Raw genomic sequence first — 56281 nt, forward strand, 5'->3', positions numbered from 1 at the left:
TCGGTCTCCGGCTTCATCGGTGCCTTGGCCGCCATGCTTATGGTGGGCTGGCGCTTCCCGCCCGAGCTGGCATTCCTCGCCAATCCCTTCGTGGCTGGCGCCATCTGCATCGTGGTGGGCGCAGCCATCGGCGCGGCGCAGGGTTATCTGATCGCCTACTACCAGATCCCTGCCTTCATCGTGACTCTGGCTGGCATGCTGATCTTCAAGGGCCTGTCGCTGGCCATCCTGGCCGGCAAGTCGGTGGGCCCGTTCCCCGCCGAATTCCAGCTGCTGTCGGCCGGCTTCATCCCCGACCTGATCGGACCCACCACGCTGGTCGCGGCCAGCGAAGGAGTGCAGCCGCTGGTGCTGCACACCACCACCATGGTGCTGGCCATTGTCGGCATCGTGGTGATGACGATCATGGCCATTGCCGGCCGCAAGCGGCGCCAGGCCCGCGGCTATGAGAGCGAGCCGTTTGCGCTGTTCATCGCCAAGAACGTGGTGATTGCCGCGCTGGTGCTGTTCTTCTGCACCATGCTGGCCTCCTATCGCGGCCTGCCCAATGTGCTGGTGGTGATGGCCGTGCTGATCGCGGTCTTCGTCTTCGTCACCAAGCGGATGACCTTTGGCCGCCGGATCTATGCGCTCGGCGGCAATCTCAAGGCAGCCTCGTTGTCGGGCATCAAGACCGAGCGGATGACGTTCTATGTGTTCGCCATCATGGGCGCGCTGGCGGCTCTCGCCGGCATGATCTATGCCGCACGGCTGAATTCGGCCACGCCAAAGGCCGGTCAGGGCCTCGAGCTCGACGTGATCGCGGCCGTGTTCATCGGCGGTGCCTCTGCACTGGGCGGCGTGGGTGCCGTGGCCGGCGCGGTGATCGGCGCCTTCATCATGGGCGTGATGAACAACGGCATGTCGATCATGGGCGTCAATATCGACTGGCAGCAGATGATCAAGGGCGTGGTGCTGCTGGCTGCCGTGTTCTTCGATCTCTACAACAAGAAGCGCGCCGGCTAATCAGAAGCCTGCCTATACCAGACATGAAGAGGCCGCCGGGATGATCCGGCGGCCTTTGTGGTTTTGGACGGTGCGACCCGGTTCACCCGGGGGATGGGTGGGCCATCACACCGGGCAAGAGTGGCGGGTGAGCGGTCAGGCCGCGGTGGGGTAGTCCGTATAGCCCTCGGCGCCGCCGCCATAGATCGTGGCCGGGTTCATCTCGGCCAGGGGGGCGCCGGTCTGCAGGCGCGCCACCAGATCGGGATTGGCGATGAAGGGGCGGCCGAAGGCGAAGAGGTCGGCCTTGCCCGCTGCCAGACGCTCATTGGCCAAAGCCAGATCATAGTTGTTATTGGCGATATAGGTGTGGCTGAAGGCCTGGCGCAGCGCGTCGAAATCGAAGGGGGCCACATCGCGCGGACCGCCGGTGGCGCCCTCGATAACGTGGATATAGGCCAGGCCCAGCTTTTCGAGTTCAGCCACGATATAGTTGAACTGGGTCTGCGGATCGCTGCAGCTGATGCCATTGGCCGGCGTGGTCGGTGACAGGCGGATGCCGGTGCGGCCGGCGCCAACCTCGGCGATGACGGCGGCGGTGACTTCGAGCATCAAGCGGGCGCGGTTCTCGACCGAGCCACCATAGGCGTCGGTTCGGACATTGGCGCCGTCCTTGGCGAACTGGTCGAGCAGGTAGCCGTTGGCGCCGTGCACTTCGACGCCATCGAAACCAGCCGCGATGGCATTGGCTGCGGCCGTGCGGAAATCGGCCACAATGCCGGGCAGCTCATCGAGCGCTAGGGCGCGAGGCGTGGAGGTATCAACGAAGCCATTGTGGACGAAGGTCTTGGCTTCGGCGCGTATGGCCGATGGCGCTACGGGAGCGCCGCCGCCGGGCTGTAGATCCACATGGGAGATGCGACCCACATGCCAGAGCTGGAGCACGATCTTGCCGCCCGCCTGATGCACCGCATCGGTCACTGTGCGCCAGCCGGCGATCTGCTCGGCGGTATAGATGCCGGGCGTATCCTGATAGCCCTGGCCCTGTTGGGAAATCTGGGTTGCCTCGGCGATCAGGAGACCGGCTGAGGCGCGCTGCGCGTAATATTGGGCGGCGAAGGGGCCTGGAACAAAACCGGCAGCGGCGCGATTGCGGGTCAGCGGCGCCATGACGATGCGGTTGGCCAGGCTGATGTCACCGACGGTATAGGGCGTAAACAGGGTGGGGTTGGACATGGTGGTCTTTCAAAAGGGGCAGTATCGGGCGCGGGACCGGCGAACAGGCGCGCGGAAATAGGGATGCCGGAGCTTGCGCCGTCGACAGGAGGGGTGGGCCAATGATGGAAGGGATGACGGGGGGCGCCGCAGGCGCGCGCCGGATCGGCCAAGCCATATATGATGGCGGCCGGCAGAACATCAAGGGCAGGGCCGGCGGGCCCTGCCGGCAAACAGCAAGGCCGCCGGGACGAGCCGGCGGCCTTTTGGTGCGGCGCCTGTGCTGGCGCGGCCGGCTAGTTGCCGGGATAGGCAGGGAACATTGCAGCCAGGTTGAGGATGGCGATCAGGCGGTCCTCGTTCTTGAACATGCCACTGACCATGGCATTGGCGCGGTCCCCGCCCGAGAGCGGCACGGGCCGGAGATCTTCGGGCTGGGCGAAGATGATGTCGGAGACGGTGTCGACCAGCAGGCCGACGTCCTGGCTCTTCAGCGACACCACCAGCACGACCTGGCCGGTATTGACCTCGCTGCCATAGCCGCCCAGCATGACGGCCAGATCATAGACCTGGACGACCGAGCCGCGGATATCGAGCACGCCCTTGGCGCCATGCGGCTGGTCCGGCAGTTCGGTTGTCGGCGACCAGGAGCGAATCTCGCGCACCGACATGATGTCGATGCCGAAAGCGCGGCCGCTGCAGGTGAAGGTGACGAACTGGTCGAGCGTGCGGACCTCGACGGGGGTCGCTGCCGTCATGCGGTCGTCGTGGAGGGAAAGCGAGGCCATCAGAACTCGCTCCATTCCTGCTTGACCGCGGCATTGCCATTGCTGAGATAGGATTTTGCGGCACTGGTGACCCGGGCCTGCAGGGCCCTTACGCCGCCCTGCCGTTCCGGCGCACGGGCCGGTTCGCGGCGCGCCGGTGTACGGGACGTGGCATCGAGCACGAAGACCTCGACAATGCGGTCAAGCTCATTGGCCTGGCCCTCGGTCTGCTCGATGGCGGCGTTGGTCTGTTCCACCAAGGCGGCATTGTGCTGGGTCATTTCGTCCATCTGGCGGATGGCGGTGGTGACTTCGGCAATGGAGCTGGACTGTTCCTGGCTGGCAGAGGAGATAGCCTCGATCAGGGTGGCGCTTTCACGGACACCGTCCAGCATGGAGGTGAGCTTGGCCGTTGCCTCGGCCACCAGCTTGGAGCCGCCTGTGACTTCGCTGGCCGACTGCTCGATCAGCACCTTCACCTCGGCCGAGGCTGACGCTGCCGACTGGGCGAGGCGCCGCACTTCGACGGCCACCACGGCAAAGCCCTTGCCGGCATCGCCGGCGCGAGCGGCTTCGACCGACGCGTTCAGCGCCAGAAGATTGGTCTGGAAGGCGATGTCGTCGATCAGGCCGATAATGTTGGAAATCTTGGAGGAGGAGGAGGAAATGCGTTCCATGGCCTGGTTGGACTGGCGCATGACCTCGCCGGTTTCGGCCGCGGTATGGGACACGGCCTGAGCCTTGGAACTGGCGGAGCCGGCGCGCTTGGCATTTTCCACCACGGTGGTGGCCAGCTGCTCCATGGCGGCCGATGTCTCCTCGATGGCGGCCGCCTGCTTGGTGGTGCGTTCGGCCAGATCATTGGTGCCGGCAAGGATTTCGCCGGTGGCCGATTTGAGGGCGCCCGAGGTGCCGCGCAGCTGGCCGACAATGTCGGTCAGCTTGTCGCCCACGGCGTTCATGTCGTCGCGCAGCTCGGCAAAGGCGCCCTGATAGGTGCCTTCCATGCGCCTGGTGAGATCGGCCTGAGCCAGAGCGGCAAGTACCTTGCCTGCCTCGGCCAGGCCGGTATTGACGGTCTGGACCATGCCATTGAAGTTGGCCGAGATGCGATCGATGTCCTTGTCATCGAAATGGGCGTCGATGCGCTTGGAGAAATCGCCCTGGGCCGTCGCGGCGATGACCGCATCAAAGGCGGTCTGAAAGTTACCCATCATCTGGGCGCGGTCGGCACTGATCCTGGCGCGGGCGGCGTCTTCAAGGCTCATCTCGGCGACCTTGATGCCGTTCTCGCGGAACACCTGGACGGCAGCGGCCATGTCGCCGAGTTCGTCACGGCGGCTCATATAGGGAATGTCGGACTGCAGATCGCCGGTGGCCAGGGTCGACATGCGGTCGGTGATCACGCGGATGGGCTTGGCGATTGCCTTGCTGCCGAAAACGGCCGACCCGATCAGCGTGGCAATGACGAGGGCACCCATGATCAGACCGATCAACTGGCCCTGAGCCATCTGCGCGTCGGCGGCGACACCGTCGGCAATTTCCCGCTCATCAGTTGATGCGATGAGTTCGGCGATGGCATCGCTGACGCCCAGGGTATTGGGTTTCTGTTCTTCGAGAAGCTTGGCCAACTGAGCAGCCAAGACGCCGCCATCAGCGCCGGGCTGAACGGCGAGGGCATGCTGCTTCTTGATCACCAGGGCTACCTGTCCAACCAAATCGACGTAATTCTGCGCAAATTTCTCGGCCGCGGCGACCCGATCCAGATTTGCCTGAACCACCATATTGGCAGCAGAGTCGGTGAACGCGGCTTGCATGGCTTCATGCTTGGCCTGCAGATCCTGGACGGCCACGTCAACCGCCTCGTCGGTCGTGGCCAGGCGCACATCACGGGAAGCAATGCGCATGCCGGCATAGGCGACAGTGGCGTGATCAAGGTCCTTGCCCACCGCAATCTGCCGGGATTCCTTGTCGGCATATGAAAGGGTGGCGGCGTTGCTGTAGAGCGTCACGCCCAGCATGATGGCCACCAAGGCGATGCCTAGGCTGGCGACGAGGGTCAGCTTGAGGCCGATGGTCAGTTTGGACTTTGCGGGGTTGGACACGATGGGGCCATTTTCTATGGGTTGGACGCGGGCCCATGACAGCAGGATTGCCATGAAGGGAGGCGCAGGCGCAGGTCAGCAGCGACAAGCCAAAGCCGTCGCCCGCTGAATCTTCAGGTCGTTTTCGGTGGAGGTGGTGCTGCAAGGAATACTGCCCTGGGGGAGCAGTCTGGTGCGGGCCCCCGATTACTTCTGGGGGCATATTTAAGACCGCTGCGGGTCCTTTGCAGCCTCAGCCTTGCCAGCAAGACGCTAACAACATCGTAATTAATCGATGCAAAGCGCCTGATATGGCCTTAAACTGCAAAAATCAGACATAGCGGTACGTTAGCGTACATTTTCTGGGCGGCGGAGCCACGCTCTTGAGTCGTAATCCGCGCCATGCGTGTACGTGCAGCGTGAGGGGCAGGCCGCTCAGTTGTTGGCGACGAGCTGGGGCCGCATGGGAGTGGGCAGCGACTGGTCGGCGAGGAACTGCGCAAAGCGGGTGATGTCGAGGGGGCGCGAGATCAGGTAGCCCTGGATGAAATCGACCTGCCCGGTGGTCCGCAGCAGGAGCAGGCGTTCAGGGGTTTCGACGCCTTCGACGGTGATGCGGTGGCCGGCGGCGTGGATCATGTCGATGGCGTTGAGCATCACGCGCGCCATCAGGCTGCCATCGGCCGACATGGCAAAGGAGCGGTCGAGCTTGACGCCGTCGACTGGCAGGCGCGCCAGGTTCTCGATGTTGGAATAGCCGGTGCCGAAGTCGTCGAGGTGGGTTCTGATGCCGAAACGGCGCAGAGCGTCGATCTCGCGCTGCGCGTGCTCGGTCTGCAGCAGGTCGGTCTCGATGAGCTCGATCACCGCATCAAAGCGCTGGTTGAGCGCCTCGAAATCCAGCAGCGTGGCGCGCAGCCAGACGGCATCGAGGTCGCGCGGGAAGATGTTGAAATTGACCTGCAGGCGGTGCTGAAAGGGGATCTGGGTAGACAGCTCCTGAAAGGCGCGGGCTACGACATATTCGGTCAGTTCCCGGCCGAGGCCGAGCTTTTCCACCACGGGCAGAAACTGGTCTGGATAGATGGTGGCGCCATCGACATCACGCCAGCGCACGAGGACTTCGCAGCCGCTGATCCTGCCGGTCGCCAGCGAGAGGATCGGCTGGTAGGTGCACAGGATATTCTGCGGCGTGAAGTGGCGATGAAAGCGCGCCTCAAAGCTCCAGAAGTGGCGCAGCAAAGCGTGGATCTGGCCGCTGATGCCCAGGGCGAGAAAGGCAGCGAGCAGGATAGCCGTCACCAGGACGGGCATGAAGGCCGTGACCAGCCCGGCCAGCGCAACCCTGGTGGCAATGCAGGTCCGGCCTCCGGGTACGCAGCTCATTGCAGTATAAGCGCCGTTGTGCAGGGGCAGGATGCCAGCCCAGGAATGCGCCGCGCTGACCGCGGCAAAAATGCCGGTCTCGCCGGCGCGGTGCCAGAATCCGCCGCCAGGCGCCACATTCACCAGCTCAAAGTCGAGCAGGTTGGTGCCCGCTGCTGGCTCGGGTAGAGGGGGCACAACAATGCCGAAACCACTGACTTCCACGATGGTGCCGACAAGGCCGGGGCGTCCGAGAAAGTCGAGCGGCTCGTCGAACCAGATCGAGGCGCCGCTGGGATCGGCAACATCAGGTTTGCCGAGATCATAGGGTGCGAAGTCTGCGTTGACGGAGCAACTGACGACCCCGCCCGGGGCGGAGAGGAATTCGTTGAGGCCATCCGGCAGATAGGCGATTTCCTGCAGCTGCTGATGAAAGGCCGGCGAACAGGGTTCAGCGGTGACGGACTGTCGCATCGCACCCAATGTCGAGGAAACGTTCTGCTGCAGTCGCACCTGCGGTTCGAGCATTTGGCTGGCTTCTGTGAGCATCCGCTGGTTGACCAGCTGGCCAAACAGGGTCGTGCTCGCCAGCAGGACGATGGCAAAAGTGACGAGCCAGAGGCCCAGGCCGAGATAGCGTTGATGTGCGCGGTCAATAAACAGCGAAACGAACTTGTGCATCTAAGTTCTCGGCATGCGCAATAGCTCTCATGCGCATTTGTGCCGCTTAAATTCTAAAGGAAGATTTAAATAGCTTGGTCGAATACTTGAACGTGCGGGGTGACGGCGGCGATTGATCGTTGTCGGATGGTCGGCAATGACTCAGGTCTCGATCTCGGCGTCGGTGCGGCTGCCCCATTCGGTCCAGGACCCGTCATAGACGGCGACGGCCTGGCCGCCGGCCAGTTCGGCCGCCAGGGCCAGTGTGGCCGCGGTAATGCCCGAGCCGCAGGTGGTGATCAGCGGTTTTGCCAGATCGATGCCGCGTTCGGCAAACAGGGTGGCTAGTTGCGCGGGTGATTTCATCTGGCCGGTTTCGGTGAGCATGCTCACAGGCAGATTGGTGGAGCCGGGTATATGGCCGGCGCGCAAGCCCTTGCGCGGCTCGGGCACTTCGGCGTGAAAGCGCTGGGCCGGGCGCGCATCGGCGATCTGGACCGCGCCATCCTGGCTGCGGGCGCGCACCGTGTCGAAATCGACGACGCGGGCGGGGTCAAAGCGGGCGTGGAAGGTCTGGCGCGGGCGGGCGACCAAGCCCACTTCGGTGGGGCGACGCTCGGCGCGCCATTTGGGACCGCCACCGGCGAGAATGCGCACATCGCGGGCCCCCATGGCCAGAAAGGTCCACCAGACGCGGGGGGCCGAAAACAGGCCGATTTCATCATAGATGACAATAGTCATAGTATCGGCAATGCCCAGGGCGCCCACCATATGGGCGAAGGCCGCTGGGGCGGGCAGCATGTGGGGCAGGGGGCTGTCGGTATCGGCGACGCCATCTATATCGAAGAAGACCGCACCCGGAATGTGGCCGGCCAGGTAGTCGGCCGGGGCGTTCCGCGGGGCATTGGGCATGTGCCAGCTGCCGTCCAGCACCACGAGATCGGGGTCGCTCAAATGGGCAGCCAGCCAGTCGGTGCTTACGAACGGGTCATTCACGGCAGATACCTCGGATTGCCACAGGAGGATGGCCCTGTGGCGTGTAGAGGTCAAATGCCTAGTTGGCGAGAACCAAAAGGTCCTTGCTGGCCAGGCTGATGGTAATGGGCTCGCCGCGCTGGGGCGGGCTGGAACGCTGATCGTTGAAGGTATCGAGGCTGAGCGTGTTGCCCCCCAGCCGCACGCGGAGGCGGATCACCGAGCCGAGGAAGGTGACGTCGGCTATGGTGCCGTTCAACGTGATGTCATTGCCCTGGCGCGGGCCGACGCAGACGACTTCGGGGCGCAGCGTCAATGTGGTGGCGGCATTGGCGGTGGCGCTGGCCGGAAGATGAGGGACCGTTATGGTCTGGCCATCGATCGAGACGGTATGGGCCGCGGGATCGACAACGGTGGCCTCAATGTTGTTGAGCTGGCCGACAAAGGTAGCGACGAAACGGGTGGCGGGCTGGTTGTAGATTTCGTGGGGAGCACCGAGCTGCTCGATATTGCCCGCATGCATGACCACAATGCGATCGGAAATCGACAGCGCCTCTTCCTGATCGTGGGTGACAAACACCGTGGTGATGCCGAGTTCGAGCTGGATGGCGCGGATTTCCTCGCGCAGCGAGACGCGGATCTTGGCATCGAGCGCCGACAGCGGCTCATCGAGCAGCAACATACGCGGGCGCGGGGCAATGGCGCGGGCGAGGGCGACGCGCTGCTGCTGGCCGCCACTCATCTCATAGGGATAGCGCTTCTCGTAGCCGGGCAGGCCGATGAGCTTGAGCATTTCCTCGACGCGAGCGCGCCGCTCCTCGGCCGGCATGCCGGCGATCTTGAGGCCGAAGCCGATATTGTCGCCGACATTGAGATTGGGGAAAAGGGCATAGGCCTGGAAGACCATGCCGAGCTGGCGCTGGTTGGGCTTGAGCGTGGTGATGTCGTGGCCATCGACGCGGATGGACCCGGCCGTTGGCGACTCGAAGCCGGCGATCATGCGCAGGATGGTGGTCTTGCCGCAGCCGGAGGGACCGAGCAGGGAGATGAACTCGCCCTTGTCGAAGGCAAAGCTGACGTCCTTGACCACCGTGGTCGTGCCGAAAGTCTTGGTAAGGTTCTGGACTTCGAGGAAGGCGGCCATGGTCAGTCGGTCCTGGCGGAAGTGCGGGGAGCGAAACGGCCGAGCACATTGATCATGCCCATGGCGCCCCAGGTGATGATGAAGGAGATGACGGCCAGAGCCGCCGGCTCATAGGCGCGGTTGGCGCCGATATTCTGCAGATAGGGTCCGAAGGCGGGGCGGTTGAGCAGGCTGGCAATGGTGAACTCGCCGATGACGATGGCGAAGGTCAGGAAGGCGCCGGACAGTACCGCCACCAGGATATTGGGCAGGATGATGCGGGAGATGATCTGGAAGGTGTTGGCACCGGCGATCTGGGCCGCCTCGGTCAGCGTCTGCACGTCGATGGTGCGCATGCCGGTATCGACCGCGCGATAGGTATAGGGCATGGCCAGGGTGACATAGCCGCAGATCAGCAGGATATCGGTGCCCAGGGCGCTGCCGGTGAAGGGAATGAGCGAGCTCGAATTGTAGAGCCTTATATAGCCATAGACCAGCACGATGGCCGGGATGATCAGCGGCAGCAGCGTCACGAATTCCATGAAGGGGCGCAACCAGGGGAGGCGCAGGCGCACGAAATAGACGGCCGGCACGATGACCACGATGCCCACGACGATGGCAAAGATGCCGATGACGAGCGAATAGCCGAAGGTGGCCTGAAAGCGCGGGTCGGAGAAGACCGACAGATAGGAGTCGAAGCTGTAATAGCCGCGCCGCATCTTGAGCGAGAACTCGACGGTGGCGATCAGCGGGATGATGAAATAGGCGGCGCCGGTCAGGAAGACGACCCAGGGCCAGAAGCGGGACTGTTTCATTTCATCCACCTTTCGGCCCGGGCGGCAATGAACAGGTAGATGATATTGGCCGTGGCGGTGATGACGATCATGCCCAATGCCAGGGCAGCGCCGAGGCCGGGATTCTGCAGCGCGTCGCCGCGGATCTGGGCGTAAAGCAGCACGGGCACGATGTTGAGCGAGGAGCCGGTCAGGGCATAGGCGGTGGCAATGGCGCCAAAGGCATTGGCGAACAGCAGGGACAGGGTGCCCAGAAAGCTGGGCCAGAGAATGGGCAGGCCGACATAGCGCCAGAACTGCCAGGGCGCGGCGCCCAGGATAGCGGCAGCCTCGCTCCACTCCTTCTTGAGGCCATCAATGGCCGGCGCGATGATCAGGATCATCAGCGGGATCTGGAAATAGAGATAGGTGATGGTCAGGCCCCAGAAGCTCAGCAGGTTGAAGCCGGAGCGGTAGAGGTCGACGCCGACGAGCTTGAGGATGATGGTGACCAGGCCCAGCCGACCCAGGGTGGAGATGAAGGCAAAGGCCAGCGGCACGCCGGCAAAGTTGGAGGCGACGCCGGAAAAGGTCATCACCGCCGAGCGAAGGCCTTCGGGCAGCTTGCCGCGAATGATGGCCAGGGTCATGGCCAGGCCGATCAGCGCCCCTAGAATGGCCGATGCCGCCGAGATGCGGATCGAGATGGAGTAGGCGGCCATGATCTGCGGTGTGAAGAGGGCGTAGATATTGTCGAGGGTGAACTGTCCCTGCGGGCTGATGAAGGCGGCGCCCAGCAGGTAGACGGTGGGCAGGACGAGGAACATCACCGCGAAGATGACGAAGGGCGCGACGCCCAGCCATTCAAAGGACAGGCGGCGGCGGGGTTTCGGTACCGGTGCCGGTGCGGGAAAGTCGGTCATCAAGCTGCCCCAGTAGACCTCATGGTGCGCCCGTGGAGCCACGCGAAGATGGCACGGCGGGCTTTGATCCGGCCACAACCGGATGGTCGTGGCCGGCGTCGTCACGGAACAGGCTTACTCGGCGACGTTGGCGCCGACGACGGCATCCCACTGGCCGGTGATCAGTGCCTTGGCAGCGTTCTGCTGCTCGATGCTGGGGAAGATCGCCTTGGCATAGGCTTCGGCGGGTGGCAGGGCGTCGAGCAAATCCTGCGGGATCAGGCCAGCCTCGGACATGGCGTTGAAGCGGATCGGGTGGCAATAGCCCTTGAGCCAGCCGAGCTGACCTTCGTCCGAATAGAGGTATTCCATCCAGAGCTTGGCAGCATTGGGGTGCGGCGCATGGGCGGAAATGGCCTGCACATAGACGCCGGCGACAACGCCGGTGGCCGGTACGACGATCTCGGCCTGCGGATTGCCTTCAAAGCTGTCGCGGAAGGCGAGCAGGTTGTAGTCCCACGCGATCAGCACGGGCGTGGTGCCCTGGGCGACCGAGGCGGCCTTGCCGATGACGGGGACAAAATTCCCGGCGGCATTGAGTTCGGCGAAGAAGTCGAGACCTGCCTGGGCGGCACCCTCGTCGCTGCCGGTCTTGCCAACGCCAGCAGCGTAGACGCCCTGGATGGCCTGATTGGAGGCGCGCGGATCACCGGCCAGGGCGACGGCATTGGCATATTCCGGCTTGGTCAGATCGGCCCAGTCGGTCGGGACGGCCGAGACCAGATCGGTGTTCACGAGCATGCCCATGACGCCGTAATAGTCGCCATACCAGAAGCCTTCTTCATCCTTGGCATCGTCAGGGATTTCATCCCAGGTGGAGACCTTATAGGCCTGGATCAGGCCCTCTTCCTTGGCCTGGGGGCCAAAAGACAGACCGACGTCGATCACGTCGGGGGCCTGCGGGCCGGTATTGCCGATATTGGCGCGGATGGCCTCCAGCTCGTCGGCCGAGCCAGCGTCAGGGTTCAGTTCGTTGACGGTGATGTCGGGGTACTTGGCCTTGAAGCCGGCGATCACGTCGCCATAGCCGCACCAGCTGTGCGGCAGGGCGATGGTGGTGAGCTGACCTTCAGCCTTGGCCGCGGCATAGAGCGCGTCAAGGTCGGCCTGGGCGAAGGCGGGTGCAGAAACGGCGAGCACGGCAAGCATCGAAACGGATGCGCCGAGGGACGTCTTGATGGACATGTTCAGTCTCCCTGAAAGTCGTTCGTCAACGCCCGTTGGCGAGCGTCGCGGCGAACTGCGGAGGGAGTAGAGAGCGGGTGTGACAGTGCGATGACGGAAGGCGCGGTGGCGACCGTAGACTGTTGGGCGGGCTCGCCTGAGCGCAATTCAGCCTTTGATGTCTGCCCCCTGCTCGCGCCCCCGTCCCGTCAGTTGCAATTGTGACAGTGGCCTATTGTGACAGTTTCGTCCAGATGGTCAAAATTCAGCAGGGGCGGGTGCGGCCGGACCGGTTCGGAGGCAAGTGGCGGGCCCGGTTGAAGAATTTTGCCGCGTGCCAAATTGGCAAGGCTTCTTTTAGTTTAGAATTCTTCCAAGTTATTGAAGTATCAATTGATTTTCCAAGGTGACATTGATAGTCCGGTTTTCAGCCCGTTCCTTGGAGGATCAGTGATGATCTCGCTTTGCACCCGCAACCTGCGCCGTCTTGCCCTCGCCCTGACCCTGTCGGTGATGCCCGTTGCCGCCTTTGCTGCGGCGCCGGCAGAAGCTGATGTGCTCAGCCATTACGCCGACATTGCACTGGCCAGCTATGAAGATGCGCTGAGCACGGCCAAGGCGCTCGATGTGGCCATCGATGGCCTGATCGCGGCGCCGAGCGAAGCTAGCCTGGAGGCAGCCCGGGCGGCCTAGAAGGCGGCGCGCGTGCCTTACCAGCAGAGCGAGGCGTTCCGCTTCGGCAATCCGATCGTCGACGAATGGGAAGGACGGGTAAATGCCTGGCCGCTCGACGAGGGACTGATCGACTATGTTGATGCCAGCTATGGCAGCGAGAGCGACAGCAATGCGCTCTATGTCGCCAATGTCATCGCCAATCCCAAGCTGGCCATTGATGGCGTCGAACTGGACGCGACCGAGATCACGCCAGCACTGCTGCAGACGCAGCTGCAGGAGGCGGCGGGCGTCGAGTCCAATGTGGCGACCGGCTACCACGCCATCGAGTTCCTGCTGTGGGGCCAGGACCTGAACGGCACCGGCCCGGGCGCGGGCGCACGCCCCTTTACGGATTATTCGACGGCGGAGCATGCCGACCGTCGTGCGGCCTATCTCAAGGCTGCGTCGAGCCTGCTGGTGGCCGATCTTGAGGAGATGGTGGGCAACTGGACGGCGGACGGCGCGGCCCGGGCGGCCCTGCCCGGGCAGGGCATTTCGACGATCCTGACCGGCATGGGCTCGCTGAGCTTTGGCGAGGTGGCCGGCGAGCGCATGAAGCTGGGCCTGCTGCTGCACGATCCCGAGGAAGAGCATGACTGCTTTTCGGACAATACCCATGCGTCCCATCTCAATGACGCGGTGGGCATCCAGAACGTCTATCTGGGGCAATATACCCGCGTGGACGGCACGGTGATCGAGGGGCCGTCACTGGCCCAGGTCGTCGCCGACAGGGATGCGGCGCTGGACGGAGAAATCCAGGCGCTACTGTCCGACACCATCGCCAAGATGCAGGTCATGGCCGACCGCGCCGAGGCCGGCGAGGCCTATGACCAGCAGATCGGCGAAGGCAATGAGGAGGGCAATGCGGTGGTGCAGGCGGCGATCGACGGGCTGATCGCCCAGACCCGCGGCATCGAGCGCGCCGTGGCGCTGCTCGAACTGGGCGATGCCGTGACGATCGAGGACAGCGACAGTCTGAGCAATCCGGATGCGGTGTTCGAATAGAAAGGGTACCTCCAAGGAGGCTGCCCCCTCCGACCGCCCCTGCAGAGGAGCTGATGCTCCAATCGGGGCATATGGTCGGCAGACGCTGCTGCCGGGTTCACCCGGCAGAATCCTCCCCCTATCCCGGGGGAGGGCCGGAGAGGGTAACCTCTCCATAACTGGACAGACGCCATGAAAACCCGCCTCACCCTTGCCCTTGTTGCGCTGCTGGCCGGCGGCATGGTCTTTGCACAGGACGGGGCGGTGCGCAGCGATCTGAAGCCGGAGGATCTGGCGCGGGTGCAGCGCGTGACGGCGCCGACAACGGACTTCAGCAAGGCGGAGAATTTCGAGGGCAAGCCGGCGGGCAAGGGCACGACCAATTTCGCGCCCAATGCCGACTCCTTCAGTCATTTTCTCGACAACCTCAGCTTTGAGCAGGAAGAACAGTTCAAGCTGGGCAATGCGCTGTTCCGCAAGATCTGGGTGAGCTCGCCGAGCTCCACCCAGGCCTCGGATGGGCTGGGGCCGCTGTTCAATGCGCGCGGCTGCCAGAGCTGCCATATCAAGGACGGGCGCGGGCATCCGCCCTTTGAGGGGCAGGCCGAGAATGTCTCGATGTTCCTGCGCCTGTCGGTGCCGCCGGGGGCGGACGATCCGCGGCCGCGCATTGACGGGGTGACTGACGAAGAGGTGGGCGATCCCATCTATGGCGGCCAGCTGCAGGACTTTGCCGTGCCCGGCCTTGCAGCCGAAGGACGAATGGTGATCGACTATAGCGACCTGCCGGTAACGCTGGACGACGGCACGGTGGTGACGCTGCGGGCGCCGGCCTATTCGGTGGCCGATCTCAATTACGGGCCGATGGCGGATGATGTCATGCTGTCGCCGAGGCTTGCCAATCCGATGAGCGGGCTGGGGCTGGTCGAGGCCATTCCGGCCGAAGACATCCTGGCGCATGCCGATCCTGAGGACGGCAATGGCGACGGCATTTCCGGCCGGGCCAACTGGACAATCGAGCCGGTCAGCCAGTCGGTGATGCTGGGGCGCTTCGGCTGGAAGGCGGGCAAGGCCAGTGTGCGCAGCCAGTCGGCATCGGCCTTTGCAGGCGATATCGGCATTGCCACGCCGCTGGTGGATGCGCCGCATGGCGACTGCACGGTCAAGCAACCAGAATGCCTCGCCATGCCGACCGGGGTGCAGGCGCGGCTGGGGCCGTCGGAAGCGCCTGACCCGGTGCTGGATCTGGTAACCTTCTATGCGCAGACGCTGGGCGTGCCGGAGCGCCGCGATGTCGATGCGCCAGAAGTATTGCGCGGCAAGCAGGCGTTTTACGAGGCCGGTTGCGCCAGCTGTCACGTGCCCAAATTCGTCACCAGCCGGGACGCGGAAAACCCGGCGCACCGGTTCCAGCTGATCTGGCCCTATGGCGATTTCCTGTTGCATGACATGGGCGAAGGCCTGGCCGATCACCGGCCGGAGGGGCAGGCGGATGGTTATGAGTGGCGCACGGCGCCGCTCTGGGGCATCGGGCTGACGGAAACCGTTTCGGGGCACACCTTTTTCCTGCATGATGGCCGCGCGCGCAATCTGACCGAAGCCATATTGTGGCATGGCGGAGAAGCGCAGGCGGCGCGCGACGACTTTGCCGGGATGTCGAAAGCCACCCGCGATGACCTGCTGAGCTTTCTGGGATCCCTTTGATGCGCTTGATGATGATTGCCGCGCTGATGCTCGCCTTTGCCGGGGCCGCGCCGGCGCAGGAGACGACGCCCGCGGCCGTGTTGCATGATGCCGTGGTGGATGTGATCCGTCCCAATATGCTGCGGCTGGATGCGGCCGCGCGCGGGCTCGAAAGCGCCATGGTGGCGCTATGTGCCGTGCCGTCGCAGGATGGCGTGGCGATTGCGGCACAGCAGTTCAAGCAGGTCGTGGCCGCCTATGGCCGGATCGACTTCCTGCGTATCGGGCCACTGATGGAAGACAACCGGGCCGACAGGCTGCTGTTCTGGCCGGACCGACGCGGCATCGGGCTCAAGCATGTGCAGGCGATCCTGGCCGAGGAGGACGCAACCGCGACCGACCTTACCGGCCTGAGGGCCAAGAGCGTGGCCGTGCAGGGGCTGGGGGCACTGGAATTCGTGCTGTTCGGCACCGGGTCTGAGAGCCTGGTCGGCGCCGCGGGAGCGTTCCGTTGCGCTTATGGACAGACCATTGCCGGCAATATTGCCGGCATGGCCAAGGGGATGGTGGCCGGCTGGTATGTGCCCGGCGGCATTTCCGACCATTTGCAGAGCCCGCAGGCGGACTATGCCGATTACCGCTCGGAAACCGAGGCGCTGGAGGCGCTGGTGAGCCTCGTCTCGCACGGGCTAGAAGGGCTGCGGGACAAGCATCTGATGCCGTTCATGGCCAATACGGATGGCCCGGCCAAGCCCAAGCTGGCCGCGTTCTGGCGCGCCGGTACGACGATGGCATTCGTGCGCGCCAATGTGGACGGCATGGCCGAGCTGGTCGCCCGTTCCGGCGTGGCGCGGGCGGTGGGGGAGGCCAATCAGGGCCTGGACAACTCGATCCAGTTTGAATTCCGCAATGCGGTGCGGGCACTTGATCTGGTGACGTTGCCAGTCGAGGCGGCGGTGGCAGACGAGAAGCAGGCGGCCGCCCTCAGCTATCTCGTGCTGGTGACAGGCTCGCTGCAGGCGATGGTCGGCGAGCAATTGCCGGCTGCACTCGGCCTCAGTGTGGGCTTCTCATCGCTGGACGGGGACTGAACATGTGGCAGCGCCGGGCGTTTCTGCAGGCGGCGGGGGCGGGCTTTGCCGCCAGCCTGCTGCCGCGCCAGGCGCTGGCGCTGGAGCGGACCGAGCTGGTATTTGCCAGCGCGGTGCAGACCGCCAGCGGCGGCTATGGCGCGGTGCTGCTGGGCGAGGCGGGCGAGCTGATCGCCAGCATTGCCCTACCCGATCGCGGTCATGACATCACGCTGAGCCGGGAGGCGGGGCGCGGCGTGGTGTTTGCCCGCCAGCCGGGAACGTTTGCCGTGGTGTTCGATCCGACCGGCAAGGACGCGCCGGTGACGCTGACCAGTGTGGCGGGGCGGCATTTTTTCGGCCATGGCGTGTTCTCGCCGGACGGCAAGCTGCTCTACGCCACCGAGAGCGATTTTGACGCGGCGCAGGGCGTTGTGGGGATTTATGACGCGCGCGGCGGGTATCGGCGGATCGGCGAATTTCCCACCTACGGCACCGGCCCGCATGAAATGCTGCTGATGCCCGATGGGGTGACGCTGGTGGTGGCCAATGGCGGGATCGAGACGCATCCCGATTATGGCCGGACCGAACTGAATCTTGAGACCATGGACCCCTCGGTGGTGTTTATCGACCGGCGCGATGGGCAACTGGTGGGGCAGTTGCGGCTCGATGCCGGGCTGCATCAGCTGTCGATCCGCCACATGGCGATTGATGGACGCGGCCGTGTCTGGTTCGGCTGCCAGTATCGAGGCGCGCCCAGCGAAACCCCGCAACTGGTGGGCTATGCGACCCTGGACGGAGCGATCGCGCTGATCGAGCTGCCACCCGGCACGCTGGCGGATTTACGCAATTATGTCGGCTCTGTTGCTGCTTCGACCGACGGCAAGACCGTTGCCGTGTCCTCGCCGGAGGGTGACTTGCTGGTGGCGATCGACGTCGAGGGACGCCGGCCGGTGCTGGTGCAGACGCTGCGCAATGGCTGTGGCCTGGCGCCGGACGGCAAGGGTTTTGTCGCCAGCACCGGGCTGGGCGAACTCATCGGCATTGCCGGGGCGAAGCGGGATGCGCAGCGCTTCGATTTCCAGTTCGACAACCACCTGCTGCGGGTGGGGTAAGTGCAGCCCGGCTGGCTCAAGGGTGGCTGTGGCGGTGATGCAGGTCGGGATAATGGGGATGCTTGTGCCGCAGGGGTTCGTGCCGATGCCAGTGTGCGTGCGGTTCGTGCACTGGCCCGTCATGAGCATGCTGATGGTGATCGTCATGGGTGTGCAGGTGGTCGTGTTCGAGCTCCTCATGCACATGGTCATGGTCGTGACGCTCGGTCAGGTGCAGCCACAGGCCAAAGCCCATCAGCAGGCCCGCCAGCACGAGTTGGACCGTTATCGAATCGCCAAAGATCAGAATGGCCAGCACCGCACCAACAAACGGGGCCAGTGAGAAATAGGCGCCGGTGCGTGCCGTCCCCAGATGGCGCAGCCCGAGCATGAACATGACCAGGCTGACGCCGATGCAGAAGAACCCGACCAGGGCCGCCGCGCCGATCAATGCGGCATCGGGCAGGGCGGCCCCCAGCGACAGCGCGAGGACAAGATTGGTGGCGCCGGCGACGAGCCCTTTGATCATGGCGATCTGGACCGGGTCGGCAGCGGACAATTTGCGGGTCAGATTGTTGTCGATACCCCAGCACAGGCAGGCGGCGGCGATCAGCACCCCGCCCGTGTCGAGCTGCAGGGACTGGCCATTCCAGGTCAGCAGTACCGCACCCGCCAGGATGGCGGCCGCACCGAAGAGCAGGCGCCGATCAACGTTCTCGCGGAAGACAAGCCAGGCAATGGTCATGGTGGCCAGGCCTTCCAGATTGAGCAGCAGGGATCCCGATGCCGCCGATGTCTGTGACAGGCCGAGCATGAGACATAGGGGGCCCAGCATGCCACCGATGACGACCACGGCCGCCAGCCAAGGCATGTCCATTCCCTGCAGGGGGGCTTCGTCATTGGGCAGGCCGATGCCCGCCCGGCCCCATTGCACCAGTGCTAGCCCCAAACCAGCTCCCAGGTAGAGGATGCCGGCCAGCAGCCATGGGTCGACTGAACCGGTCAGCAGCTTGGACAGCGGGGCGGCAGCGCCGAACAGCACGGCAGAGGCGAGGGCGAGCGGAACACCGGGCCACAAATGGGCGTGATTGTCGGGCATGGATGGCTCCGTCAGGTTGCAGATGGGGTGAAGCCGCGCGCAGAGGGAATGGCGGGCAGCCGTGCCGTGCGGCGCTCAGCTCGGCGCCGGGCCGGTGCTTTCGCGCAGGACCAGTTCGACTGGCCAGACTTCGTGGATGTCGGCCACCGGCTTGCCGGCCTGGATCTGCAGGATCAGCTCGGCAATGCGGATGCCGGCCAGGCTGATGGAGGAGCGGGTGGTGGACATGGACGGGTACATGTTGTCGGCGTTGAGATAGGGGAAGACGTCGTCATGGGCGATCATGGACACGTCCTGACCCAGGGTCAGCCCTGCCTGGCGAATGGCGCGGAAGACGCCCAAAGCCGTCATCATCGAACCGGCAAGGAAGGCCGTTGGCGCGGTGTCCATCTCGAGCATGTCATGGGCGCTGCGGAAGGCGATTTCGTCGCTGAAGGCGGCATTGCTCAATAGCGCCGGATCGCAGGCCACGCCGCGGGCGGCAAGCGCCTTGCGGTAGCCGCTCTCGCGGTGCACGGCAAAGGTGCGATCCTTGAAACCGTTGAAGAGGGCGATACGGCGATGGCCGAGATCGAGCAGGTGGCTGGTGGCGCGTTCGATGGCGCCGGCATTGTCGATATCGAGCCAGGCATGGGGCGCGCCGATTTCGGTGCGACCATGCAGCACGAATGGAATATTGAGTTCCATCAGCAGTTTGGCGCGCTCGTCATGCAGGGTGGGCGAATGCAGGATAATGGCATCGACCTTCTGGCTGGCGGCCAGCCGGCGATAGGCAGCGACCTCCTCGTGATAGGTCTGCACGGTGGTGACGATGATGTCGATTTCCTCTTCGGCCAGCCGCCCGCCAACGCCGCTGAGGAATTCACTGGTATGGGGGCCGAATTCGGAGGAGCCGCGCAGCACCATGCCGATGGCACCGGCACGGCCGGTGGCCAGGCGCAGCGCATTGGCATTGGGGCGATAGCCCAGCCGCGTTGCGGTCTCGGCGACCCGCAGTCGCGTGGCCTCGTTGACCTCGGGATAGCCATTGAGGGCGCGGCTGACGGTGGTCTGCGACAGGCCGAGATGCTCGGCCAGATCCTTCAGTCTCATAAGCGTTCGTGGCCCTTCCGCTTTCGGCTGCAGGCTGGCGCCTTGTCTGGTGCCTGGATCGTGCGGCCGGCGTGGGGGCAGCGGGCCTGCATCAAGCCGGTCCGCATCTTCCTCCGCGCGCATTCAAAGCGATTTCAAATTGCGACGCAAGAGCCGGTTTTGTGGGCCGCGTTTGTGATTGCCTGGCCGGATCCCGCGAGGGGTGGGTGAGCCAGTTTGCCTCAGTGGGCCTTAACGCGCCGTATTGCTGGGTTTATATCGATTGAGGTGGCCGAGGTCCCCATTGGCCGCTGAGCCGTGCTTGACAGGCCATGGCCACTCTGGTTGGTTTCGAGCCAAAGCGCTTTGACCTGATGCCGGAGACGGCGCGACAGGGGACGCTTGGCGGGAGGACAGGCCTTTCATGCCGGCGCAAGGCGCTGGCGGAAGGGCGTGATCTCTCTTTTTCGGCTTACCGGGAGGATACCTTATGAAACTCACCATGATGACAACGGCAATGCTGCTGGGCATTTCGTTGACAGCGACCAATGTGCAGGCGCAGGAACTGCTGTTCCCCAAGGGCGAAGGCGCCTTCAGCTGGGCAGCCCTCGAGGAATTCGCCGCCGCCCATAGCGATCTGGCGGGCCAGACCCTGACTATCTGGGGTCCATGGCGCGAAGGCGGCGACCAGGAAATGTTCGAGAGCGTGCTGGCCTATTTCGAAGATGCCACCGGCGCGACGGTGAATTACGCCTCCTCGGAAAACTACGAGCAGCAGGCACAGATCGATGCGGCTGCCGGTTCGTCGGCCAATATCACTATCCTGCCGCAGCCAGGCCTGCTGGCCGACATGGCCTCCAAGGGCTATCTCGTGCCGCTGTCCGATGAGGTCAAGGCCGCCGTTGAATCGGGCAATGCTGCCGGTTCGTCCTTCGTGTCGCTGGGCACCTACGCCAATGCGAGCGGCGAAGAGGCGTTCTATGCCGTACCCTACAAGTCGGACCTGAAGTCGCTGGTCTGGTATTCGCCGGACAATTTCGCCGATGCCGGCTATGAAGTGCCGCAGAGCTATGAAGAGCTCAAGACCCTTACCGAGACCATGGTTGCCGATGGCGCGACGCCATGGTGCATCGGCCTGGGTTCGGGCGGCGCGACCGGCTGGCCGGCGACCGACTGGGTCGAAGACATCATGCTGCGCATCAATACGCCGGAAGACTATGACGCCTGGGTCAGCAATGAACTCAAGTTCAACGATCCAAAGGTCGTGGCGGCGCTGGAAGAATTCGGCTGGTTCGCCAAGGATGATGCCAAGGTTGCCGGTGGCGTTGCTGCCGTGGGCACCACGGATTTCCGTGAAAGCCCGCTCGGCCTGTTTGCCGTGCCGCCGGCCTGCTACATGCACCACCAAGCCTCGTTCATTCCGTCCTTCTTCCCTGAAGGCACCGAGCTGGGCACCGATGCGGACTTCTTCTACTTCCCCGCCTCGACCGAACGCGATCTGGGCCAGCCCGTGCTCGGCGCCGGCACGCTTGCCGTCGTGACCAAGGACTCCCCCGCCGCCCAGGCCTTCATCGACTTCCTAATGAACCCGATCTCCAACGAGATCTGGATGGCTCAGTCCGGCTTCCTGTCGACGCTGCTGGCTGCCAATGTGGAGACCTATGCCAATGACACCCTCAAGGGTGAAGGCCAGATCCTGCTCGACGCGACGACGTTCCGCTTCGACGGGTCCGATCTGATGCCAGGCGCCATCGGCGCCGGCAGCTTCTGGACCGGCATGGTCGACTTTGTCGGTGGCAAGTCTGCACAGCAGGTTGGCGACGAAATCCAGGCCAGCTGGGACGCCATCAAATAAGACGGCTATAAGTCAGAATCATCGAGACCGGCGTACGCGCCGGTTTCGTCCTATAAAAAGACGTCTTGATACGGGGAGGAGCGGCAATTGGGCGATATTGTGCAGCAATTGTTTGGCGCCGTCATCGCCATCGCCGTGGCGCTCGCCGCCTGTGTTGCCTATTTCTGGGGCAGCAACTGGATGCTCGACCGCTTCCTCAATTCTGACAATGTGACGGGCGAGGCCGTTACCCGGCGTGACCGCCTGCGCGACCGGATTCGACCCTGGCTGTTCCTGCTGCCGGCGCTGCTGTTCCTGTCGGTTTACCTGATCTATCCGGTGTTCGAGACGCTGCGCCTCAGCCTGCTCGACAAGTCGGGCCGCAACTTCGTGGGCTTTGCCAACTACGCCTGGGCACTGTCGGACAGCAATTTCCAGCGCTCGATCCTCAACAACATCATGTGGCTGATCGTGGTGCCGTCGCTGGCCACCGCCTTCGGGCTGGTGATCGCCGTTTTGGCGGACCGGCTGTGGTGGGGCAATATCGCCAAGTCGCTGGTGTTCATGCCGATGGCGATCTCCTTTGTCGGCGCCTCGGTGATCTGGCGCTTCGTCTATGACTATCGCGGCGAGGGCGACGTGCAGATCGGCCTGCTCAACGCCATCGTCACCGGCTTCGGCCTGCCGCCGCAGGCCTGGATCACCATTCCGTTCTGGAATTCGCTGTTCCTGATGATCATCCTGGTCTGGATCCAGACCGGCTTTGCCATGGTGATCCTGTCGGCGGCTTTGCGCGGCATTCCCGAGGAAACGCTCGAGGCCGCCCGCATCGACGGCGCCAGCGATATTCGCATCTTCTTCGACATCATGATCCCGCAGATCATGGGGACGATCGTGGTGGTGTGGACCACCATCACCATCGTGGTGCTCAAGGTGTTCGACATCATCTTTGCCATGACCAATGGGCAATGGGACACCGAAGTGCTGGCCAATTTCATGTTCAAGTGGATGTTCGTCAATTTCGACTATGGCCGCGGCTCGGCCATTGCCGTGGTGATCATGCTGGCCGTGCTGCCGATCATGATCTGGAATATCCGTCGCGCCAATGCAGAGCAGGGGACACGCTAATGACCGCTGTCACCGAAACATCCGAGGCCGTTGTCGCCGCACCGACCGTGCGCCGCAAGAACTGGTTCCAGCGCGTGCGGCCAGGGCGGGTTGTAACCCATCTGGTGCTGCTGGCGCTGGTGGCACTGTGGACGCTGCCGACCATAGGCCTGCTGGTATCCTCGCTCCGCGACAAGGATCAGCTGGCGGTGTCGGGCTGGTGGACAGCGCTGAGCACATCGGAATCGCTGGGCGTCACGCGCATCGGCACTGCCGCCGACCAGGCCGCCGAAGCCGGCGGCTATGTCATCCGCGGCAATGTGTTTGGCAGCGACACCAACAAGCAGCTGGGTGGCTTCGGGCTGAGCAATGGCGAGCCGGCGGCAGCGGCGCCGGGCGAGAGCCTGCCCATGCGCGAGGGCGGCACCATCAGCGTGGCCGCAGACGGTGCGTTCGAATGGGTGTCGGACAGCGAATTCACCCATACGCGGGGGCCGCGGGTGTTCTACCTGGCGCAGATCGCCCCGCGCTTCACGCTCGACAATTACTGGGAAGTGCTGACATCCAACGGGGTGGCGCGCAGCTTCATCAACTCGTTCACGGTGACCATTCCGGCCACCATCATCCCGATCCTGATCGCCGCCTTTGCCGCCTATGCGCTGGCCTGGATGCGGTTTCCGTTCCGCGGCCTCATCGTCGCGCTGGTGGTGGGCCTGCTGGTCGTGCCGCTGCAGATGTCGCTGATCCCGCTGCTGACGCTCTACAACCAGATCGCCCAGCTGATGGGCGCCTCGGATGGCAAGACCTATCTGGGCATATGGCTGGCCCATACCGCCTTCGGGCTGCCGCTGGCCATTTATCTCTTGCGCAATTACATGGTGGGCCTGCCCAAGGAAATCATGGAATCGGCGCGCATCGACGGCGCCAGCCACTTCAAGATCTTTACCGGCATGGTGCTGCCGCTGAGCTTTCCGGCGCTGGCCTCATTCTCGATCTTCCAGTTCCTGTGGGTGTGGAATGACCTGCTGGTGGCCATGGTTTTCCTCGGCGCCCAGCAGGATCGCCTGGTGCTGACCGGCAAGCTGGTCAGCCTGCTCGGCTCGCGCGGCAATAACTGGGAAATCCTCACGGCCGGGGCGTTCATCACCATCGTGGTGCCGCTGATCGTGTTCTTTGCGCTGCAGCGCTATTTCGTCCGCGGGTTGCTGGCGGGTTCAGTCAAGTAAGTCGGGCACTCGGCCTGCAGCCGTCCCCGGACGGTTCATGAGAAGAAAGAAGAGCGGATCGTGACAAACCTCAAGCTCACCGACCTCAGCAAGCGTTATGGCCAGGTTGAGGTGCTCAAGCACATCAATCTCGACATCCATTCGGGTGAGTTCATGGTGTTTGTCGGCCCGTCGGGCTGTGGCAAATCCACCCTGCTGCGCTGCATTGCCGGGCTCGAGGAAATCACCGGCGGCACGCTCGAGATCGAAGGCGAGGTGGTCAATGATCGCGCGCCGTCCAAGCGCGGCATTGCCATGGTGTTCCAGAGCTATGCGCTCTATCCGCATATGACCGTGTTCGACAACATGGCCTATGCGCTCAAGATCGCCAATGCGCCCAGGGAAGAGATCGAGACCAAGGTGGCGGCCGCCGCAGAGCAACTGCAGCTGACGCCCTATCTCAAGCGCCTGCCGGGGCAGCTGTCGGGCGGGCAGCGCCAGCGCGTGGCCATCGGCCGCGCCATTGTCCGCGACCCCAAGGTGTTCCTGTTCGACGAGCCGCTGAGCAATCTCGACGCGGCGCTGCGCGTGGCCACGCGCATCCAGATCGCCAAGCTGCACGAGACCATGACCAGGACGACCATGATCTATGTGACGCATGACCAGGTCGAGGCGATGACGCTGGCCGACCGCATCTGCGTGCTGCGCGACGGCCAGATCCAGCAGGTCGGCACGCCGATGGAGCTATACGAAACGCCCCAGTCGCTGTTTGTGGCCAGCTTTATCGGCTCGCCCAAGATGAACCTGATCGAGGGTGAGCTGGCCAAGCCGTTCAATGCCCATACGGTGGGCATTCGCAGCGAGCACATGACCGTTTCGCCCGATAGTGGCACCTGGAGCGGCACGGTGATCCATACGGAAAATCTGGGCTCGGACAGCTATGTCTATATCGACATGGGCCAGGAAGATCCGGTTGTGGTGCGCGTCGACGGATCGACCAAGTATCGCAGTGGCGACAATATCCACTTCTCGCCGATCGACGACAAGATCCATCGCTTCGACGCTGCCGGCTTGCCCGTAGGCTGAGCTGACGGCCCCTCAAACGGCTGCAGCCCCTGGCGGGCGGGTTACAGCTCGCTCCATCAGACATCTTCGGCGCCGGGTGCATCCCTGCGCAGTCCGCCTGCCGGTCGTCTGTCTGCTGGGCCTAGGGTGTCCTGGGCGGCGCGTGAGCGCTGGTTGCTCCGTGCCAGGACACTGCTGCACAAACTCTCCAAAGCGGTTTCAAATTTTGTGGCAATCGCTGACGCCGCGCCTTTTGGCTTGAGGTGCGTACGTCAAGATGCGGCTACCAGACCGGTCAGAGAAATTCACTGAACGATGTTAAATAATTGTATTTATTGAATAAATTCCGTTGGTTCGGCGGCGGTCGGGGAATTACCCACAAGCTGCGCTTGACAGAAATTTGGCGCTCTGATTACTTTTTATCCAAAGCGCTTTGAAAAGACGGCAGGATTGCCGCGACACAGGGCTTTTGAGGGAGGGGATTGGGTGAGTCGGCACAGCTGTGCCGACGGTCGCCTGTGCCTTTCCGAAGGATGTTTCATTCGGGAGGAAATCTAATGAAAATGCACACAATGCTCGTTGGTCTGCTGACGAGCGTGACCCTGGTGATGGGGTCGGCCCAGGCGGCCGAACTGTCCATGGTTTCGGGCGATACGGGCAATGGCCTGGCGTTCCTGCGCACCCAGCTCGACAAGTTCGAGGCCGAGACGGGCAATACCGTCACCATCGTGCCCATGCCATCCTCGACCAGCGACCAGTTCGGCCAGTACCGGCTCTGGCTGGCGGCCGGCAATGCCGATATCGACGTGTACCAGACCGACGTGATCTGGGCGCCGCAGCTGGCCGACCAGTTCCTCGACCTGACCGAAGCGGCCAAGGATGTCGTGGGCGAGCACTTCCCCTCGATCATCGAGTCGCAGACCGTGGACGGCAAGCTGGTCGCCCTGCCGGCTTTCACCGACGCGCCGGCGCTGTTCTACCGCACCGACCTGCTGGAAAAATACAACAAGCCGATCCCTACCACCTGGGACGAAATGGCGGCGACCGCGCAGGAAATCATGGATGCCGAGCGGGCTGCGGGGCAAGCGGACATGTATGGCTTCGTCTTCCAGGGCAATGCCTATGAAGGCCTGACCTGCGACGCGCTGGAATGGGTGATGTCCAATGGCGGCGGCCAGATCGTGGAAGCAGACGGCACCATCTCGATCAACAATGAGCAGGCGGCCGCCGCCATCGATCGCGCGGCCGGCTGGATCGGCACCATCTCTCCCGATGGCAACCTGGCCTATCAGGAAGAAGAAAGCCGTGGCGTGTGGCAGCTGGGCAACGCGGTGTTCATGCGCAACTGGCCCTATGCGTATGCGCTGGGCAATGGCGATGACTCGGCGGTGAAGGGCAAGTTCGACGTGGCCCCGCTCCCCGCCGGTGACGGCGAAGGCGCCCGTTCGGCGGCGACGCTGGGCGGCTGGAATGTGGCCGTGTCCAAGTACTCGCCCGATCCGGAAGAGGCCATCAAGCTGGCCCTGTTCCTGTCCTCGACCGAGGTGCAGAAGGAACGCGCCATCAACCAGTCCAACCTGCCCACCATCGAGTCGCTCTATGACGACGCCGATGTGCTGGCCGCCTCGCCCTTCATGGCCAACTGGAAAGAGATTTTCCAGAATGCCGTGCCGCGGCCATCGGCTCCCACCAAGGTCAAGTACAACGAGGTCTCCTCGCTGTTCTGGAGCGCCGTGCACAATACCCTGTCGGGCAATGGCTCGGCCGCCGAGAATCTTGAAATTCTCGAAGCCGATCTGACGGAGCTCAAGGGCGACGCCTGGTAAGTCCTCCCAGGACACCACGGGGCGGACGGCCGGTGACCCGGCTGCCCGCCCCGACCCATACAGTGCGCAGGGAGAGGCAGAATGGCGAGTGATATAGCGGTGTCCGCCCGCCCCATCGTGGTGGTCAAGGGGCGAACGGAACTGAGCCAGCAAAGGCTGGCGGCGGCACGATGGTTCCTGCTGCCCATGCTGGCGGCGCTGTGCGTGGTGGCCGGCTGGCCATTGCTGCGCTCGATCTGGTTTTCCTTCACCGATGCCTCGCTGACCGACCTCTATGGCGCCGAGTTCATCGGCTTCGGCAACTATCTGCGCTGGACGACGCTGGAAAGCGGCCGAACGGTCTATCGCGGCCTGCTGGTCGACAGCGCCTGGTGGAACGCGGTGTGGAACACGCTGCGCTTTGCCTTCTGGTCGGTGAGTTTCGAGGCCGTGTTCGGCATGATCGTGGCCCTGGTGCTCAACGCCGAGTTCCGCGGGCGGGGCTTTGTCCGCGCCGCCATCCTCATTCCCTGGGCCATCCCCACCATCGTCTCAGCCAAGATGTGGGCCTGGATGCTCAACGATCAGTTCGGCATTCTCAACGATCTGGGCCTGCGCCTGGGCCTGCTCAGCCAGAAGGTAGCCTGGACAGCCACGGCCGAAACGGCGATGCAGGCGGTGCTGGTGGTCGATATCTGGAAGACCACGCCCTTTATGGCGCTGCTGATCCTGGCCGGGCTGCAGATGATCCCCAAGGACATCTACGAGGCGGCCGAGCTGGATGGCGTGCATCCGGTCAAGCAGTTCTTCTACATTACCCTGCCGCTAGTGCGGCCGGCGCTGATGGTGGCGATCATCTTCCGGCTGCTCGACGCGCTGCGCATCTTCGACCTGATCTATGTGCTGACGCCCAATAGCGCGGCGACCAAGACGATGAGCGTGCTGGCGCGGGAGAACCTGTTCGACTTCGACAAGTTTGCCTATGGCTCGGCGCAATCGACGCTGCTGTTCCTGATCATCGCGGTGCTGACCGTACTCTATATCTGGCTGGGCAAAGTCCGGTTTGACGGGGGAGACCGCTGATGGGTGCGACGTTCGACCTGTGGAAGCTCACCAAGACGGTGCTGTTCTACGCGCTGGTGGCGGTGATCGTGGTGGTGTCGATCTTTCCGTTCTACTACGCCATCCTGACCAGCTTCAAATCGGGCACCGACATTTTCCGCGTCACTTATTGGCCGGTGTCGTTCTCGTGGGAGAACTATATTGCCGTGCTCAACCAGGGCAGTTTTCCGCGCAATCTGCTGAACTCGGTATTCGTCGCCACGGTCACGGTGATGCTGGCGCTGTTCCTGGCGGTGACGGCGGCGTTCGCGCTCAGCCGGGTGCGTTTCCAGGGGCGCGGCTTCCTGCTGATGGTGATCCTGGCCGTCTCTATGTTCCCGCAGATTGCCGTGCTGGCCGGGCTGTTCGAGGTGATCCGGGCGCTGGGCATCTACAATACGCCCTGGGCGCTGATCTTTTCCTACACCATCTTCACGCTGCCCTTCACCGTCTGGGTGCTGACCACCTTCATGCGCGACCTGCCGGTCGAGATCGAGGAGGCTGCCATCGTCGACGGAGCCAGCCCCTGGGTAATCATTACCCGCGTGTTCATGCCGCTGATGTGGCCGGCGCTGGTGACCACGGGGCTGCTGGCCTTTATCGGGGCATGGAATGAGTTCCTGTTCGCGCTGACCTTCACGTCATCGAACGATACCCGCACCGTGCCGGTGGCCATCGCGCTGCTGTCGGGCGGTTCGCAATATGAAACGCCCTGGGGCCTCATCATGGCGGCGTCGGTGATCGTCACCGTGCCGCTGGTGGTCCTAGTGCTCATTTTCCAACGTAAAATTGTGTCGGGCCTTACCGCCGGCGGCGTCAAGGGTTGAGGAGCTAAACAATGGCAAGCATCGAGCTGCGTAACATCCGCAAGGCCTTTGGTGTGGTCGAGGTTATCAAGGGGGTCGACCTGACGGTCCGCAAGGGCGAGTTCATGGTCTTTGTCGGCCCCTCGGGTTGCGGTAAATCCACCCTGCTGCGGCTGATCTCGGGGCTGGAGGACATTACCTCGGGCGAGATGTTGTTCGACGGCAAGGTGGTCAATGCGCTGGCGCCGTCCAAGCGCGGCATCGCCATGGTGTTCCAGAGCTATGCGCTCTATCCGCACATGACGGTGTTCGACAATATGGCCTTCGGGCTGACGCTGGAAAAGGGTCACGGCAAGGAGGAGATTCGTCAGCGCGTTGAGAAGGCAGCTGAGATGCTGCAGATCACGCCCTATCTCGACCGGTTGCCCAAGCAGCTTTCGGGCGGGCAGCGGCAGCGTGTTGCGATCGGGCGGGCGATCACGCGCGACCCCAAGGTATTCCTGTTCGACGAACCGCTGAGCAACCTCGATGCCGCACTGCGGGTGGCGACGCGGATCGAGATCGCCAAGCTGCATGAGAGCATGGACAATGTGACCATGATCTATGTGACGCATGACCAGGTCGAGGCGATGACGCTGGCGGACCGGATCTGCGTGCTGCGCGACGGGCTGATCGAGCAGGTCGGCACGCCCATGGAGCTCTATGAACAACCCAATTCGGTGTTCGTGGCCGGCTTTATCGGCTCGCCCAAGATGAACTTCATCGCCGGCGACAAGGCCCAGGCCTTTGGCGCCCATACGGTGGGCATTCGCGGCGAGCACCTGACCATTGTCCCCGACAACGGCACCTGGAGCGGCACGGTGATCCACAAGGAGAACCTGGGCGCGGACAGCTATGTGTACCTCGAAATGGGGACCGAGGAGCCGGTGGTAGTGCGTCTCGACGGTGCCAATGACTACCGGAGCGGCGACGTGGTGCAGATCACGCCGATGGCCGACCGGGTCCACCGGTTCAACGCGGCAGGCAAACCGATCGCCTGACAGGAAAAAACTGTCAGCATCGTCCAACTTTGGCCATCTGGATCCTAGACTGCGTCATATTGGACAGCGCCAATGGCGGGGCGCGCATCGGGCTGGAAGCCGGCTTTGCAACGTGCCAATTTACTGCCGTGCTGCACCTCCCTGCGGCACATCCAACAGGAGAATTCCATGCCGATCCGTACCCTGGTCTGGGGCGAGAACGTTCACGAGCAGAAGAACAAAATCGTCGCCGACAACTATCCCGAAGGGATGCACAACCAGATTGCCAAGCTGCTGGCCAGCGATAGCAATATCGTGACCAGGACCACCACGCTGCAGGAGTCAGAGCATGGCTGCACCGTCGAGGCCCTGGCCGAGACGGATGTGCTCATCTGGTGGGGCCACGCGGCCCATGGCCAGGTCGAGGACGAGATCGTCGAGCGCATTGCCAAGCGGGTATGGGAGGGCATGGGCCTGATCGTGCTGCATTCGGGCCATTTCTCCAAGATATTCAAGCGCCTGATGGGCTCGCCCTGTGCGCTGCACTGGCGCGAGGCCGGCGAGCGCGAACGGCTCTGGGTGACCAGTCCGGGCCATCCGATCGCCAAGGGGCTGCCGGCCTATTTCGAGCTCGAAATGGAAGAAATGTATGGCGAGCCCTTCAGCGTGCCAGAGCCGCTCGAGACGGTGTTTGTCAGCTGGTTCCAGGGCGGGGAAGTGTTCCGCAGTGGCCTCACCTACCGGCGCGGCGCCGGCAATGTGTTCTACTTCCGGCCGGGCCACGAAACCTATCCGACCTATCATGACGACACGGTTGGGCTGGTGCTGCGCAATGCGGTGAACTGGGCCTATAATGCCAACCAGCATCCCGAACTGCTCGAGGCGCCCAATACGCCGGTGGAAGAGTCCATCGAACCGCTGGTTGAACGCGGCCCCAAGCTGCATCACGGCCGCGAAGAAGGCTTCAAGTAGGATCAGCCGGTCTCCAGGTGAGGCTGGCCTGCAAACGGCAACTTTCTGCGCTTCCGGTGCTCACGTACTGATGTACGCTCCGCTCCGGTTTTCGAAGGTCGCCATTTTCGGCTCAGCCTGACCTGGATCTCGACCAATCCTGCGCCAGTAACAACAATACGAACCGATGACGTCAGTCATCTTGCAGGGAATATGATAATGCGGCTGCTCATTCTGGGTACCGGTGGCATGGCCAATACCCATGCCAAGCATTTTGCGGCCATCGATGGGGTCACCCTGGTGGGCGGAGTGGATGTCGATCCGGCGCGGGTCGAGGCGTTCAACCAGACGCATGGCATCGAGCGCGGCTTCGGCTCGCTGGATGCGGCGCTGGCATGGGGTGAGTTCGACGCGGTGGCCAATGTCACGCCGGACTCGATCCATCACCCCACGACCATGGCCGCGTTGCGGGCCGGCAAGCACGTCTTCTGCGAAAAGCCGCTGGCGACCGACCATGGCAAGGCCATGGAAATGACCGAGCTGGCCGAGCAGATGGGCCTGATCAACATGGTCAACCTGACCTATCGCAATGTCAGCCAGCTGCAGAAGGCGCGCGAAATCGTGCAGTCCGGCGCGGTGGGCACAGTCAAGCATTTCGAGGCAAGCTATCTGCAAAGCTGGCTGGTATCGAAGGCCTGGGGCGACTGGCGCACCGAGAGCCAGTGGCTGTGGCGGCTGAGCAAGAAGCACGGCTCGAACGGCGTGCTGGGCGATATTGGCGTGCATATCCTGGACTTTGCCGCCTTTGGCGCGGGCAGCGATTTCTCCAAGGTCTTCTGCCGGCTCGAGACCTATGCCAAGGCGGAAAACAACAGAATCGGCGAATATGACCTCGATGCCAATGACAGCTTCGCCATGACGGCGCAGCTGGAAAATGGCGCGCTGGGCGTGATCCACGCCACGCGCTGGGCGACCGGGCACTTCAACGAGCTGCGCCTGCGCATCTATGGCGAGCTGGGCTCGGTGGAAGTGCAGCACCGGCATGACTGGAGCAAGCTCTTCACCTGCCTGGGCGATGATGCTGAAACCGGCACCTGGACGGAAGTGGAAGTCGATCCGGTACCCACCAACTATATGCGCTTCTTCGAAGCGGTCCAGACTGGCCAGAACCTCGAGCCCAGCTTCCGCCACGCCACCAATATCCAGAAGGTGCTCGACCTGGCGACCGTCACCGATCGCGATCGGCACGAGCTGTCGGTGCGCTAGGCCTGGTCTGTCGTACGCGACTCAACCTGGGGGCGGGCGGCATGCCTGGCCGCCGCGAGCTGATCGCGTGCGGCGTCCGAGCGGTCGGCGCGCGTGACCGAACCGGCCTCTCGCCCCGAAGCGGGCAGGCCATTGGCTGCCATCAGGGCAGCAAGAGTGGTGGCGAGGATAATCTTGTCCATGCTGTGCTCCTTTCTTCACCCTGTCGATGGCCGGGTAACGGTGGGAATGCGGGGTGGTTGCGGGCAGGTCGATCACAAAATTGCCAGCAGAGGCTGCAACCGATGCCAGGGTTGCGAATTATCCTGCGACACGAGACAGGAGCGTCAACCTCATGGGTATCATCTGGGCCATCATCATCGGCTTTCTGGCAGGCTTGATCGCCAAGTGGATCACGCCGGGCGACAATAAGCCGAGCGGGTTCATCCTGACCACGGTGCTGGGCATTATCGGTTCGGTACTGGCCACGTGGCTGGGCCAGCAGATCTTTGGGGGTACGCAGAGCGAGGGTGTCGGCTTTATCAGCGGCATCATCGGCGCCGTCATCATCCTGCTGATCTGGAACCAGGTGGCGCGCCGCCGCTAAACGCGGATTACTGAACGACCAAATGGGTGCCTTGCGGCACCCATTTTTGTTTGCCCGCGTGACGGCTCAGGCGTAGCGCGGCGCCGGCTGGCCGTTCTGCGTGCCGGCGAAGAGTTTTGCGCGGGCCGCGTCGTAGCTGGTCCAGAGCTCTTCGTCGTGTACGGAGGGCAGGGTGACCTGCTCGCCGCGATCCATGCCGGCGAGACCGGCATCGACCAATTGCTCGGCTGTCATGAAGACTGAGGCATCGAAATTGTCGATCGATACGCCGGCCGTCTCATAGAAGTCGGTCACGGTGCCGGCCGGCAAGACGGCCTGCACCAGGACGCCATCTGCCCGGGCTTCTTCGGCCAGGCCGCGGCTAAAGGTGAGCACGAAGGCTTTGGTGGCGCTGTACAGCGCGCTCATGGGCGACGGAAAAAAGCCCATGACCGAACCGACATTGACCACCGTGCCGGCCTTGCGGGCGCGCATGCCGGGCAGGGCGGCGCGGCTGAGGCGCATGAGCGCCATGACGTTGAGGGTCAGGGTGGCAGCGGCATCGGCGTCGGACATGTCGGCGGTGGTGGCGAAGGGGCCCATGCCGGCATTGTTGACCAGCAGCGCAATGTTCTCGTCGCGGAGCACCTGCTCGACGCTGGCGATGCCGGTTTCATCGGTCAGGTCGGCGGCCAGGCTGCGCACGGCAACGCCATTGGCCTGCTCCAGTTCAGGGGCAAGGGCGGCCAGCTTTTCGGCGCGACGGGCGACGAGGATGAGATTATAGCCACGGGCGGCAAGGCGCTGGGCATAGACGGCGCCGATACCGGACGAGGCGCCGGTGATGAGGGCAGTTTTGGTCAAAGGCATGGTTTCACTCCTTTAGTTGAGTGCTCAACTATCTGGCGTGTGGTCGTGCCCTTGTCAATGGTGATGTACTCAACTATTTTTTGAGGAGGAGATCAAGCATGGCCAGGCAAGCGCCGCCCGATGTCGACAGCGTTGAACCTTTTGACCTGATGCACTGCACGCATACGGCGTTGCGACAGGCCTCGCGACAACTGACGCAGGTCTACGACAATGCCATAGCGCCGGCCGGGCTGACCTCGTCGCAGGCCATGCTGGTCAGCCGGCTCGATGAAATGGGTGGGGCGCCCGGCGGGACGGGCCCATCGCTGCAGGCTTTGGCCAAGCGCCTGTCGATCCAGATCTCGGCGCTGACCCACGCCTTGCGCCCGCTGGTGCGTGACGGCGTGCTCGAACTGCATGCCGATCCCAAGGATGGGCGGATCAAGCGCGCCGTGCTGACCGAGCAGGGCATGAAGCAGACCCGGCAGATGTATGAACTCTGGCAGGCGGTAAACCTGCGCATGGATGGCGTGCTGGGGGCAGGTACGGCGGCGGAGCTACGCGCGCTGGCGACGCAGGTTGCCTCGGCGGAGTTCCTTGCCGCCATGGGCGCGTCGGCAAAGGACTAGTGTGCCAGCTGCAGCCGACTGCTCCTGGTTGGTTGAGGCAGAAAGCAAAGGGCGCCCCCGAGGGCGCCCTTTCTTCAAGCAGGCTGGAGCCTATTGGATGACGGTGATGCGGCCGTCGGTATAGGGGGTGTATTCGCCGCCCTGCTTGGCGATGAAATCGGCCAGCACCTGCTCGAGCGGCGGGCCAAAGTCATAGGGATTGTCGCCTTCGGCGAAGGTGCCGTAGCCGTCGCCGCCGCCGCGCATGTAGTTGTTGGTCACAATGGTGTAGGTGGCTTCTTCATCGATCGGCGCCCAGCTGTCGCCGGAGCCGACCATGACGTCGCTGATGCGTTCGCCGGCCGGCTTGGCCAGTGTGTAGCTATACTTCAGCCCGGCGACCTGCGGGAAGCGGCCGGCCGCGTTCTCGATGTCGCTGACGCCGTTTTCCAGCGCATCGATGACATCGGCACCCGAGAGATCGACGGTGGCCAGAGTGTTGGAGAAGGGCAGGACGGTGAGCGCTTCGCCCATGGTGATCTCGCCCGCATCGATGGAGGCGCGCAGACCGCCGCCGTTCTGGATGGCGATGGTGACGCCCTGGTCAGCCACGCGATCGAGCATGGCGTCGGCCACCAGGTTGCCCATCTGGCATTCGACGGCGCGACAGGTTTCGCGGGCCCCGTCGATCGGTCCGGTGCTGGTACCGATGACCTGCTCCATCAGCCCGTTGATCGGCTCCTGCAGTTCAGCCAGGCGGGCGACATAGCCTTCGTCGGGAACGACCGAAGCGTCCATGATGATCGGCGCGCCTTCGGCGGCCGTGACCGTGCCCTCGTCATTCCAGGTGACGACGAGGTCGCCAAGATATTTGGCATAGGCACCAGCCGTGACCACAGGCACTTCCGTGCCTTCCGGCCCGGCAACCATGGTGGGGTAGGGACCGGCAGCTTTTTCGTCGGTGTTGGACAGGAGGGTGTGCGAATGGCCGCCCACCACCACGTCGATGCCGGGGACATTGGCGGCAATCTCGAGGTCATGGCTATAGCCCACATGGGTCAGCGCGATGATCTTGGTAACGCCGGCGGCGGTCAGGGCATCGACCTGAGCGCGCAGGCTGGTGAACGTATCCTCGAAGACGACATTGTCGCCGGGCGAAGAGGTTTCATCGGTATCTTCAGCCAGTACCGAGACGAAACCGACCTTGTCGGCGCCGAAGTCCATCACGAAGGTGCCGGGAATGCGGCCGGTCAGCAGGGGCTCGTTTTCGACATTGGTATTGCCGGAAATGATCGGGAACTTCACGGCGTCCAGCAGTTTGGCCAGTTCGGCTGGACCATCATCGAACTCGTGGTTGCCGACCGCCATCAGTTCGATGCCCAGGTCATTGGCGAACTCGGCGATGATCTCGCTGCGGTACTGGGTATAAAACAGCGAACCCTGGAACTGGTCGCCGGCATCAAGCAGCACGACATTCTGGCCTTCGAGCGCGGCGCGCTTGGCATCGATGGCGGTCTTGAGACGGGCCACGCCGCCAAAGCACTCGCCGGCCGCATCGGTTTCGGGATCACAGTTGGAATCGGTGCCGGTAATGGGGCCAAAGCGCGAATGAAAATCGTTGATATGGAGGATGTTCAGCGTAAAATCCGCGTAGGCCACGCTGGAAAATCCAGCGCAGAGGGTGAGCGCCGTGGCGCCGAGAAGCAGTTTTTTCATCCCTGTTTTCCTTGGTTTGCTTGACGTCCAATGCCGCAATGGCCAATCCCGTGCCGCCGTCGATTGGCGATATCGGAACAGTCCGCCACGTCCAGCGGGGAGTTAAGCAGTCTTTTGCGACAGTTAAAAGTGGACCTTTTGGTCAAACTGCCGGGCAGGCATGCGGCGACGTGGCTTCAACAAGCGTCAACCATGGAGCAAGAGAGTGTGCCGGCGTAACGCTCGCGAAAGCGGCTTGCGGCAAGATGGTTGGCACGAATGATGCCAGACAGGATTGGTCCGTTCCATGAGTGCAGCCCTGCATAGCCTGATGTTTGAAGCGCCGCGTCCCTTGCCGGTGCGCGCGCAAGGTGGGGGCGTGCTGCCCTTTATCGGGGTGGGCGCAGGCGGCGCGGCCGCTTTTGTCGTGTTGTCGAGCCTGCTGGTCTGGCTGCATACCGGCGTGGCCGACTGGCTGGTCAATACGGCCAGCTATGCCATGCTGATCGTGCCGGTCTATCTGCTGCATTACCGGTTTTCCTTTGCCTCGGCGGCCGGCCACGGCCAGGCACTGCCGCGCTATCTGGCGGTGCAGGGCATGGCGTTGCTGCTGGCGGCGGGTTTTTCCTATGGCGTGCACGAGATCGTGGCTTTGCCCACGGTACTGGCGTCGATTGCCGTGGTGGTACTGACGGCCAGCGTCAATTACGCGGTGCTGCGATTCTGGGCTTTTGCGCACCGGCCGGCGGTGGCAAGGCTGGCGATGTAGGCTTGGGGTTTCAATGCCCGGTCAGTCAGGTATTCTCCGCGTCGTCTGATTTGCGGAGTGTGCGGCATGAAGAGTGCTTTGATCGTTTACGGTGGCTGGTCGGGCCATGACCCCGAGGAATGTGCGGCCATCTATCGCCGCTGGCTGCATGAGGATGGTTATTCGGTGCGCATGGCGACGGAGACCAGCGCTTTTGCCGACCCGTCCATCCATGATCTGAGCCTGATCATCCCGATCTTCACGATGAGCAAGATCGAAAAGGCCGAGGTTGAGAACCTCACCAAGGCCGTCGCCGGCGGCGTTGGCCTGGCCGGCCATCATGGCGGCATGAGCGACGCGTTCCGCGACGCGGTGGATTACCAGTTCATGGTCGGCGGCCAGTGGGTTGCCCATCCGGGCAATATCATCGACTACACGGTCGATGTCGCCGACGCGGCCGACCCGGTGATGGAGGGGATCAAGTCATTCCCCTATACGTCCGAGCAATATTACATGCATGTCGACCCTTCCAACCATGTCCTGGCAACGACCACCTTTACCGGTGAGCATGCGCCCTGGATCGACGGCGTGGTGATGCCGGTGGTGTGGAAGCGGCTGCATGGCAAGGGACGCGTGTTCCACTCGACCCTGGGCCACCAGGCCAAGGAGTTCGAGCATGTCGATATGGCCACGATCATGCGCCGCGGCATGAACTGGGCAGCGCGGGAAGAATAGCGATAGACGTGACCTCCCCCTGAGCCGGGGGAGGCACGGACTACCAGCGCAGCAGGAGCCGGCCCAGCAGGGCGCCGAGGCCGGCTACGATGGCAATGCCCAGCGTGTAGAACAGCGCCAGAAACATCATGCCGTTTTCGCCGCAGGCGAAGGAGTAGATCCAGGCGCCCGTGCCGCCGGCAAAGAGGCCCGCAGCAAGGCCGGCCAAGGTCGGACTGGCCGGGGCCAGACGGCGCATTGCCAGCAGCAGGGCGAGCAGCACCGGCAGCGCCAGCACCACGATGCGCCATGGGCAGACCAGCGCCGTGCCGCCGATGACCAGTGGCATCATCTCGTCGGGCGCGGCACTGGCCAGCTGGAGCGTGGCGCCGACCAGCAGCAGGGCCAGCAAGATAGGAGCGGCCAGCCAGGGCCAGCGAATGCTCCCCTCCGGACGCGCCAGCGTCAGCGTTGCCACGCCGCCCAGTACAGCGAGCGCCAGAGTGTAGCCGAACTTGGTCCAGAACATCATGGTGCCCTGCGCCGTGGCGATATCCCCCCGCGTGCCCAGCCACATCAGCATGGCAAGGGCGGCGACGACCGCGCTGACCAGTACGGCACCCATGATCAGGCGCGGCAGGGCATTGGGGCGGACCGGCTTGAGGTCGGTGGCGAGACGAGCGATCAGGTCGTCGGTCATTTGTCGCCTCCGGCAAAGCGCGCGACCAGGGATTTGAGGCCGCGGTGAATGGAGACCTTGGCCGCGGTCTCGGTCATGCCATGGGCGGCCGCGGCCTCGGCAATGGTCGCGCCCTCGACATGGGTGCGGCGAATGAGATCGCTGGTGCGGGGCTGTATGCTGGCCAGCACGACGCCGAGATCGCGCCGGGCGGTCGCATCAGCATGGTCGTCGGCGGCAAAGATGGGCGCGTCGTCTTCCAGTGGCACCGTCAGCCGGATCGACTGGCGGCGGACGTGATCGACGAATTTGTGGTGCGCGATGGCGTGGAGCCAGGCGGTGAAGGGGCGGGCGCGATCATAGGTCATGCGGCGGGTATGAATGGCGAGCAGAGTTTCCTGCACGAGATCCTCCGCGTGCGTGGCAAAGGCGGGGGTCAGCCGCCGGGCGAAATAGGGGCGCAGATGCCGACCAAGTTCAGCGAGCAAAGCCCGATAGGCTGCCGCGTCGCCATCAAGCGACGCCAGCATCAGGCCGCGCAGCCGCGTTTCGGTCGGGTCAGTCTGCATTGTCCCTTCATTCGCTCCCTGCCCGACAATGGTTACATGGCCGCGCGGAAATTGGGAACGATCTCTTCGCGTTCACGAGCGCGTGATGCGGTAACGCTGTGTTCCGGGTCGGCGAATGGCAGGGCATCACCGCGCCAAGGGCGTGGCAACATTGTGGAGACAGGTCATGACGTTCGCGCTTCGCCCTCTTTCGCTCGCTGCCCTGGCGGCGGCAACCCTTACTCTGGCCCTTGCGTCACCCGGTTTTGCCCAGGATGCCATGGCCACCGATGCCATGCATGCGGACGCGATGGCGGCGGCCAACGACGTCATGGCGCCGATGAGCGACGCCGATTTCGAGCTCTGCCAGCAGCAGGCTGCGACGCTGAGCTTTCCCGAGGTCATGCGGGCCGCCATGCTGGCCTGCCACGGGCTGCACCAGGGCATGGATGTGATGGCGGCGATCGATGCGCTGGGCATGGACGACGCCATGATGGCCACCGATGCGATGGCGCCTGCCAAGCCATAACAATTCCGTGTTAAACCTCCTTTGTGCCGCCCGCAGCCGTTACTGCTGGGGCGGGCAGATGGTCCATGAGCGGCTGGGGTACAAGATGAGCGATTCAACAGCAGTGCCGGCCGGCAAGGGGCCGCTGATCTATCGCCAGTCGATCTGGACGCGGGTGACGCACTGGATCTGGGCGATCTGCCTGTTCTTCCTGCTGCTCACCGGCCTGCAGATTTTCAATGCGCATCCGGCGCTCTATATCGGGCAGCAATCCGGCTTTGAATTCGATAATGCCATTCTCGAGATCGGGGCGTTCAATACGCCGGCCGGGCCGGTGGGGCGCACCACCCTATTCGGGCAGACCTTCGAGACCACCGGCGTATTGGGCGTAAGCGGTTCGGCCGAACGGCCAAGTTTCGTCGCCTTTCCGGCGGCTGTCACCATTCCCTCGTTCCGCGATCTCGGTACGGGAAGGGTGATCCACTTCTTCTTTGCCTGGCTGTTTGTCGGCACGATGTTTGTCTGGTTCCTGGCCAGTTTCATCAATGGCCATATAGGGCGCGACATCCTGGTGCGGCCCACCGACCTGGCGGGCGTGCCGCGCGACGTGGTCGACCATGCGACGCTCAGGTTCAAGCATGGCCGCAGCTATGGGCCGCTGCAGCGCATCGCCTATTTCAGCGTGTTCTTCATTCTTTTCCCGCTGATCGTGCTGACGGGGCTGACCATGAGCCCGGGCATGAACGCGGCCTGGCCGTTTCTGCTCGACCTGTTCGGCGGGCGGCAGACGGCGCGCACGATCCATTTCGGCGTCATGGTGCTGCTGGTGGCCTTCTTTGTCATCCACATCATCATGGTGCTGGCGGCCGGTCCGCTCAACGAGCTGCGCTCCATGATCACGGGCTGGTATCGCGCCAGCCCGGGCACGCCCACCATCCAGGGAGACAAGCCATGAGCGTGAAACCGAGCAGCATCATTACGCGGCGCAATTTCCTGCGCGGTTCGGCGCTGGCTGGGTCAAGCCTGGTGCTGGCGGGTTGCAACCAGTTTGATTTCCTGGGCTCCAAGGAGAACCAGGTTCGCCAGGTGATGGAGCAGGCCAATGTGCTGACCTATAATGTGCAGCGTGCGCTGATCGGCGACCAGACGCTGGCGCGCACCTATGGTGCAAGCGAAATCCGCCAGGGGCAGCGCCCCAATGGCTCGACCGACCCGACGACGGCGGAATACACGTTTCTCAAGGCACAGGATTTTGCCAGCTACAAGCTCAAGGTCATCGGCATGGTGGAGCAGCCGCTCGAATTCAGCCTGGCCGAGCTTCGCAACATGCCGGCGCAGAGCCAGATCACGCGGCATGACTGCGTGGAAGGCTGGAGCTGCATCGCCAAATGGACCGGTACGCCGCTCGGACCGATCCTCGACATGGCCCGGGTCAAGCCGGGCGCACGCTTTGCCGTCTATCATTGTTTTGACAATATCCAGCGCACGCTGACCGGCGACATTCTCTACTATGAGAGCTCCGATCTGGTGGACGCCTATCATCCGCAGACTCTACTGAGCTATGGATTGAACGATCAGGTGCTGCCGGTGGCCAATGGGGCGCCGGTACGCCTTCGCATCGAGCGGGCGCTGGGCTACAAGCAGCCGAAATATCTGCACACGATAGAGCTGGTCGATGATCTATCGCGCTTCGGCAAGGGCAAGGGCGGCTATTGGCCGGACCTGGGCTATGACTGGTATGGTGGGATCTAGCCTCGGCGGCCAACCGCGACGCACACCCCCCATGCGTCGGGCGATCCCGAATTTCCTTGCTATTTCAGCGCGCCTCCCCCATTTATGCGCCATCGTCACCGGCGCATGGACCTTGAATGGATCCGCTGGCGCCAGAATGTGGTGACGGACTTCATCTCTTATCCCCTTGCGGTGAGCGGCGAAGTCAGCCCGGAAACTTCTGTCCGGGTTCGAGCCAGCACCCGCGCGATAATCCAAATCCTATCGCCCGATTGCATCTGTTGATCCGCCATTCGCACGTGCGACTGGCGATACGCGCTGCAGTGTTCTGCGCGCGGCGTAGCGCCAAGTCGGCGCAGAAAGACTAGTTCCTTGAACGACTTTATTTCCCTGGGCCTGCCCGAAATCCTGACTGACAGCCTGACTGCAGCCGGTTTCATCACGCCCACCAAGATCCAGCAGGAAGCCATTCCCAAGCTGCTCGAAGGCCGCGACATGATGGGTATTGCCCAGACCGGTTCGGGCAAGACGGCCGCTTTCGGCCTGCCCATCCTGGCTGGCCTGCTGACCCTGACCGGCCGGCCACGGCCGATGACCACGCGCGCGCTGATCCTGGCGCCGACGCGTGAACTGGCCGTGCAGATCGACGAAAACCTGCGCATGTTTGCCGGCTCCAAGATGAAGCTCGACACCGTGCTGCTGCTGGGCGGCGTGTCGCGCTACCATCAGGTCAAGCGCCTCGAACGCGGCGTCGACATCGTCGTCGCCACCCCGGGTCGCCTCAAGGACCTGATGGATGACGGCAAGATCAAGCTGGCCGAAACGCGCTGGCTGGTGCTCGACGAAGCCGACCGGATGCTCGACATGGGCTTCATTGCCCCCGTCCGTGCCGTGGTCAAGGCCATCGGCATGAAGCGCCACACCATGATGTTCTCGGCCACCATGGCACCTGAAGTCGCCAACCTGGCCAAGAGCCTGCTGCAGGAGCCCGTGCGGGTCGATGCGTCGGTGGCCGGTTCCACCGTGGTCAAGATCGACCAGCGCGTGATCCTCTCCGGTGCCAAGGCCAAGCGCGGCGTGCTTAATGAGCTGCTGGGCAGCGACGAAGAGAAGATGGATCGCGTGATCATCTTCTCGCGCACCAAGCATGGTGCCGACCGCGTCGCCAAGAACCTCGAAATCGACGGCCACAAGGCTGCCGCCATCCATGGCAACAAGAGCCAGAACGCCCGCCAGGCAGCCCTCAAGGGCTTTTCCAGCGGCGATGTGCGCATCCTGGTGGCGACCGATATTGCCGCCCGCGGCATCGACGTGCCCGGCATCACCCATGTGGTGAATTATGAACTGCCAGACGATCCGGAAAACTATGTGCACCGGATCGGCCGCACCGGCCGCAATGGCGCCTCCGGCTTTGCCATCACGCTGTGCGATGGCACCGAGCGCGGCAAGTTGCGCGATGTCGAACGACTCATCCGCCGGACCCTGCCCTATACCGGCGACCTGCACCTGGCCAATGAGACCGGCGTCGTGGAAGCCCCGCGTTCGGCCTACAAGAAGCCTTCGGGCGGTCGGCCGGGTGCCGGTCGTGCCCCCAACAAGAGCGCCCGCCCGGCGCAGGGCGATCGTCGCTCGCCCGCCGAGCGTCGTCCCTTTGCCGAATTCGGCAAGGAAAGCACGTCCAAGACGCCCCGTACGCGCCCTGTCGATGCGCCCCGCACGCGTCCGGCTGGCGAAGGCCAGCGCACCCGTCCGGTCGATGCACCGCGTAGCCGCCCTGAGGGCGGCCAGCCGGCTCGTGGCGTCCGTCGCGACATGGAAACCGGCAAGCCAATGGCGGCCAAGCCTGCCGGTGGCAAGCAACGCTGGGGCAAGCCGCAGAAGGATGCCGGCCGCGCTGCACGCAATGCCAGCTGATTTCAGCGAACACAATTGACAAAGGGCGGCCTCTTGGCCGCCCTCTTTTTTGGAGCAGAGCATGACGACAATTGCGGTCATCGGACCTGGCGCGATCGGCGGCACCATTGCGGCCTGGCTTGCGCAAAATCCCGCCTTTTCCGTCACCGTCTGTGCGCGGACAACCTTTGCCGACCTTGAGGTGAAGACGCCCAGTGGCACCATCGTTGCCCATCCCGAAGTGCTGACCAGTCCGGGGTCGGCCCGGGTTGTCGACTGGGTACTGGTGGCGACCAAGACCTATGACGTGGACGGGACCGGACCCTGGCTGGACCATCTGGTGGGCGCGGACACACGTGTCGCCATCATCCAGAACGGGGTGGAACATGTGCGGTTGTTCTCGCATCTCGTATCGCCTGAACGGCTGGTCCCGGTAATGATCAATCTGCCGGCGGCGCGTAGCGCACCGGGGCGGATGGTGCAGCAAAGGCATGGTATCATCGCCGTGCCGGCCGGAAAAAACGGCGACGATCTGGTGGCGCTGTTTGCCCATACCGAGATTGAGGCTCTGGCCGATCCCGACTTTCTGTCCCAGATCTGGATCAAACTATGCAGCAATAGCGCCGCCATTTTTCCGGCATTGACGCTGCGGGCGACCGGTCCGGTGTGGAATGCCGATGTCGAGGCGATCACCCGCGGCGTGGTCGAGGAATGCGCCATGGTGGGGCGGGCCGAGGGGGCGACCATTGCGCAAAGCGTGGTGGAATCCACCATCGAAAGCGCCCGCACCATGTCGGAGGGGACACGAGGCAGTTCTCTCCAGGTTGACCGCATGGCCGGCCACAGAATGGAAATTGACGCCCGCAACGGCGTCATCGTTCGACTGGGTGAAACGCATGGCATTGCCACGCCGATGAACAGGCTGCTGGTCACCCTGCTGGCGGCGTCGGGCAGTCCCTGGATCGTTCAGGCGACGTAAAGAATGTCGCGTGTGCCCGAGGCGGTGGCTGCGCTGGGGGGCGACAGGCGATTGAGGAAGCTGTGGGCCCAGTTGTCGACGCTATAGGTGCGGGCGGCCGCCATCAGCGTGGTCCAGCGGGTGATGCGCTCCTGCAGCGGCATGTCGAGGGCCATGCGCAGGGCTTCGGCAGTCTCGTCGGTGTCAAAGGGATTGACCAGAATGGCATCGGGAAAGATCTCGGCGGCACCGGCAAAGCGCGACAGCACCAGCACGCCAGGATTGGCCGGGTCCTGGGAACCGACATATTCATGGGCCACCAGGTTCATGCCGTCACGCAGCGGCGTCACGAGGCCGACCCGGGCCAGGCGATAGAGCCCGGCCAGGCTGGGCTGGCCATAGGCGCGCTTGACATAGGTGAGGGGCGACCAGTCGGGCTCGGCGAAGCGCCCCATGACGCGACCACAGATGGCGTCGAGCGTATCGCTGGTTTCCTGATATTCCTTGATGGTGTCGCGCGATGGCGGCGCGATCTGCATCAGATGCGCGGTGCGGCGGAAGCGGGCATCGTTGGCCAGCAGCTTTTCATAGGCTTCCACCCGCTGCGGCAGGCCCTTGGAATAGTCGAGCCGATCGACGCCCAGGATCAGCCGCTGCCCGGGCAGGACGCGTTCGACGCGCTTGATCATCTTGGTGCCGGCCGGGCTGACAGCCAGCTTGGCAAAGGCATCGGGATCGGAGCCGATCGGGAAGGCTGCGGTTTCGCTGCGGCTGAAATCGACCGAGCGCAGCGGATTGCCCGAAATCGAGGAGGGCGACTGGTGATCGGCAAATTCGGTGAAGGCGGTGACGTCACGATTGGCTTGCATGCCCACCAGGTCGTAGCGCGAGAGGTCGCGCATCAGTTCGTTGTGATGGGGAATGGCGTAGAGCGCGTCCGTGGTGGGGAAGGGGATGTGCAGGTAAAAGCCGATGCGGTTGCGGGCGCCCAGATTGCGCAATTCGCTGGCCAGCGGGATCAGGTGGTAGTCATGCACCCAGATGACGTCATCGGGTCGAAGCTGGGGCAGCAAAGCGCGGGCGAACTGCTGGTTGACGGCCCGATAGCCTTCATACCAGTGGCCCTCGATGGTCGCCAGATCGAGCCGCAGGTGGAAGCTGGGCCAGAGGATGGAATTGGAAAAACCGGCATAGTAGGCGTGGTGATCCGACCGGGTCAGGTCGATCTGGGCGATCGAAAGCCCGTCGATTTCCTCGAAATGGGCCTGCGGCGAGGGGGTTTCGACCAGCTTTCCCGACCAGCCGAACCAGAAGCCTTCGCGCTCGGCCAGCGTCTTGCGCAGGGCTACGGCCAGACCCCCGGCAGCCGGGCCCTTGCCCGGCGTGCGGTTCGAAACGACGATCAGTCTACTCATCCAGTGCCCCCACGGCTTTGTTCATTCAGTGCTTGGGTGCGAACTCCCGTTCACGTGCGGCGATGTCTCCCAGCCCCTGTAGCAGGGCGCGGACCGAGCCGACATCGGCGATGCGCATGCGGGCGACGGTATCGCCATCGCCCAGCTTGATGCCGACGCCCCCCAGCTCCTGGGCGGCAATGAACCCGTCCTCGTCGGTGACGTCGTCACCAATGAAGATCGGGGTTCGGCCGATGAACGGCTCCTCGAGCATGAAGGCGCGAAGGGCATCGCCCTTGCTCGCGCCGCGCGGGCGGGCCTCGAACACCATCTTGCCCGGCACGAGAATGAAGTGGTCGTGGCGCTCGACAATATCCTGCATGGCCTCGCGCACCGTGTCTTCGAGCGCCGGGGCCTGGCGATAATGCACCGCGACGGCGCCCTGCTTGGTTTCGAGAATGAGCGCGGGCTCAGCCTCGACGAGGGCCGCCAGAGCCTCGGCAATGGCTTCGGCGCCGGCCAGTGAGGCCGGGTCGACGGCTTCAAGTACGCCATCGGCGCGCCGGCGCTGGGTGCCATGGGCACCGGCAACGGGCAGCAGCAGGGGCGAGAGGAACCTGTCGATCTCGGCGATCTCGCGGCCCGTCAAAACCGCAAAGGCGGAGTTGAACTCGCGCGCTGTCTGCTCAAGGTTGTGGGCAAGCGAGGATGGCACGGCGACGCTGTCGGGCGTTTCGGCCAGTTCGACAAGCGTGCCATCAAAATCGGTGAAGATGGCGAGCAAGGGCGCCCCGGGGGCGCTGGTGTCGGTCTGTGGCATGGTGGGCCTCATGGGGACTGGTTCGGTACAGTAACGCACCAGTGCGGCATTGGTTCGGCGCAACCGGCCTGTCACATGGCTGGCATGCGGCTGCGGCTATTCTATCGTCGGCCGGATTGACCCATTGCTCAACCGGTCCATTGCGAACCAGCCGAGAGATCACCACGCCATGCGTTCCTTGTCCTTTCCCGGATTGAACAGACTGCCGCAATGGCTGGCGACAGTGCTGGTGGCGCTGGTGCTGAGCCTGTTGACCTTTGCGGCGTCGTTCGCCGAGGTACCCTATAGCGAATTCCAGCCCAGCGTAACCGCCACGCCCTGAGCCTCAGGCCAGCGGAATGCCCTTGCTGCCCTTGTCCTTCTGATAGACCGCCGAGGCTTCGGCGTAAAAGGCGCTGATATCGTCGAGCCGCGCCATCAGCGCCTCACGATGATCGCGGTCGAGCGCGGCGATCATCTGGATCAGGTTGTGGCTGGTCCAGAACTTGTTGACCCGGTTGTAGAGCGGCCGGTCTGGCGCGACGGCGCCAGTGCCTGGATCGGGGACGGCATAGACTTCCCTTAGGATGGCGATGTCGTGCGGGATGCCGAAGCTGTCGCGGGTGTCCTCGTAGCTGAACAAATAATAGAAATTGTCAAAGCCCGCCCAGGTGATGCCCGACAGGCAGAGCGAACAGGGCTCGTGGGTGGCGAGGAAAATGCAGTCCTTGGCCTCCGGCCGCTGGTCGGCGGGCAGCTCGTAGAAGCGCTTGATGGCGTGCATCTCGCCATGCCAGAGCGGGTTTTCCGTCTCGTTGTTGGTTTCGGCAATCACCACCGACAGGTCGGACTTGCGCAGGATGGCGGCGCCGAACAGCTTGTTGCCGGTACGGACACCCTGCTGGGTGCGGGCGGCAATGTCGGTCTGGATGACGTCGAACAGGCGGTCAACGAGGGCGGCGTTGGTCATGGGGCTACCGATCGGCTGAGGGAGCGTGCTGCACGTTGTGGGGCGTGTCGAAATGATGTTCCTCTAGGTTGTCGCCGTCGCCGCCGCGATCGACCACGAGGAAATCGCTCTGGGCCTGCAGCGGGGTCAGCACGCCGTGCCAGGTATTCATGGCGATGTTGACGCCCTGGCCAGGAGCCGGGCTGAAGGCGCGGAGGCGCGTGGGGGTGCCGCTATCATCCTCGGCGACGATGACCAGCCAGGGATTGTTCGACAGGGGATAGAAGGCCTGGCTGCCCAGCGGGTGGCGTTCGACGAGGGAGAGGCTCAGGGGCAGCTGGTAGGGCTGACCGCGAAACAGCGACAGCAGCGGGCGGGCGTGCACGCCGCCCAGCTCGATGCGGGCGAGATCGTGGTAGCGCTCGGTCATGCCATTGTTGATGGGGTAATGGGTGGCGCCAGCCAGTTCGATGACCTGGCCGAAGGGGGCGAAGGCCTCGGCGGTCAGCGGCTCGATCAGGATGGTGCTCACCGGCTCACAGCCCCAGCTTCATGTGGCGGTTGACGTCCTTGTAGAGCAGGTAGCGGAAGCGGCCGGGGCCGGCATAGCAGGCCTGGGGGCAGAAGGCGCGCAGCCACATGAAATCGCCGGCCTCGACCTCGACCCAGTCGCGGTTGAGCCGATAGACCGCCTTGCCCTCGAGCACATAGAGGCCGTGCTCCATGACATGGGTTTCCTCGAAGGGGATGACCGCCCCCGGCTCGAGGGTGACGATATTGACATGCATATCGTGGCGCAGGTCGGTGGGGTCGACAAAGCGGGTGGTGCCCCAGGTATTGTTGGTGCCGGGCATCCAGATGATGGGTTCGTCGTTCTCATTGGCGACGAAGGCGGTGGGGGCAGCAATGCCCTCGACGGCTTCGTAGCGCTTGCGCACCCAGTGGAAGCGCATAGGTTCGGTGCCCTTGTTGAACAGGGTCCAGGCGCAGCCGGGGGGCAGGAAGGCGTAGCCGCCGGGCTTGAGCAGGTGGGTCTTGCCGTCGAGAGTCAGCGTCGCCTGGCCAGATACCACGAACAGCACGCCCTCGGCCTGCGGGTTCGGCTCGGGCTGGCTGCTGCCGCCGCCGGGAAAGACTTCCATGATATATTGCGAGAAGGTCTCGGAAAAGCCCGAGAGCGGCCGGGCGATCACCCAGGCGCGCGTATCGGCCCAGTGCGGCAGATAGCTGGTGACGATGTCACGCATCACGCCATGGGGAATGACCGCATAGGCCTCGGTGAAGACGGCGCGGCCGGTATGCAGCGCAGTTTGCGGCGGCAGGCCGGCGCTGGGCGAGGCGTAGGTGGGATCTGGCATGGGGGTCCGGAGCGCGGTTGGTACTGGCATTGAAACTGGCAGGTCTGTGGCCGCCTGGCTAGGCCGTGCGGCGCAGATCGCTGGTGATCGTGCCGGCGGCGGCGACCTCGGCTTCATGGCTGGGCTCGCGCCAGGTTTCATCGAGTGCCTCACGATACCAGTCCTGCATAGCGGGCAGCGCCAGCAGCCGCGCCGCATAGGCCGCGGCCGGCGGGCTCAAGCTGACACCATAGGTCTGCAGGCGCAGGGCAACCGGGGCATAGAAGGCGTCGGCGGCGGTAAAGCTGGCGCCGGCCAGAAACGGACCGCCGAAGCGGGCCAGGCCCTCGCACCAGATTTCATCGACGCGGTCTAGATCGGCCTGCAAAGCCGGGCTGACGGCGTGCAGCGTGATGCGCAGGCCGCAATTCATGCCGCAGGCATTGCGCAGGGTGGCAAAGCCGGCATGCATTTCGGCGCTGATGGCGCGGGCAAAGGCGCGGGCTGCCTTGTCGGACGGCCAGACCTGGGGATGGCTTTCAGCCACATATTCAACGATGGCCAGTGAATCCCAGACCTTGATGTCGCCGTCGACCAGCAGCGGCACGCGCCCCGTGGGCGAAAAGGCGCGGAAGGCGTCGTGGCTGCCATGGGGGATGAAGGGCTCGAGCCGTTCGGTGAAGGGGATGCCCAGCGCCTTGAGCACCAGCCAAGGCCGCAGCGACCAGGACGAATAGTTCTTGTTGCCGATGATGAGCGTGAGCATGAGCGGACCTCCAAAGACAATTGGAGTTAGCCTGCGGCAAGGCGCCCTGCAAGCGCCCGGTATCAAGGGGCGATTAAACCCACTCAAAAATAGGGAGAGTGCATTTGTGTCCATGGGTGAGATCTGATCCAACCCCGTGGATTGGGTTGGGTTTCTCTCTTCACCACCCAATGAGTTGACTTTGGGTTCCAGATCCCACATAAACTCTTTCCATGATGAGGCGGAGCGATTCCATGACCCCGAAAGAGCGAGCCATCCAAGATGGCATTCTTACAATTGAGAAGGCATTGGCCAAAACCATAGCCGTGGTTCTCCCCAAAGTCATGAGCGATGTGTTTGATGCAGGTGGCGTTGAGTATGCAGTGGCCCTTCAACGGGCCATGCAGTCTGTCAACCCAATGGGAGAAGTGCCGCGGTCGATCATTGGGGGCGCAGGATTGCCTCCGATCTCGGCAACGACGGCCGGCGCGACGGGCAAGGATGGACGTGCTCCACGTGGCTCAATCCGAAGGGCCGTTCTGACTGTGCTTCTACCCAGACCTGACGGCCTCACCTCCACTGAAGTTGTTACACTCGCCCAGGAGATCGACCCAGCAATCAGCGTTGGCGGCATCCACAACGAACTCAACCGCCAGAAGGGCATGATTTATGACAATGAGAATGGGCGCTGGCGCGTGCCGCCGGAGCTCAAACTCGGCGGTGACTACTTTGACCTAAACGGTCTACGAAATCCTGAAAAGGATAGGGCGACGGAGCCTGGACAGCTGTGACCGTCGCCCTGAACGCAACCAAGGAAGCGAAACATGCCGCCGCCTTTAGTCTGATCTGGTGACCCTCTAGGGGGAGCCAACCATTCCAACTTGGGTGCCTGCATTAGCGGGTTCCCAAGTTGGCCCTGTGGGGCCGTTGCCGGTGCAAGGGGATAGCCTTAGGAACTCTCCCTTGCGAGTTCGACACTCGTCGGCTCCACCTACCTCTTTAGCGAAATCGTGCGAATCCGTCAAACAGGCCCCATTGCTACAGCGCCTGTAATGCCTTTTGGTAAACGTTGTCCCCGATGCCTCCACTACGAGCTGAGTTGGCGAAAGGATTCCAAAAATAACTGCGGCTAGGGCAACAAGGCCTTGAGGCGCAGCAGGGCAATGCGTTCGACCTGGGCGCAGGCGGTGGTAAATTCGGCCTCGGCGCTGTTTTGCAGCCGGGCTTCGAAGGCCTCGATGATCGAGGCCTTGGTATTGTCGCGCACGGCGATGATGAAGGGGAAGCCGAACTTGTCGACATAGGCGGTGTTGAGCATGGTGAAGCGCTGCCGTTCGCCATCGGTGAGCGCATCGAGACCGACCGCGGCCTGTTCGGCAGTCGATTCGGCCGTCAGCCGCTTGGCGGCGGCCAGCTTGCCGGCCAGGTCGGGATGGGCGCGCAAGACGCCCAGGCGCTCTTCGGGGCTGGCCATGCGGAACTGGCAACGCAGCGCGAAGTGCAGGCCAATGGCGGTATCGTTGACCGGGGCCAGTTCACCCTCCCAGGCGCGCTCGGCGATCCAGGGGGAGTGCTCGAAGATCGAGCCATAGCGGCTGACGAAATCGGCCTTGTCGAGCTGGGAGGGAATGACCGCGGGCGCGACATAGGGATGTTCGGCGGCCCAGTGCTCGGCAATAGCCAGCCTTGTGGGGATCCAGACCTTGTCGAAGGTGAGAATATAATCGACAAATTTCTTGAGGCCCTGGAAGCGGCCGGGCTGGCCGACAAGGCGGCAATGCAGGCCCAGCGACATCATCTTGGGGCTGCCGGCCTCGCCTTCGGCATAGAGGCAGTCGAAGCTGTCCTTGAGAAACTGGAAATATTCCTCGCCATTGTCAAAGCCCGGGGCAGTGACGAAGCGCATGTCATTGGCGCTCAGCGTATAGGGAATGATGAGGCTGGGCATGCCGTGGTGGACGCGCCAATAGGGCAGGTCGTCATCATAGGTGTCCGAGATATAGGCAAAGCCGCCGGTCTCGGCGACCAGATCGATGGTGTTGAGGCTGGAGCGGCCGGTATACCAGCCGCGCGGCGGCGCGCCGGTGGCGATGGTGTGCAGGCGAATGGCCTCGGCGATCTGGGCGCGCTCCTCCTCGGGCGGCATGTCCTTGTGCTGCACCCATTTGAGGCCGTGGCTGGCAATTTCCCAGCCGGCCTCCTGCATGGCCGCCAGCTGGGTGGGGGCGCGCATCAGGGCGGTGGCGACACCATAGACAGTCACGGGGAGATTGGCCCCGGTGAACAGGCGATGCAGCCGCCAGAAGCCGGCGCGGGCGCCATATTCGTACATGGATTCGACATTGGCGTGGCGCTGGCCGGGCCAGGGCGCGGCGCCGATGACGTCGGCGAGGAAGGCCTCGGAGGCTGCGTCGCCATGCAGGATATTGTTCTCCCCGCCCTCTTCGTAATTGAGCACGAACTGCACCGCGACATGGGCGCCGCCGGGCCAGTTGGCCTGGGGTGGGGTGGGGCCGTGGCCGTGCATGTCGCGGGGGTAACGCATTGGCAGGGTGCTCTCGTCTGGTGGTCGGCTGATAGTATGGCCTTGCGGGCGGCAATCAAGATGCACAAAAATGGACCAGATGGTAAAATATGGGCATTGCGGATCAGTGCTGATGCGGTAGTCTGAGGTCGGGGACGACAGACGGAGCAGCTCAATGGCGGGAAGTGGACGCCTAACCACGCATGTGCTGGACACGATGCACGGTACGCCGGCGCGCGGCATGCGGATCGAATTGCTGTTCGTGCATGGCGACCACAATCACCATATCGCCGACAGCTATACCAATGCCGACGGGCGCGTGGACGCGCCGCTGCTCGACGAACAGCAGTTCCAGCATGGCGAATTCGAGATCCATTTCCATGTCGGGCAATATTTCGAGCGGCTGGGGGTCGAACTGGCCAATCCGTTCCTCGATGTGGTGCCGGTCCGCTTCACCATCAGCGAGGACAAGCACTATCATGTGCCGCTGCTGGTCAGTCCTTTTGCCTATTCCACCTATCGGGGCAGCTGAGGCATGACCGTGGTTTCCAACGCCATCCGCTTCATCCTCAATGGCGAGGCGATCAGCCTGACCGACGTGAAGCCGGATACGACTTTGCTCGACTGGCTGCGGCTGGAGCGGCGGTTGCGCGGCTCCAAGGAAGGCTGCGCCGAGGGCGATTGTGGCGCCTGCACGGTGCTGGTCGGCCGGCTGATGGGCGACGAGATTATCTATGACTCGGTAACCGCCTGCATCCGCTTCATGGGCAGCCTGCACGGCACCCATGTGGTCACCATCGAGCATCTGCGCGGCGAGAACGGCAATCTGCATCCGGTGCAGCAGGCGATGGTCGATCACCATGGCAGCCAGTGCGGCTTCTGCACGCCGGGTTTCGTGATGAGCCTTTATGGCTTGTGGATGCGCAATCCCGACCCGAGCCAGGGCGCCATCGAAAAGGCGCTGCAGGGCAATCTGTGCCGCTGCACCGGCTATGCCCCGATCATCCGCGCCGGCAAGGCGATGTCGACCTACGGTCTGCCGCAGGGCGACCCGCTCTGGGCCGAGCGCATCGCGCTCAAGGAGCAGATCAAGGCCATCCATGATGGCAGCCGGGTCGAGATCGGCGAGGGTGCGGAGCGCATCATCGTGCCGGCGAGCCTTGATGATTTTGCCGAGATCTATGCGGACAACCCCGAAGCGACCATTGTCGCCGGCTCGACCGATGTGGGCCTGTGGGTCACCAAGTTCATGCGGTCCATCGGGCCGGTGATCTTTATCGGCCAGCTGCAGGAACTGCGGGCGATTGCCGAGAATGCCAGCGAAGTACGGTTCTATGCCGGGGTCAGCTATTCGCAGGCACAGCCGGTGCTGGCCGAGTTTTTTCCCGGCATGGCCGAATTGTGGGACCGCGTGGCGGGTGAGCAGGTGCGCAATATGGGCACGATTGGCGGCAATATCGCCAATGGCTCGCCGATCGGCGATACGCCGCCGCCCTTCATCGCCTTGGGCGCAAGGTTGACGTTGCGGCGGGGAGAACATCGCCGCGAGATCAAGCTCGAAGACTATTTCCTCGCCTATGGCCAGCAGGACCGCCAACCCGGCGAGTTCGTCGAAAGCGTCACCGTGCCGCTGTTGCCGGCCGGCGAGAAGTTTGCCGTCTACAAGCTGTCCAAGCGGCGCGAGGAGGACATTTCCACGCTGTGCGGTGCGTTCCGGGTGTTTGTCAGCGATGCCGGCATGGTGGGCATGGCCCGCATTGCCTTTGGCGGCATGGCGGCGACACCCAAGCGGGCCAAGGCCGTCGAGGCCGCGCTTGTAGGCAGGAAATGGACGCAGGAGACCATCGATCTGGCGATGGCAGCCTTTGCCGAGGATTACCAGCCGATCTCCGACATGCGGGCCAGCGCCGAATACCGGCTGCTCAGCGCGCAGAACCTGCTGCAGCGTTTCTATCTGGAAACGACGGGGCAAGGTCAGCGGCTGCGGCGGGAGGTGGCATGAACAAGCATCAGACCGCCATAACCCTGGCCACGCTGCACAAGGATGTCCGCCACGATAGCGGGCCCAAGCATGTCACCGGCACGGCCGAATATATTGACGACATGGTCGAGCCGGCCGGCACCATGCATGCCTATCTGGGGCTGTCGACCAAGCCGCATGCCGAGATCGTCAGTATCGACTTTTCCGCCACCAGGGCGGCGCCGGGGGTGATCGGCGTGCTGACGGCAGCCGATGTGCCGGGCGACAATGATGTCAGTTCCAACCACAGCCATGATGAGCCGCTGCTGCCCACGGACAAAGTCCACTTCTGGGGGCAGCCGCTGTTTGCTGTGATCGCCGAGACGCGGGACCAGGCGCGACGGGCGGCACACCTGGCCAAGGTCACCTACAAGGATCTGCCCTTTGCCACCACGGTGCGGGCGGCCCAGGCGGCGGGCGGCACACTGGTGACGCCACCGCTGACGCTCGAGCGCGGCGATGTCGACGCGGGCCTCGCGGGCGCACCGCGCCGGGTCAAGGGCAGTATCGAGATCGGCGGGCAGGACCATTTCTATCTCGAAGGCCATATTGCCTTGGCCGTGCCGGGCGAGGACGAGGACGTCACGGTGTTTTCCTCGACCCAGCATCCCACCGAAGTGCAGGTCATGGTGGCCCAGGTGCTGGGCATTCGCCTGCATGCGGTGACTGTCAATGTGCGGCGCATGGGTGGCGGCTTTGGCGGCAAGGAAACCCAGAGCAACCTGTTTGCCTGCGTGGCCGCATTGGCTGCCAAAAAGTGGAACCGCGCCTGCAAGATCCGTCCCGACCGCGACGATGACATGACCGCCACCGGCAAGCGGCACGATTTCGTCGTCGACTACGATGTCGGCTATGACGAGACCGGCAGGATCCATGCGGTGGACGCGGTCTATGGCGCGCGCGCTGGCTTTTCTTCGGACCTCAGCGGTCCGGTGACCGACCGGGCGCTGTTTCATGCCGACAATGCCTATTGGTACCCGGCCGTGCGCGTGCGCAGTGAGCCGCTTTACACCAATACGGTTTCCAATACCGCGTTTCGCGGCTTTGGCGGGCCGCAGGGCATGCTGGCGGCCGAGCGCTGGATCGAGGACATTGCCTATGCGCTGGGGCGTGACCCGCTCGAGATCCGCAAGGCCAATTTCTACGGCACCGACAGCAACAACATCACGCCCTATCACCAGACGATAACCGACAATATCGTGCATCGCGTGGTCGAGGAGATCGAGGCCAGTTCGGACTACCAGGCGCGGCGCGCGGCGATCCTGAGCTATAATGCGGGCAGTCCCGTGCTCAAGAAGGGCATTGCCCTGACGCCGGTCAAGTTCGGCATTTCCTTCACCGCCACCTGGTACAATCAGGCCGGCGCACTGGTGCATGTCTACAAGGATGGCTCGATCCATCTTAGCCATGGCGGCACCGAAATGGGGCAGGGGCTCTATATCAAGGTGGCGGCGGTTTTGGCCGATGCCTTTGGCGTCGGGCTCGACGTGGTCAAGATCATGGGCACCAGCACGGGCAAGGTGCCCAATACGTCGGCCACCGCCGCCTCGTCGGGCTCCGATCTCAATGGGATGGCGGCCTGGGATGCGGCGCGGCAGATCAAGGAACGGCTGGTGGCCCACGCCGCCAAGCTCTACCAGTGCGCGCCCGAAGCCGTGCTCTGGGTGCCCGGTGGCATCGAGGCGGGCGGGGTCTTCGTGCCCTTCGCCGAGCTGGCGGCCTCGGCCTATATGAACCGGGTGCAGCTCTCCGCCGCCGGCTTCTACCAGGTGCCCAAGATTCACTGGGACCGGGCCACCGGGCGCGGCCATCCGTTCTACTATTACGCCTATGGCGCTTCGGTCAGCGAGGTCACCATTGATACGCTGAGCGGGGAATATACCGTCGATCGCGTCGATATCCTGCATGATGTGGGGCGTTCGCTCAATCCGGCCATCGATATCGGCCAGATCGAGGGCGGGTTCATCCAGGGCATGGGATGGCTGACCACCGAGGAACTGGTCTGGGACGCCAAGGGCCAGCTGCGCACCAAGGCGCCCTCGACCTACAAGATCCCGCTGGCCAGCGACGTACCGCCGATCTTCAACGTCAAGCTGGCCGAGTGGTCGGTCAATGCCGAGCCGACCATTGGCCGTTCCAAGGCCGTGGGCGAGCCGCCGCTCATGCTGGCCATGAGCGTGGTGGAAGCGCTGTCGATGGCGGTGGCCAGCGTGGCCGATTATGCCATCGCCCCCCGTCTCGATACCCCGGTGACCCCTGAGCGCGTGCTGATGGGCGTGCAGCGGATGAAGGCGCGGGGTGCGGGTGAGCCAACATGATCCCTCGCGCCACCGAACTCGCCGCTTTCCTCACGGCCAATCCTGACGCCATCGTCTGTGAACTGACCTCGGTCCGCGGCTCGTCGCCGCGCGAGCAGGGGACCTTCATGCTGGTGGGGCCGGCCGGCCTGTTCGGCACCATTGGTGGCGGGGCGCTCGAATATATGGTGATCGACCATGCCCGAAGGCTGATCACCCAAGGCCAGGCCAAGGCGGCGATGGATGTGCCGCTGGGGCCCGAAATCGGCCAGTGCTGCGGTGGACGGGTCGTGGTCGGTCTCGACTATGCCGATGCGGCGCGGCGTGCGGCGCTGCTGGCGCAGGTGGCAGCCGAGGACGCGGCGCTCCCCCATGTCTATATCTTCGGCGCCGGCCATGTCGGGCGGGCGCTGGCGCAGATGCTGGCACTGCTGCCGGTGCAGCTCGAAGTGATCGACACGCGGCGCGACGAGCTGGACCTGTTGCCCTCGCACATCGCGTCGCGGGCCGTGGCCATGCCCGAAGCGGTGGTGCGCGCAGCGCCACCGGGCAGCAGCTTTGTCATCCTGACGCATGACCATGCCCTCGACTTTCTGATTGCCCAGGAGGCCCTGGCACGGGTCGACAGCCCCTATATCGGCATGGTCGGGTCGGCTACCAAACGGGCGCGCTTTGCCAGCTGGTATCGGGGTGAGGGCGGCTCGGCATTGGCGCTTGAACGGCTGGTGCTGCCCATCGGCCAGATGGGGCTTGGGGATAAGCGGCCGGCCGTCA

Annotated in this window: 52 protein-coding genes and 1 pseudogene (2 of these 53 running past the window's edge); 30 read left to right on the forward strand and 23 right to left on the reverse strand. The window is 63.6% G+C overall.

The features are described 5' to 3' along the window. Positions 1 to 1005: the 3' portion of a multiple monosaccharide ABC transporter permease gene (gene mmsB, locus AC4NN3_RS15445; RefSeq protein WP_491927977.1), read on the forward strand. 279 nt of this gene lie to the left of the window's left edge; 1005 of the gene's 1284 nt are visible here — the last part of the coding sequence; its start codon lies off the left edge, out of view; the stop codon is at positions 1003 to 1005. 135 nt (positions 1006 to 1140) lie between these two features. Here the strand turns inward: mmsB and AC4NN3_RS15450 are convergent, their stop codons facing one another. The 9 genes from AC4NN3_RS15450 to AC4NN3_RS15490 form a co-directional block, all read right to left on the reverse strand. Further along, complete coding sequence (locus AC4NN3_RS15450) at positions 1141 to 2220, reverse strand: alkene reductase (RefSeq protein WP_491927978.1); 1080 nt, start codon at positions 2218 to 2220, stop codon at positions 1141 to 1143. A 275-nt stretch (positions 2221 to 2495) separates the two neighbouring features. Continuing rightward, positions 2496 to 2987 carry a chemotaxis protein CheW gene (locus AC4NN3_RS15455; RefSeq protein WP_491927979.1) on the reverse strand — a complete coding sequence of 164 codons (492 nt, stop codon included), beginning with the start codon at positions 2985 to 2987 and terminating at the stop codon, positions 2496 to 2498. After that, positions 2987 to 5071 (reverse strand): methyl-accepting chemotaxis protein, encoded by a 2085-nt coding sequence (locus AC4NN3_RS15460; RefSeq protein WP_491927980.1) that lies wholly within the window; start codon positions 5069 to 5071, stop codon positions 2987 to 2989. Before AC4NN3_RS15460 ends, AC4NN3_RS15455 begins: the two co-directional genes overlap by 1 nt. Positions 5072 to 5485: 414 nt before the next feature. Next, entirely contained in the window at positions 5486 to 7096 is a 1611-nt protein-coding gene (locus AC4NN3_RS15465; protein ID WP_491927981.1) for an EAL domain-containing protein, read from the reverse strand. A 141-nt stretch (positions 7097 to 7237) separates the two neighbouring features. Further along, positions 7238 to 8071, reverse strand: coding sequence for a 3-mercaptopyruvate sulfurtransferase (gene sseA, locus AC4NN3_RS15470; protein ID WP_491927982.1), 834 nt, complete (start codon positions 8069 to 8071; stop codon positions 7238 to 7240). 58 nt (positions 8072 to 8129) lie between these two features. Then, a complete protein-coding gene (locus tag AC4NN3_RS15475) occupies positions 8130 to 9194 on the reverse strand; it encodes an ABC transporter ATP-binding protein (RefSeq protein WP_491927983.1) in 1065 nt (354 codons plus the stop codon). A 2-nt stretch (positions 9195 to 9196) separates the two neighbouring features. Further along, on the reverse strand, positions 9197 to 9988 hold the full coding sequence (locus AC4NN3_RS15480; RefSeq protein ID WP_491927984.1) for an ABC transporter permease: 792 nt from the start codon (positions 9986 to 9988) through the stop codon (positions 9197 to 9199). Continuing rightward, on the reverse strand, positions 9985 to 10869 hold the full coding sequence (locus tag AC4NN3_RS15485; protein ID WP_491927985.1) for an ABC transporter permease: 885 nt from the start codon (positions 10867 to 10869) through the stop codon (positions 9985 to 9987). Before AC4NN3_RS15485 ends, AC4NN3_RS15480 begins: the two co-directional genes overlap by 4 nt. 114 nt (positions 10870 to 10983) lie before the next feature. Beyond that, positions 10984 to 12093, reverse strand: coding sequence for an ABC transporter substrate-binding protein (locus tag AC4NN3_RS15490; protein ID WP_491927986.1), 1110 nt, complete (start codon positions 12091 to 12093; stop codon positions 10984 to 10986). A gap of 432 nt (positions 12094 to 12525) precedes the next feature. On the opposite strand from AC4NN3_RS15490, the pseudogene AC4NN3_RS15495 reads away from it, so the two are divergent. From AC4NN3_RS15495 to AC4NN3_RS15510, 4 genes and pseudogenes are all read left to right on the forward strand, one after another. After that, positions 12526 to 13791: pseudogene (locus tag AC4NN3_RS15495) on the forward strand (imelysin family protein). Between the two features lie 171 nt (positions 13792 to 13962). After that, entirely contained in the window at positions 13963 to 15474 is a 1512-nt protein-coding gene (locus tag AC4NN3_RS15500; RefSeq protein ID WP_491927987.1) for a di-heme oxidoreductase family protein, read from the forward strand. Next, positions 15474 to 16544 (forward strand): imelysin family protein, encoded by a 1071-nt coding sequence (locus AC4NN3_RS15505; protein WP_491927988.1) that lies wholly within the window; start codon positions 15474 to 15476, stop codon positions 16542 to 16544. Before AC4NN3_RS15500 ends, AC4NN3_RS15505 begins: the two co-directional genes overlap by 1 nt. Before the next feature lie 2 nt (positions 16545 to 16546). After that, positions 16547 to 17638 carry a DUF1513 domain-containing protein gene (locus tag AC4NN3_RS15510; protein ID WP_491927989.1) on the forward strand — a complete coding sequence of 364 codons (1092 nt, stop codon included), beginning with the start codon at positions 16547 to 16549 and terminating at the stop codon, positions 17636 to 17638. A 16-nt stretch (positions 17639 to 17654) separates the two neighbouring features. On the opposite strand, the gene AC4NN3_RS15515 is transcribed toward AC4NN3_RS15510, so the two are convergent. After that, positions 17655 to 18716 (reverse strand): DMT family transporter, encoded by a 1062-nt coding sequence (locus tag AC4NN3_RS15515; protein WP_491927990.1) that lies wholly within the window; start codon positions 18714 to 18716, stop codon positions 17655 to 17657. 75 nt (positions 18717 to 18791) lie between these two features. Next, positions 18792 to 19808: a substrate-binding domain-containing protein gene (locus AC4NN3_RS15520; protein WP_491927991.1), complete on the reverse strand. Its 1017-nt coding sequence runs from the start codon at positions 19806 to 19808 to the stop codon at positions 18792 to 18794. A 469-nt stretch (positions 19809 to 20277) separates the two neighbouring features. Between AC4NN3_RS15520 and AC4NN3_RS15525 the strand changes: the two genes are divergently transcribed. The 10 genes from AC4NN3_RS15525 to AC4NN3_RS15570 all read left to right on the forward strand — a co-directional run bounded on the left by AC4NN3_RS15525 (position 20278) and on the right by AC4NN3_RS15570 (position 31946). Continuing rightward, positions 20278 to 21642 (forward strand): ABC transporter substrate-binding protein, encoded by a 1365-nt coding sequence (locus AC4NN3_RS15525; RefSeq protein ID WP_491927992.1) that lies wholly within the window; start codon positions 20278 to 20280, stop codon positions 21640 to 21642. Positions 21643 to 21741: 99 nt separating this feature from the next. Further along, positions 21742 to 22749 (forward strand): carbohydrate ABC transporter permease, encoded by a 1008-nt coding sequence (locus AC4NN3_RS15530; protein ID WP_491928155.1) that lies wholly within the window; start codon positions 21742 to 21744, stop codon positions 22747 to 22749. Continuing rightward, positions 22749 to 23954, forward strand: a complete 1206-nt coding sequence (locus tag AC4NN3_RS15535) for a carbohydrate ABC transporter permease (RefSeq protein WP_491927993.1) — start codon at positions 22749 to 22751, stop codon at positions 23952 to 23954. Before AC4NN3_RS15530 ends, AC4NN3_RS15535 begins: the two co-directional genes overlap by 1 nt. A gap of 60 nt (positions 23955 to 24014) precedes the next feature. After that, complete coding sequence (locus tag AC4NN3_RS15540) at positions 24015 to 25019, forward strand: ABC transporter ATP-binding protein (RefSeq protein ID WP_491927994.1); 1005 nt, start codon at positions 24015 to 24017, stop codon at positions 25017 to 25019. 536 nt (positions 25020 to 25555) lie between these two features. Continuing rightward, positions 25556 to 26824 (forward strand): ABC transporter substrate-binding protein, encoded by a 1269-nt coding sequence (locus AC4NN3_RS15545; RefSeq protein WP_491927995.1) that lies wholly within the window; start codon positions 25556 to 25558, stop codon positions 26822 to 26824. A gap of 81 nt (positions 26825 to 26905) precedes the next feature. Next, entirely contained in the window at positions 26906 to 27886 is a 981-nt protein-coding gene (locus tag AC4NN3_RS15550) for a carbohydrate ABC transporter permease (RefSeq protein ID WP_491927996.1), read from the forward strand. Further along, positions 27886 to 28731 (forward strand): carbohydrate ABC transporter permease, encoded by an 846-nt coding sequence (locus tag AC4NN3_RS15555; protein WP_491927997.1) that lies wholly within the window; start codon positions 27886 to 27888, stop codon positions 28729 to 28731. The genes AC4NN3_RS15550 and AC4NN3_RS15555 overlap by 1 nt, the downstream gene beginning before the upstream one ends. Positions 28732 to 28742: 11 nt before the next feature. Next, entirely contained in the window at positions 28743 to 29750 is a 1008-nt protein-coding gene (locus AC4NN3_RS15560; RefSeq protein WP_491927998.1) for an ABC transporter ATP-binding protein, read from the forward strand. A 168-nt stretch (positions 29751 to 29918) separates the two neighbouring features. Beyond that, complete coding sequence (locus tag AC4NN3_RS15565) at positions 29919 to 30701, forward strand: ThuA domain-containing protein (protein ID WP_491927999.1); 783 nt, start codon at positions 29919 to 29921, stop codon at positions 30699 to 30701. A gap of 198 nt (positions 30702 to 30899) precedes the next feature. Continuing rightward, positions 30900 to 31946, forward strand: coding sequence for a Gfo/Idh/MocA family protein (locus AC4NN3_RS15570; RefSeq protein WP_491928000.1), 1047 nt, complete (start codon positions 30900 to 30902; stop codon positions 31944 to 31946). Here the strand turns inward: AC4NN3_RS15570 and AC4NN3_RS15575 are convergent. After that, the gene (locus AC4NN3_RS15575; RefSeq protein WP_491928001.1) at positions 31943 to 32128 is read right to left on the reverse strand and encodes a hypothetical protein; all 186 of its coding nucleotides are present in this window, start codon (positions 32126 to 32128) and stop codon (positions 31943 to 31945) included. The two genes, AC4NN3_RS15570 and AC4NN3_RS15575, sit on opposite strands and share 4 nt — an antisense overlap. 152 nt (positions 32129 to 32280) lie before the next feature. Here AC4NN3_RS15575 and AC4NN3_RS15580 point away from each other — a divergent pair, with 152 nt between their 5' ends. Next, a complete protein-coding gene (locus AC4NN3_RS15580) occupies positions 32281 to 32532 on the forward strand; it encodes a GlsB/YeaQ/YmgE family stress response membrane protein (RefSeq protein WP_491928002.1) in 252 nt (83 codons plus the stop codon). A gap of 66 nt (positions 32533 to 32598) precedes the next feature. Here the strand turns inward: AC4NN3_RS15580 and AC4NN3_RS15585 are convergent, their stop codons facing one another. Continuing rightward, on the reverse strand, positions 32599 to 33381 hold the full coding sequence (locus AC4NN3_RS15585) for an SDR family NAD(P)-dependent oxidoreductase (RefSeq protein WP_491928003.1): 783 nt from the start codon (positions 33379 to 33381) through the stop codon (positions 32599 to 32601). Between the two features lie 98 nt (positions 33382 to 33479). On the opposite strand from AC4NN3_RS15585, the gene AC4NN3_RS15590 reads away from it, so the two are divergent. Continuing rightward, positions 33480 to 33989 (forward strand): MarR family winged helix-turn-helix transcriptional regulator, encoded by a 510-nt coding sequence (locus tag AC4NN3_RS15590; protein ID WP_491928004.1) that lies wholly within the window; start codon positions 33480 to 33482, stop codon positions 33987 to 33989. Between the two features lie 90 nt (positions 33990 to 34079). Here the strand turns inward: AC4NN3_RS15590 and AC4NN3_RS15595 are convergent, their stop codons facing one another. Beyond that, the gene (locus AC4NN3_RS15595; RefSeq protein WP_491928005.1) at positions 34080 to 35684 is read right to left on the reverse strand and encodes a bifunctional metallophosphatase/5'-nucleotidase; all 1605 of its coding nucleotides are present in this window, start codon (positions 35682 to 35684) and stop codon (positions 34080 to 34082) included. A gap of 286 nt (positions 35685 to 35970) precedes the next feature. Between AC4NN3_RS15595 and AC4NN3_RS15600 the strand changes: the two genes are divergently transcribed. Further along, positions 35971 to 36432, forward strand: coding sequence for a GtrA family protein (locus tag AC4NN3_RS15600; RefSeq protein WP_491928006.1), 462 nt, complete (start codon positions 35971 to 35973; stop codon positions 36430 to 36432). Between the two features lie 66 nt (positions 36433 to 36498). Next, complete coding sequence (locus AC4NN3_RS15605; protein WP_491928007.1) at positions 36499 to 37146, forward strand: ThuA domain-containing protein; 648 nt, start codon at positions 36499 to 36501, stop codon at positions 37144 to 37146. A 40-nt stretch (positions 37147 to 37186) separates the two neighbouring features. On the opposite strand, the gene AC4NN3_RS15610 is transcribed toward AC4NN3_RS15605, so the two are convergent. Together AC4NN3_RS15610 and AC4NN3_RS15615 are read right to left on the reverse strand one after the other, a co-directional pair. Further along, positions 37187 to 37825, reverse strand: a complete 639-nt coding sequence (locus AC4NN3_RS15610) for an NrsF family protein (RefSeq protein ID WP_491928008.1) — start codon at positions 37823 to 37825, stop codon at positions 37187 to 37189. Then, on the reverse strand, positions 37822 to 38346 hold the full coding sequence (locus AC4NN3_RS15615) for a sigma-70 family RNA polymerase sigma factor (protein ID WP_491928156.1): 525 nt from the start codon (positions 38344 to 38346) through the stop codon (positions 37822 to 37824). The genes AC4NN3_RS15610 and AC4NN3_RS15615 overlap by 4 nt, the downstream gene beginning before the upstream one ends. Before the next feature lie 193 nt (positions 38347 to 38539). Between AC4NN3_RS15615 and AC4NN3_RS15620 the strand changes: the two genes are divergently transcribed. From AC4NN3_RS15620 to AC4NN3_RS15640, 5 genes are all read left to right on the forward strand, one after another. Next, positions 38540 to 38881, forward strand: coding sequence for a hypothetical protein (locus tag AC4NN3_RS15620; protein WP_491928009.1), 342 nt, complete (start codon positions 38540 to 38542; stop codon positions 38879 to 38881). Positions 38882 to 38966: 85 nt separating this feature from the next. Then, positions 38967 to 39815, forward strand: coding sequence for a cytochrome b/b6 domain-containing protein (locus AC4NN3_RS15625; protein WP_491928010.1), 849 nt, complete (start codon positions 38967 to 38969; stop codon positions 39813 to 39815). Then, positions 39812 to 40612, forward strand: a complete 801-nt coding sequence (locus AC4NN3_RS15630) for a molybdopterin-dependent oxidoreductase (protein ID WP_491928011.1) — start codon at positions 39812 to 39814, stop codon at positions 40610 to 40612. The genes AC4NN3_RS15625 and AC4NN3_RS15630 overlap by 4 nt, the downstream gene beginning before the upstream one ends. A gap of 351 nt (positions 40613 to 40963) precedes the next feature. Further along, a complete protein-coding gene (locus AC4NN3_RS15635; RefSeq protein ID WP_232846622.1) occupies positions 40964 to 42505 on the forward strand; it encodes a DEAD/DEAH box helicase in 1542 nt (513 codons plus the stop codon). 61 nt (positions 42506 to 42566) lie between these two features. After that, a complete protein-coding gene (locus AC4NN3_RS15640; RefSeq protein WP_491928012.1) occupies positions 42567 to 43463 on the forward strand; it encodes a 2-dehydropantoate 2-reductase in 897 nt (298 codons plus the stop codon). On the opposite strand, the gene AC4NN3_RS15645 is transcribed toward AC4NN3_RS15640, so the two are convergent. Further along, entirely contained in the window at positions 43451 to 44857 is a 1407-nt protein-coding gene (locus AC4NN3_RS15645; RefSeq protein ID WP_491928013.1) for an alpha,alpha-trehalose-phosphate synthase (UDP-forming), read from the reverse strand. The two genes, AC4NN3_RS15640 and AC4NN3_RS15645, sit on opposite strands and share 13 nt — an antisense overlap. A gap of 25 nt (positions 44858 to 44882) precedes the next feature. After that, entirely contained in the window at positions 44883 to 45656 is a 774-nt protein-coding gene (otsB, locus tag AC4NN3_RS15650) for a trehalose-phosphatase (protein WP_491928014.1), read from the reverse strand. A 169-nt stretch (positions 45657 to 45825) separates the two neighbouring features. Between otsB and AC4NN3_RS15655 the strand changes: the two genes are divergently transcribed. Next, positions 45826 to 45978 carry a hypothetical protein gene (locus tag AC4NN3_RS15655; RefSeq protein WP_491928015.1) on the forward strand — a complete coding sequence of 51 codons (153 nt, stop codon included), beginning with the start codon at positions 45826 to 45828 and terminating at the stop codon, positions 45976 to 45978. Between the two features lie 3 nt (positions 45979 to 45981). Here AC4NN3_RS15655 and AC4NN3_RS15660 read toward each other — a convergent pair whose 3' ends face one another. From AC4NN3_RS15660 to AC4NN3_RS15675, 4 genes are read right to left on the reverse strand one after another with little or no spacing between them, the layout of a single operon-like run. Next, positions 45982 to 46605, reverse strand: coding sequence for a nucleoside deaminase (locus tag AC4NN3_RS15660; protein WP_491928016.1), 624 nt, complete (start codon positions 46603 to 46605; stop codon positions 45982 to 45984). Between the two features lie 4 nt (positions 46606 to 46609). Further along, entirely contained in the window at positions 46610 to 47116 is a 507-nt protein-coding gene (locus tag AC4NN3_RS15665) for an ureidoglycolate lyase (protein WP_491928017.1), read from the reverse strand. Positions 47117 to 47120: 4 nt separating this feature from the next. After that, complete coding sequence (locus AC4NN3_RS15670) at positions 47121 to 47942, reverse strand: bifunctional allantoicase/(S)-ureidoglycine aminohydrolase (RefSeq protein ID WP_491928018.1); 822 nt, start codon at positions 47940 to 47942, stop codon at positions 47121 to 47123. A gap of 58 nt (positions 47943 to 48000) precedes the next feature. Next, a complete protein-coding gene (locus AC4NN3_RS15675; protein ID WP_491928019.1) occupies positions 48001 to 48687 on the reverse strand; it encodes a glutathione S-transferase family protein in 687 nt (228 codons plus the stop codon). A gap of 233 nt (positions 48688 to 48920) precedes the next feature. Between AC4NN3_RS15675 and AC4NN3_RS15680 the strand changes: the two genes are divergently transcribed. After that, on the forward strand, positions 48921 to 49457 hold the full coding sequence (locus tag AC4NN3_RS15680; RefSeq protein ID WP_491928020.1) for a hypothetical protein: 537 nt from the start codon (positions 48921 to 48923) through the stop codon (positions 49455 to 49457). 338 nt (positions 49458 to 49795) lie between these two features. On the opposite strand, the gene puuE is transcribed toward AC4NN3_RS15680, so the two are convergent. After that, complete coding sequence (puuE, locus tag AC4NN3_RS15685) at positions 49796 to 51211, reverse strand: allantoinase PuuE (RefSeq protein WP_491928021.1); 1416 nt, start codon at positions 51209 to 51211, stop codon at positions 49796 to 49798. Between the two features lie 154 nt (positions 51212 to 51365). Here puuE and uraH point away from each other — a divergent pair, with 154 nt between their 5' ends. The 4 genes in view from uraH to xdhC are tightly spaced (at most 3 nt apart) and all read left to right on the forward strand, a layout consistent with a single transcriptional unit that may run on beyond the window. Next, complete coding sequence (gene uraH / locus AC4NN3_RS15690) at positions 51366 to 51722, forward strand: hydroxyisourate hydrolase (protein ID WP_193334939.1); 357 nt, start codon at positions 51366 to 51368, stop codon at positions 51720 to 51722. A gap of 3 nt (positions 51723 to 51725) precedes the next feature. Beyond that, positions 51726 to 53192: a xanthine dehydrogenase small subunit gene (xdhA, locus tag AC4NN3_RS15695; RefSeq protein WP_491928022.1), complete on the forward strand. Its 1467-nt coding sequence runs from the start codon at positions 51726 to 51728 to the stop codon at positions 53190 to 53192. Further along, positions 53189 to 55528, forward strand: coding sequence for a xanthine dehydrogenase molybdopterin binding subunit (gene xdhB / locus AC4NN3_RS15700; protein ID WP_491928023.1), 2340 nt, complete (start codon positions 53189 to 53191; stop codon positions 55526 to 55528). Before xdhA ends, xdhB begins: the two co-directional genes overlap by 4 nt. Beyond that, a protein-coding gene (gene xdhC / locus AC4NN3_RS15705; RefSeq protein ID WP_491928024.1) for a xanthine dehydrogenase accessory protein XdhC crosses the window boundary here: on the forward strand, positions 55525 to 56281 show its 5' portion. It continues 107 nt past the right edge of the window; only the first 757 of its 864 coding nucleotides appear in the window; its start codon is at positions 55525 to 55527; its stop codon lies off the right edge, out of view. The genes xdhB and xdhC overlap by 4 nt, the downstream gene beginning before the upstream one ends.

This window comes from Devosia sp. MDV22-iso42, from assembly GCF_058629155.1.

What these genes read in the sequence shown, in the direction of transcription:
- AC4NN3_RS15450 (WP_491927978.1), bottom strand. Translation starts at nt 2,220, where the DNA reads ATGTCCAACCCCACCCTGTTTACGCCCTATACCGTCGGTGACATCAGC.
- AC4NN3_RS15455 (WP_491927979.1), bottom strand. Translation starts at nt 2,987, where the DNA reads ATGGCCTCGCTTTCCCTCCACGACGACCGCATGACGGCAGCGACCCCC.
- AC4NN3_RS15465 (WP_491927981.1), bottom strand. Translation starts at nt 7,096, where the DNA reads ATGCACAAGTTCGTTTCGCTGTTTATTGACCGCGCACATCAACGCTAT.
- AC4NN3_RS15475 (WP_491927983.1), bottom strand. Translation starts at nt 9,194, where the DNA reads ATGGCCGCCTTCCTCGAAGTCCAGAACCTTACCAAGACTTTCGGCACG.
- AC4NN3_RS15480 (WP_491927984.1), bottom strand. Translation starts at nt 9,988, where the DNA reads ATGAAACAGTCCCGCTTCTGGCCCTGGGTCGTCTTCCTGACCGGCGCC.
- AC4NN3_RS15485 (WP_491927985.1), bottom strand. Translation starts at nt 10,869, where the DNA reads ATGACCGACTTTCCCGCACCGGCACCGGTACCGAAACCCCGCCGCCGC.
- AC4NN3_RS15490 (WP_491927986.1), bottom strand. Translation starts at nt 12,093, where the DNA reads ATGTCCATCAAGACGTCCCTCGGCGCATCCGTTTCGATGCTTGCCGTG.
- AC4NN3_RS15500 (WP_491927987.1), top strand. Translation starts at nt 13,963, where the DNA reads ATGAAAACCCGCCTCACCCTTGCCCTTGTTGCGCTGCTGGCCGGCGGC.
- AC4NN3_RS15505 (WP_491927988.1), top strand. Translation starts at nt 15,474, where the DNA reads ATGCGCTTGATGATGATTGCCGCGCTGATGCTCGCCTTTGCCGGGGCC.
- AC4NN3_RS15510 (WP_491927989.1), top strand. Translation starts at nt 16,547, where the DNA reads ATGTGGCAGCGCCGGGCGTTTCTGCAGGCGGCGGGGGCGGGCTTTGCC.
- AC4NN3_RS15515 (WP_491927990.1), bottom strand. Translation starts at nt 18,716, where the DNA reads ATGCCCGACAATCACGCCCATTTGTGGCCCGGTGTTCCGCTCGCCCTC.
- AC4NN3_RS15520 (WP_491927991.1), bottom strand. Translation starts at nt 19,808, where the DNA reads ATGAGACTGAAGGATCTGGCCGAGCATCTCGGCCTGTCGCAGACCACC.
- AC4NN3_RS15525 (WP_491927992.1), top strand. Translation starts at nt 20,278, where the DNA reads ATGAAACTCACCATGATGACAACGGCAATGCTGCTGGGCATTTCGTTG.
- AC4NN3_RS15535 (WP_491927993.1), top strand. Translation starts at nt 22,749, where the DNA reads ATGACCGCTGTCACCGAAACATCCGAGGCCGTTGTCGCCGCACCGACC.
- AC4NN3_RS15545 (WP_491927995.1), top strand. Translation starts at nt 25,556, where the DNA reads ATGAAAATGCACACAATGCTCGTTGGTCTGCTGACGAGCGTGACCCTG.
- AC4NN3_RS15550 (WP_491927996.1), top strand. Translation starts at nt 26,906, where the DNA reads ATGGCGAGTGATATAGCGGTGTCCGCCCGCCCCATCGTGGTGGTCAAG.
- AC4NN3_RS15555 (WP_491927997.1), top strand. Translation starts at nt 27,886, where the DNA reads ATGGGTGCGACGTTCGACCTGTGGAAGCTCACCAAGACGGTGCTGTTC.
- AC4NN3_RS15560 (WP_491927998.1), top strand. Translation starts at nt 28,743, where the DNA reads ATGGCAAGCATCGAGCTGCGTAACATCCGCAAGGCCTTTGGTGTGGTC.
- AC4NN3_RS15565 (WP_491927999.1), top strand. Translation starts at nt 29,919, where the DNA reads ATGCCGATCCGTACCCTGGTCTGGGGCGAGAACGTTCACGAGCAGAAG.
- AC4NN3_RS15570 (WP_491928000.1), top strand. Translation starts at nt 30,900, where the DNA reads ATGCGGCTGCTCATTCTGGGTACCGGTGGCATGGCCAATACCCATGCC.
- AC4NN3_RS15575 (WP_491928001.1), bottom strand. Translation starts at nt 32,128, where the DNA reads ATGGACAAGATTATCCTCGCCACCACTCTTGCTGCCCTGATGGCAGCC.
- AC4NN3_RS15580 (WP_491928002.1), top strand. Translation starts at nt 32,281, where the DNA reads ATGGGTATCATCTGGGCCATCATCATCGGCTTTCTGGCAGGCTTGATC.
- AC4NN3_RS15585 (WP_491928003.1), bottom strand. Translation starts at nt 33,381, where the DNA reads ATGCCTTTGACCAAAACTGCCCTCATCACCGGCGCCTCGTCCGGTATC.
- AC4NN3_RS15590 (WP_491928004.1), top strand. Translation starts at nt 33,480, where the DNA reads ATGGCCAGGCAAGCGCCGCCCGATGTCGACAGCGTTGAACCTTTTGAC.
- AC4NN3_RS15595 (WP_491928005.1), bottom strand. Translation starts at nt 35,684, where the DNA reads ATGAAAAAACTGCTTCTCGGCGCCACGGCGCTCACCCTCTGCGCTGGA.
- AC4NN3_RS15600 (WP_491928006.1), top strand. Translation starts at nt 35,971, where the DNA reads ATGAGTGCAGCCCTGCATAGCCTGATGTTTGAAGCGCCGCGTCCCTTG.
- AC4NN3_RS15605 (WP_491928007.1), top strand. Translation starts at nt 36,499, where the DNA reads ATGAAGAGTGCTTTGATCGTTTACGGTGGCTGGTCGGGCCATGACCCC.
- AC4NN3_RS15610 (WP_491928008.1), bottom strand. Translation starts at nt 37,825, where the DNA reads ATGACCGACGACCTGATCGCTCGTCTCGCCACCGACCTCAAGCCGGTC.
- AC4NN3_RS15620 (WP_491928009.1), top strand. Translation starts at nt 38,540, where the DNA reads ATGACGTTCGCGCTTCGCCCTCTTTCGCTCGCTGCCCTGGCGGCGGCA.
- AC4NN3_RS15625 (WP_491928010.1), top strand. Translation starts at nt 38,967, where the DNA reads ATGAGCGATTCAACAGCAGTGCCGGCCGGCAAGGGGCCGCTGATCTAT.
- AC4NN3_RS15630 (WP_491928011.1), top strand. Translation starts at nt 39,812, where the DNA reads ATGAGCGTGAAACCGAGCAGCATCATTACGCGGCGCAATTTCCTGCGC.
- AC4NN3_RS15640 (WP_491928012.1), top strand. Translation starts at nt 42,567, where the DNA reads ATGACGACAATTGCGGTCATCGGACCTGGCGCGATCGGCGGCACCATT.
- AC4NN3_RS15645 (WP_491928013.1), bottom strand. Translation starts at nt 44,857, where the DNA reads ATGAGTAGACTGATCGTCGTTTCGAACCGCACGCCGGGCAAGGGCCCG.
- otsB (WP_491928014.1), bottom strand. Translation starts at nt 45,656, where the DNA reads ATGCCACAGACCGACACCAGCGCCCCCGGGGCGCCCTTGCTCGCCATC.
- AC4NN3_RS15655 (WP_491928015.1), top strand. Translation starts at nt 45,826, where the DNA reads ATGCGTTCCTTGTCCTTTCCCGGATTGAACAGACTGCCGCAATGGCTG.
- AC4NN3_RS15660 (WP_491928016.1), bottom strand. Translation starts at nt 46,605, where the DNA reads ATGACCAACGCCGCCCTCGTTGACCGCCTGTTCGACGTCATCCAGACC.
- AC4NN3_RS15670 (WP_491928018.1), bottom strand. Translation starts at nt 47,942, where the DNA reads ATGCCAGATCCCACCTACGCCTCGCCCAGCGCCGGCCTGCCGCCGCAA.
- AC4NN3_RS15675 (WP_491928019.1), bottom strand. Translation starts at nt 48,687, where the DNA reads ATGCTCACGCTCATCATCGGCAACAAGAACTATTCGTCCTGGTCGCTG.
- AC4NN3_RS15680 (WP_491928020.1), top strand. Translation starts at nt 48,921, where the DNA reads ATGACCCCGAAAGAGCGAGCCATCCAAGATGGCATTCTTACAATTGAG.
- puuE (WP_491928021.1), bottom strand. Translation starts at nt 51,211, where the DNA reads ATGCGTTACCCCCGCGACATGCACGGCCACGGCCCCACCCCACCCCAG.
- uraH (WP_193334939.1), top strand. Translation starts at nt 51,366, where the DNA reads ATGGCGGGAAGTGGACGCCTAACCACGCATGTGCTGGACACGATGCAC.
- xdhA (WP_491928022.1), top strand. Translation starts at nt 51,726, where the DNA reads ATGACCGTGGTTTCCAACGCCATCCGCTTCATCCTCAATGGCGAGGCG.
- xdhB (WP_491928023.1), top strand. Translation starts at nt 53,189, where the DNA reads ATGAACAAGCATCAGACCGCCATAACCCTGGCCACGCTGCACAAGGAT.